The 55,506-nt window shown below is 67.5% G+C and carries 55 protein-coding genes, 1 tRNA gene and 1 other RNA gene (2 of these 57 cut by a window edge); 20 read left to right on the top strand and 37 right to left on the bottom strand.

Features of this window, described 5'->3' with window-relative positions:
* Positions 1–736 carry the 5' portion of a trehalose-6-phosphate synthase gene (locus ACFVWL_RS14690; protein ID WP_387184191.1) on the bottom strand. The gene continues 677 nt to the left of window position 1, outside the view, so only the first 736 of its 1,413 coding nucleotides appear in the window; the start codon lies at positions 734–736; its stop codon lies beyond the left edge, outside the window.
* Positions 737–799: 63 nt separating this feature from the next.
* Entirely contained in the window at positions 800–2,056 is a 1,257-nt protein-coding gene (locus tag ACFVWL_RS14685) for an MFS transporter (RefSeq protein ID WP_387184188.1), read from the bottom strand.
* Positions 2,057–2,266: 210 nt separating this feature from the next.
* On the opposite strand from ACFVWL_RS14685, the gene ACFVWL_RS14680 reads away from it, so the two are divergent.
* Together ACFVWL_RS14680 and ACFVWL_RS14675 are read left to right on the top strand one after the other, a co-directional pair.
* A complete protein-coding gene (locus ACFVWL_RS14680; RefSeq protein WP_387184185.1) occupies positions 2,267–3,469 on the top strand; it encodes a PLP-dependent aminotransferase family protein in 1,203 nt (400 codons plus the stop codon).
* A 9-nt stretch (positions 3,470–3,478) separates the two neighbouring features.
* Positions 3,479–3,778, top strand: a complete 300-nt coding sequence (locus tag ACFVWL_RS14675; protein ID WP_387184182.1) for a hypothetical protein — start codon at positions 3,479–3,481, stop codon at positions 3,776–3,778.
* 24 nt (positions 3,779–3,802) lie between these two features.
* Here ACFVWL_RS14675 and ACFVWL_RS14670 read toward each other — a convergent pair whose 3' ends face one another.
* From ACFVWL_RS14670 to ACFVWL_RS14660, 3 genes are read right to left on the bottom strand one after another with little or no spacing between them, the layout of a single operon-like run.
* Positions 3,803–4,987 (bottom strand): acetyl-CoA C-acetyltransferase, encoded by a 1,185-nt coding sequence (locus ACFVWL_RS14670; RefSeq protein WP_387184179.1) that lies wholly within the window; start codon positions 4,985–4,987, stop codon positions 3,803–3,805.
* Positions 4,980–5,648, bottom strand: coding sequence for a CoA transferase subunit B (locus tag ACFVWL_RS14665; RefSeq protein WP_387184175.1), 669 nt, complete (start codon positions 5,646–5,648; stop codon positions 4,980–4,982). The genes ACFVWL_RS14670 and ACFVWL_RS14665 overlap by 8 nt, the downstream gene beginning before the upstream one ends.
* 1 nt (position 5,649) lies before the next feature.
* Positions 5,650–6,423, bottom strand: coding sequence for a CoA transferase subunit A (locus tag ACFVWL_RS14660; RefSeq protein ID WP_387184172.1), 774 nt, complete (start codon positions 6,421–6,423; stop codon positions 5,650–5,652).
* Between the two features lie 104 nt (positions 6,424–6,527).
* Here ACFVWL_RS14660 and ACFVWL_RS14655 point away from each other — a divergent pair, with 104 nt between their 5' ends.
* From ACFVWL_RS14655 to ACFVWL_RS14640, 4 genes are all read left to right on the top strand, one after another.
* Positions 6,528–7,313: an IclR family transcriptional regulator gene (locus ACFVWL_RS14655; protein WP_387184169.1), complete on the top strand. Its 786-nt coding sequence runs from the start codon at positions 6,528–6,530 to the stop codon at positions 7,311–7,313.
* Positions 7,314–7,348: 35 nt separating this feature from the next.
* Entirely contained in the window at positions 7,349–7,786 is a 438-nt protein-coding gene (locus ACFVWL_RS14650; protein ID WP_387184167.1) for a MarR family winged helix-turn-helix transcriptional regulator, read from the top strand.
* On the top strand, positions 7,783–9,012 hold the full coding sequence (locus tag ACFVWL_RS14645; RefSeq protein ID WP_387184165.1) for an MFS transporter: 1,230 nt from the start codon (positions 7,783–7,785) through the stop codon (positions 9,010–9,012). Before ACFVWL_RS14650 ends, ACFVWL_RS14645 begins: the two co-directional genes overlap by 4 nt.
* Positions 9,013–9,088: 76 nt before the next feature.
* On the top strand, positions 9,089–9,571 hold the full coding sequence (locus ACFVWL_RS14640; protein ID WP_387184163.1) for a YbaK/EbsC family protein: 483 nt from the start codon (positions 9,089–9,091) through the stop codon (positions 9,569–9,571).
* Between the two features lie 97 nt (positions 9,572–9,668).
* Here ACFVWL_RS14640 and ACFVWL_RS14635 read toward each other — a convergent pair whose 3' ends face one another.
* Both ACFVWL_RS14635 and ACFVWL_RS14630 read right to left on the bottom strand, forming a co-directional pair.
* Positions 9,669–11,180, bottom strand: coding sequence for an Ig-like domain-containing protein (locus tag ACFVWL_RS14635; RefSeq protein WP_387184159.1), 1,512 nt, complete (start codon positions 11,178–11,180; stop codon positions 9,669–9,671).
* Positions 11,181–11,489: 309 nt separating this feature from the next.
* Positions 11,490–11,562: transfer RNA gene (locus ACFVWL_RS14630), tRNA-Lys, on the bottom strand.
* 156 nt (positions 11,563–11,718) lie between these two features.
* Between ACFVWL_RS14630 and ACFVWL_RS14625 the strand changes: the two genes are divergently transcribed.
* Positions 11,719–12,510: an inositol monophosphatase family protein gene (locus tag ACFVWL_RS14625; protein WP_387184156.1), complete on the top strand. Its 792-nt coding sequence runs from the start codon at positions 11,719–11,721 to the stop codon at positions 12,508–12,510.
* 31 nt (positions 12,511–12,541) lie between these two features.
* Positions 12,542–13,108, top strand: coding sequence for a hypothetical protein (locus ACFVWL_RS14620; RefSeq protein ID WP_387184153.1), 567 nt, complete (start codon positions 12,542–12,544; stop codon positions 13,106–13,108).
* Positions 13,109–13,131: 23 nt separating this feature from the next.
* On the opposite strand, the gene ACFVWL_RS14615 is transcribed toward ACFVWL_RS14620, so the two are convergent.
* Entirely contained in the window at positions 13,132–16,002 is a 2,871-nt protein-coding gene (locus tag ACFVWL_RS14615; protein ID WP_387184152.1) for an HAD-IC family P-type ATPase, read from the bottom strand.
* 96 nt (positions 16,003–16,098) lie between these two features.
* Positions 16,099–16,468: a transfer-messenger RNA gene (gene ssrA / locus ACFVWL_RS14610) on the bottom strand.
* A gap of 141 nt (positions 16,469–16,609) precedes the next feature.
* Between ssrA and ACFVWL_RS14605 the strand changes: the two genes are divergently transcribed.
* A complete protein-coding gene (locus ACFVWL_RS14605) occupies positions 16,610–17,275 on the top strand; it encodes an SIMPL domain-containing protein (RefSeq protein WP_387184150.1) in 666 nt (221 codons plus the stop codon).
* A gap of 6 nt (positions 17,276–17,281) precedes the next feature.
* On the opposite strand, the gene hflX is transcribed toward ACFVWL_RS14605, so the two are convergent.
* Positions 17,282–18,793, bottom strand: a complete 1,512-nt coding sequence (hflX, locus tag ACFVWL_RS14600; RefSeq protein ID WP_387184147.1) for a GTPase HflX — start codon at positions 18,791–18,793, stop codon at positions 17,282–17,284.
* A gap of 68 nt (positions 18,794–18,861) precedes the next feature.
* Between hflX and ACFVWL_RS14595 the strand changes: the two genes are divergently transcribed.
* Positions 18,862–19,503, top strand: a complete 642-nt coding sequence (locus ACFVWL_RS14595; protein ID WP_387184144.1) for a class I SAM-dependent methyltransferase — start codon at positions 18,862–18,864, stop codon at positions 19,501–19,503.
* A gap of 42 nt (positions 19,504–19,545) precedes the next feature.
* Here the strand turns inward: ACFVWL_RS14595 and dapF are convergent, their stop codons facing one another.
* From dapF to dapA, 14 genes are all read right to left on the bottom strand, one after another.
* Entirely contained in the window at positions 19,546–20,418 is an 873-nt protein-coding gene (gene dapF / locus ACFVWL_RS14590; protein WP_387184141.1) for a diaminopimelate epimerase, read from the bottom strand.
* Positions 20,419–20,448: 30 nt separating this feature from the next.
* Positions 20,449–20,976 carry a dihydrofolate reductase family protein gene (locus ACFVWL_RS14585; protein WP_387184139.1) on the bottom strand — a complete coding sequence of 176 codons (528 nt, stop codon included), beginning with the start codon at positions 20,974–20,976 and terminating at the stop codon, positions 20,449–20,451.
* 36 nt (positions 20,977–21,012) lie between these two features.
* On the bottom strand, positions 21,013–21,924 hold the full coding sequence (miaA, locus tag ACFVWL_RS14580; RefSeq protein ID WP_387184137.1) for a tRNA (adenosine(37)-N6)-dimethylallyltransferase MiaA: 912 nt from the start codon (positions 21,922–21,924) through the stop codon (positions 21,013–21,015).
* Positions 21,921–23,468 carry a tRNA (N6-isopentenyl adenosine(37)-C2)-methylthiotransferase MiaB gene (gene miaB, locus ACFVWL_RS14575; protein WP_387184134.1) on the bottom strand — a complete coding sequence of 516 codons (1,548 nt, stop codon included), beginning with the start codon at positions 23,466–23,468 and terminating at the stop codon, positions 21,921–21,923. Before miaB ends, miaA begins: the two co-directional genes overlap by 4 nt.
* A 49-nt stretch (positions 23,469–23,517) precedes the next feature.
* A complete protein-coding gene (locus tag ACFVWL_RS14570; protein WP_387184131.1) occupies positions 23,518–24,387 on the bottom strand; it encodes a regulatory protein RecX in 870 nt (289 codons plus the stop codon).
* Entirely contained in the window at positions 24,387–25,436 is a 1,050-nt protein-coding gene (gene recA / locus ACFVWL_RS14565) for a recombinase RecA (protein WP_017830899.1), read from the bottom strand. The genes ACFVWL_RS14570 and recA overlap by 1 nt, the downstream gene beginning before the upstream one ends.
* A 268-nt stretch (positions 25,437–25,704) precedes the next feature.
* Positions 25,705–25,929 (bottom strand): DUF3046 domain-containing protein, encoded by a 225-nt coding sequence (locus ACFVWL_RS14560; protein ID WP_387184126.1) that lies wholly within the window; start codon positions 25,927–25,929, stop codon positions 25,705–25,707.
* A gap of 18 nt (positions 25,930–25,947) precedes the next feature.
* Positions 25,948–26,256: a helix-turn-helix domain-containing protein gene (locus ACFVWL_RS14555; protein WP_017830901.1), complete on the bottom strand. Its 309-nt coding sequence runs from the start codon at positions 26,254–26,256 to the stop codon at positions 25,948–25,950.
* 141 nt (positions 26,257–26,397) lie between these two features.
* Positions 26,398–26,883, bottom strand: a complete 486-nt coding sequence (locus tag ACFVWL_RS14550; protein ID WP_387184122.1) for a CinA family protein — start codon at positions 26,881–26,883, stop codon at positions 26,398–26,400.
* Positions 26,880–27,455: a CDP-diacylglycerol--glycerol-3-phosphate 3-phosphatidyltransferase gene (gene pgsA / locus ACFVWL_RS14545; protein ID WP_387184120.1), complete on the bottom strand. Its 576-nt coding sequence runs from the start codon at positions 27,453–27,455 to the stop codon at positions 26,880–26,882. Before pgsA ends, ACFVWL_RS14550 begins: the two co-directional genes overlap by 4 nt.
* The gene (locus tag ACFVWL_RS14540; RefSeq protein WP_387184117.1) at positions 27,455–30,172 is read right to left on the bottom strand and encodes a DNA translocase FtsK 4TM domain-containing protein; all 2,718 of its coding nucleotides are present in this window, start codon (positions 30,170–30,172) and stop codon (positions 27,455–27,457) included. Before ACFVWL_RS14540 ends, pgsA begins: the two co-directional genes overlap by 1 nt.
* A gap of 74 nt (positions 30,173–30,246) precedes the next feature.
* On the bottom strand, positions 30,247–30,741 hold the full coding sequence (locus tag ACFVWL_RS14535; protein ID WP_387184114.1) for a GNAT family N-acetyltransferase: 495 nt from the start codon (positions 30,739–30,741) through the stop codon (positions 30,247–30,249).
* Between the two features lie 72 nt (positions 30,742–30,813).
* On the bottom strand, positions 30,814–32,490 hold the full coding sequence (locus ACFVWL_RS14530) for a ribonuclease J (protein WP_387184111.1): 1,677 nt from the start codon (positions 32,488–32,490) through the stop codon (positions 30,814–30,816).
* A gap of 53 nt (positions 32,491–32,543) precedes the next feature.
* Positions 32,544–33,521, bottom strand: coding sequence for a 4-hydroxy-tetrahydrodipicolinate synthase (gene dapA / locus ACFVWL_RS14525; RefSeq protein ID WP_029259018.1), 978 nt, complete (start codon positions 33,519–33,521; stop codon positions 32,544–32,546).
* A gap of 245 nt (positions 33,522–33,766) precedes the next feature.
* On the opposite strand from dapA, the gene ACFVWL_RS14520 reads away from it, so the two are divergent.
* The gene (locus ACFVWL_RS14520; RefSeq protein ID WP_387184108.1) at positions 33,767–34,333 is read left to right on the top strand and encodes an NUDIX domain-containing protein; all 567 of its coding nucleotides are present in this window, start codon (positions 33,767–33,769) and stop codon (positions 34,331–34,333) included.
* Positions 34,334–34,342: 9 nt separating this feature from the next.
* Here the strand turns inward: ACFVWL_RS14520 and ACFVWL_RS14515 are convergent, their stop codons facing one another.
* From ACFVWL_RS14515 to ACFVWL_RS14505, 3 genes are read right to left on the bottom strand one after another with little or no spacing between them, the layout of a single operon-like run.
* Entirely contained in the window at positions 34,343–35,104 is a 762-nt protein-coding gene (locus ACFVWL_RS14515) for an SDR family NAD(P)-dependent oxidoreductase (RefSeq protein ID WP_387184105.1), read from the bottom strand.
* Entirely contained in the window at positions 35,104–35,580 is a 477-nt protein-coding gene (locus ACFVWL_RS14510; protein ID WP_387184102.1) for a dihydrofolate reductase, read from the bottom strand. The genes ACFVWL_RS14515 and ACFVWL_RS14510 overlap by 1 nt, the downstream gene beginning before the upstream one ends.
* Positions 35,577–36,386 carry a thymidylate synthase gene (locus tag ACFVWL_RS14505; RefSeq protein WP_387184100.1) on the bottom strand — a complete coding sequence of 270 codons (810 nt, stop codon included), beginning with the start codon at positions 36,384–36,386 and terminating at the stop codon, positions 35,577–35,579. Before ACFVWL_RS14505 ends, ACFVWL_RS14510 begins: the two co-directional genes overlap by 4 nt.
* A gap of 118 nt (positions 36,387–36,504) precedes the next feature.
* Here ACFVWL_RS14505 and ACFVWL_RS14500 point away from each other — a divergent pair, with 118 nt between their 5' ends.
* The 3 genes from ACFVWL_RS14500 to ACFVWL_RS14490 all read left to right on the top strand — a co-directional run bounded on the left by ACFVWL_RS14500 (position 36,505) and on the right by ACFVWL_RS14490 (position 38,014).
* A complete protein-coding gene (locus tag ACFVWL_RS14500; RefSeq protein WP_387184097.1) occupies positions 36,505–36,918 on the top strand; it encodes a thioredoxin family protein in 414 nt (137 codons plus the stop codon).
* A gap of 19 nt (positions 36,919–36,937) precedes the next feature.
* Positions 36,938–37,507 (top strand): DUF4395 domain-containing protein, encoded by a 570-nt coding sequence (locus tag ACFVWL_RS14495; protein ID WP_387184095.1) that lies wholly within the window; start codon positions 36,938–36,940, stop codon positions 37,505–37,507.
* Between the two features lie 81 nt (positions 37,508–37,588).
* Positions 37,589–38,014: an OsmC family peroxiredoxin gene (locus ACFVWL_RS14490; RefSeq protein ID WP_387184092.1), complete on the top strand. Its 426-nt coding sequence runs from the start codon at positions 37,589–37,591 to the stop codon at positions 38,012–38,014.
* Positions 38,015–38,047: 33 nt separating this feature from the next.
* On the opposite strand, the gene ACFVWL_RS14485 is transcribed toward ACFVWL_RS14490, so the two are convergent.
* The 5 genes from ACFVWL_RS14485 to ACFVWL_RS14465 all read right to left on the bottom strand — a co-directional run bounded on the left by ACFVWL_RS14485 (position 38,048) and on the right by ACFVWL_RS14465 (position 43,503).
* Positions 38,048–38,482 carry a hypothetical protein gene (locus tag ACFVWL_RS14485; RefSeq protein WP_387184089.1) on the bottom strand — a complete coding sequence of 145 codons (435 nt, stop codon included), beginning with the start codon at positions 38,480–38,482 and terminating at the stop codon, positions 38,048–38,050.
* Positions 38,482–39,222, bottom strand: a complete 741-nt coding sequence (gene dapB / locus ACFVWL_RS14480; protein ID WP_387184086.1) for a 4-hydroxy-tetrahydrodipicolinate reductase — start codon at positions 39,220–39,222, stop codon at positions 38,482–38,484. Before dapB ends, ACFVWL_RS14485 begins: the two co-directional genes overlap by 1 nt.
* Positions 39,223–39,305: 83 nt before the next feature.
* Positions 39,306–39,908 (bottom strand): histidine phosphatase family protein, encoded by a 603-nt coding sequence (locus ACFVWL_RS14475; RefSeq protein ID WP_028502818.1) that lies wholly within the window; start codon positions 39,906–39,908, stop codon positions 39,306–39,308.
* Positions 39,909–39,977: 69 nt separating this feature from the next.
* Positions 39,978–41,006, bottom strand: coding sequence for an aldo/keto reductase (locus tag ACFVWL_RS14470; RefSeq protein ID WP_387184083.1), 1,029 nt, complete (start codon positions 41,004–41,006; stop codon positions 39,978–39,980).
* Positions 41,007–41,226: 220 nt separating this feature from the next.
* Positions 41,227–43,503 carry a polyribonucleotide nucleotidyltransferase gene (locus tag ACFVWL_RS14465; protein ID WP_387184080.1) on the bottom strand — a complete coding sequence of 759 codons (2,277 nt, stop codon included), beginning with the start codon at positions 43,501–43,503 and terminating at the stop codon, positions 41,227–41,229.
* 363 nt (positions 43,504–43,866) lie between these two features.
* Between ACFVWL_RS14465 and ACFVWL_RS14460 the strand changes: the two genes are divergently transcribed.
* Positions 43,867–45,177 (top strand): UDP-glucose dehydrogenase family protein, encoded by a 1,311-nt coding sequence (locus tag ACFVWL_RS14460; RefSeq protein WP_387184077.1) that lies wholly within the window; start codon positions 43,867–43,869, stop codon positions 45,175–45,177.
* Positions 45,178–45,198: 21 nt separating this feature from the next.
* On the opposite strand, the gene ACFVWL_RS14455 is transcribed toward ACFVWL_RS14460, so the two are convergent.
* Entirely contained in the window at positions 45,199–47,139 is a 1,941-nt protein-coding gene (locus ACFVWL_RS14455; RefSeq protein ID WP_387184074.1) for a GDSL-type esterase/lipase family protein, read from the bottom strand.
* A 140-nt stretch (positions 47,140–47,279) separates the two neighbouring features.
* Here ACFVWL_RS14455 and ACFVWL_RS14450 point away from each other — a divergent pair, with 140 nt between their 5' ends.
* On the top strand, positions 47,280–47,864 hold the full coding sequence (locus ACFVWL_RS14450; RefSeq protein ID WP_387184071.1) for a DedA family protein: 585 nt from the start codon (positions 47,280–47,282) through the stop codon (positions 47,862–47,864).
* 31 nt (positions 47,865–47,895) lie between these two features.
* A complete protein-coding gene (locus tag ACFVWL_RS14445) occupies positions 47,896–48,072 on the top strand; it encodes a DUF5302 domain-containing protein (protein ID WP_017830923.1) in 177 nt (58 codons plus the stop codon).
* A gap of 71 nt (positions 48,073–48,143) precedes the next feature.
* On the opposite strand, the gene ACFVWL_RS14440 is transcribed toward ACFVWL_RS14445, so the two are convergent.
* On the bottom strand, positions 48,144–49,583 hold the full coding sequence (locus ACFVWL_RS14440) for a cation:dicarboxylate symporter family transporter (RefSeq protein WP_387184068.1): 1,440 nt from the start codon (positions 49,581–49,583) through the stop codon (positions 48,144–48,146).
* Between the two features lie 146 nt (positions 49,584–49,729).
* On the opposite strand from ACFVWL_RS14440, the gene ACFVWL_RS14435 reads away from it, so the two are divergent.
* Entirely contained in the window at positions 49,730–51,013 is a 1,284-nt protein-coding gene (locus ACFVWL_RS14435) for an ATP-binding protein (protein ID WP_387184066.1), read from the top strand.
* On the top strand, positions 51,010–51,699 hold the full coding sequence (locus ACFVWL_RS14430) for a response regulator (protein ID WP_387184064.1): 690 nt from the start codon (positions 51,010–51,012) through the stop codon (positions 51,697–51,699). Before ACFVWL_RS14435 ends, ACFVWL_RS14430 begins: the two co-directional genes overlap by 4 nt.
* A 3-nt stretch (positions 51,700–51,702) precedes the next feature.
* Here ACFVWL_RS14430 and ACFVWL_RS14425 read toward each other — a convergent pair whose 3' ends face one another.
* Genes ACFVWL_RS14425 through ACFVWL_RS14415 form a run of 3 tightly spaced genes read right to left on the bottom strand, consistent with a single transcriptional unit; the run spans position 51,703 to position 54,979 of the window.
* Positions 51,703–53,055 (bottom strand): FAD-binding oxidoreductase, encoded by a 1,353-nt coding sequence (locus tag ACFVWL_RS14425; protein WP_387184061.1) that lies wholly within the window; start codon positions 53,053–53,055, stop codon positions 51,703–51,705.
* Positions 53,056–53,106: 51 nt separating this feature from the next.
* Positions 53,107–53,751: an FMN reductase gene (locus ACFVWL_RS14420; RefSeq protein WP_387184058.1), complete on the bottom strand. Its 645-nt coding sequence runs from the start codon at positions 53,749–53,751 to the stop codon at positions 53,107–53,109.
* Position 53,752: 1 nt separating this feature from the next.
* On the bottom strand, positions 53,753–54,979 hold the full coding sequence (locus ACFVWL_RS14415) for an LLM class flavin-dependent oxidoreductase (protein ID WP_387184055.1): 1,227 nt from the start codon (positions 54,977–54,979) through the stop codon (positions 53,753–53,755).
* 110 nt (positions 54,980–55,089) lie between these two features.
* On the opposite strand from ACFVWL_RS14415, the gene ACFVWL_RS14410 reads away from it, so the two are divergent.
* Positions 55,090–55,506, top strand: partial view of an acyltransferase family protein gene (locus ACFVWL_RS14410; RefSeq protein ID WP_387184053.1) — the beginning only. Its footprint extends 714 nt past the window's final position; the window shows 417 of its 1,131 coding nt (coding positions 1–417); its start codon is at positions 55,090–55,092; its stop codon lies beyond the right edge, outside the window.

Here is a 55,506-nt window from a genome sequence, read left to right as displayed (position 1 = left end):
GGTAGGGAGCGGTGTCGATGGAGATCGGGAAGGCCCGCGCCAACGCCGTGCGCGTTCCCTCGCCCTCGCCCGCGGGGACGGCAACGTTCGGGCCCTTGACCTCGTAGCGCAGCCGACGCCGCACGGCGGTCAGGAAGTAGGTCGCGTCCTGCGCGCGCTGGAACCCGATGACGTCGGCGCCGAGCAGCCCCCGCAGGACCTGGTCGCGCCAGGGCAGCTGGGCGTAGAGGCCGTGCGCCGGGAACGGGATGTGATGGAAGTAGCCGATCGTGACATCCGGACGCAGTTCGCGCACCATCTGCGGCACGAGCTGCAGCTGGTAGTCGTGCACCCAGACGGTGCCCTCCGGCGCCACGGCCGCAGCCGCCGCTTCGGCGAAGCGGCGGTTGACGGTGACGTACGCATCCCACCACTCGCGGTGGTACTGCGGCGGAGCGATCACGTCGTGGTAGAGCGGCCAGATGGTGTCGTTCGCGAAGCCCTCGTAGTACTCCGCGACCTCCTGGGCGCTCAGCGCGACCGGGATGAGATCGATGCCGTCGGCCTCGAACGGCTCCAGTTCGACGTCCGCCTGACCGGCCCAACCGACCCAGGCACCATGCACATTGCGCATCATCGGCTCGAGCGCGGCGACGAGGCCACCGGGCGAGGTGCGCCAGGTCTCCTCACCCTCGGGCCCCACCACACGATCGACAGGCAGGCGGTTGGCGACGACGACGAAATCTGCTGCGGCCACGAGGGCTCCTCCCGGGGGTTTCCTCCAGGCTATCGAGGAACCTCGATTTCCACGGATCGATCGTCAGGGGTTGACGAGAGCGTGCCGACGCCTCTCGCCGCTGAGGAACCAGTTCGCCACGCCCGCCGCGAAGGCGATGAACGCAGCGACCATCGGCAGGAGGAGTGCAGCAGGCGTACCTGCGGTCTCGGCGATCTCCCCGGCGAAGGCTGCGCCGATGGACTGCCCGACCACCACGCCGGATCCGAGCATGGTCATGACGGTGGCCGAGCGCCCACGCGGACTGCGGGCGGCACCGAAGCTGTACTGCGTGACGAGCGTGGGGCCGATGCCGATCCCCATGATCGCCAGCGCCAACATCATCGTGCCAGGAGTGTCGACGAAGCCCAGCAGGAGCGTGCCCGCCAGCAGGATGCCCGAGAAGACCAGCCACCGGGCGCGCATAGAGAACGCCGCGGGAAGCCACGCGACCCCGAGCGCGAGGATCGCCGACCCCACACCCATGACGCCGTAGAGGAGGCCGGCCTGCTCCGGCGCACCGCGGTCTGCCATGAATGACGTCAGCGAGGTGAGCATCGTCCCGAAGAAGATCCCGACACCGAGGATTCCCAGCACCACGATCAGCAGCTGCGGCCGGAACAGCTCGGACACGGCGGACGGCGCCTTGCCGTCGGCATCCCGATCCTGCGATACATGCCGACCGCTGGGGTGCAAGGCGAAGGCGCCGACGAACACCACTGTCAGGACGGCCGCGCCGACCAGGGGTGCCCACGGCGCGATCGCCGATGCGAGGATCCCGACCAGGAACGGACCGAACACGAATACGGTCTCGTCGGCGGCCGACTCGTAGGCCATCGTGCCCGACACCGTCTTGGCGCGGCGCCCCTCAGGCATCCGCTCGCTGATGATCGTCACCAGCCGTGAGCGTGAGAGCGGAGCGACCTGCGGAGCCGTGGCGCCGATGCCGACGGCGGCGAGCAGCACAAAACCGTCCGGGGCTGTGCCGTAGACCACGAACGTGAAGAGCAGGAGCATCGCGCCGTTCGCCAGCGCGAGCACCGTCAGCACCACCCGCTGCCCGAAACGGTCGGCCGCCGCTCCCAGCAGGGGTCCGAAGCAGGCGGTGCCGAGGCCGACGGCAGCAGAGGTGAGCCCGCCCAGAGACAGGGACCCGCGGGCGGAGACGACCACCGTGAGGACGCCGACCACCATCATGGCGAACGGCAGCCGGGCGACGAAGGCGATCAGGAAGTAGGGAAGACCGGCGAGACGCAGAAGGCTCGGCTCGGTGAGCTGCGGGGTTGCTGTTGCGCGTGTCATGGCTCTCGCGCGTCAGAGACGCGATGTCGGGTGCCGCCGCTGTCCGTCGGAGTGCCGACGGCCGGTAGATACACGGTTGTGCGGCCGCGGGCGAGCCGCGACCAGGCCATGATAGCGGGTGGACCCGAGGATCGTCGGGGAAACGAGCACCCCTCGCCGGGTCTATCCTGGGCGACACCCGTCGCACGACACGCTCCCGAGGAGACTCCGTTGTCCACCGCTCCGTCGTCCACCGCACCGCCTCGCCTTCCCTCACGTTCGCAGCGGTCGGGAAGCGCCAAGACCTCACCGGTCCGCGATCTGCTGGCGCTCACCGAGCGTCCGGAGGTCATCTCCTTCGCCGGCGGGCTGCCTGCTCCCGAGCTCTTCGACGTCGAGGGCATCCGGGCCGCGTTCGATGCCGCGCTCGACTCCCCCGGCGTGCTCCAGTACTCCACATCGGAGGGAGACCCGAAGCTCCGGGAAGAGGTGGCGAGGCGATACACCGCCGATGGTCTCCCCACGACCGCATCGGACCTCATCATCACGACGGGGTCGCAGCAGGCGCTGGGGCTGATCTCGACGACACTCCTCGACCCCGGAGACACGATCCTGGTCGAGGAGCCCTGCTACCTCGCCGCGCTGCAGACCTTCGCCCTCGCCGGGGCACGCGTCGTCGGAGTCCCCTACGTCGGCGACGACCTCGACCTCGAAGCGCTGGAGCGGCTCGCCGTCGAGCACCACCCGAAGTTCTTCTACACCGTGCCCACGTTCCAGAACCCGACCGGGCGGACGCACGACCTCGAGGCACGCCGCGCGATCGCCGCGATCGCTCAGCGCCGGGGCTTCCGGATCGTCGAAGACGAGCCCTACCGTCAACTGCGGTACTCGGGCGATGCCCTGCCCTCTCTCGCCGAATTGGCGCCCGATCATGTCATCGGTCTCGGCAGTTTCTCGAAGGTCATCGCTCCGGGTCTGCGTATCGGCTGGATCCGCACCACGGCCGACATCCACTCGTCGGTCACGATAGCCAAGCAGGCCGCCGATCTGCACACCTCCACGATCGACCAGGCGGCCGCAGCCCACTATCTCGTCTCGGGTCGCGGCGAACCTGCCCTCGCGCGCATCCTCGCAGCGTACGCCGCACGCCGCGACGCGATGCTCCAGGCCCTTCCCTCCACGCTCCCGGACGGCAGCACCTGGAATCGGCCGGACGGCGGGATGTTCGTATGGGCGCGGTTGCCCGAAGGCATGGATGCCACGTCATCGCTCGCCTCGGCGCTCACTCGCGACGTCGCCTTCGTTCCCGGCTCCTCGTTCTTCTCCGGTCGACCGGACGCGCGCACTCTCCGACTGTCGTTCACGACCTACTCCCCTGCCAGGATCAGGGAGGGCTTGTCAAGGCTCGGTGCGACCTGGGGTGCGGGAAGGTAGCGTTGGGGAATGCGCTACCTCTTCAGCACCGGACTTGTCGCCGCGATCTCCGCCGGGGTCTCCCTGCTGCGCGGCACCCGTGAGCAGCCCATCACCTGGCGCGCAGCCCTGTCGTGGCTGAGCTGGGGGATCACCATGGCTCTCGCCGTCGGTGCGGTGATCGACATGAACCGCGAGCGACGCGGCGTGCTCGTGGACGCCGACTCCCCGCAGTCGGTCAAGAAGGCGAAGAAGGCGCAACGGCTGCAGTTCCGGTCGCAGAAGGCTCTCGCCGACACGCAGGACCACGCCAAGGACGCACGTCCCTGAGCGCGACCCCGCCTGTTCTTCTCGTCACCGGGTGAGGATGAGCGCCTCGCCCTGACCACCGCCGCCGCACAGTCCGACCGCCGCCGTGCCGCCGCCTCGCCGAGCGAGCTCATGCGCCACATGCACCACGAGCCTGTTACCCGACGCTCCGATCGGGTGGCCGATGGCGATGCCGCCGCCGTGGATGTTCACGATGCTCTCGTCCAGTCCGAGCTCGACCTGCGAACGGGCGACGACGGCGCCGAACGCCTCGTTGATCTCCACGAGGTCGAGATCCGACGGGGCGATCCCCTGTTTCGCGCACGCGCGTTCGATCGCCCGCGCAGGCTGCGCCTGCAGGGAATTGTCGGGCCCTGCCGTCTGACCGCTCGCCCCGACGGTGACGAGCACGGGCCACCCCTTGGAGTCCGCGGTGCGCCGCGTCGTCACGACCACCGCCGAGGCGCCGTCCGAGATCGGTGAGGAGTTTCCTGCCGTGATCGAACCGCCCTCCGCGAAGGCGGCTCGCAGTCCCGCGAGAGTCTCGACGGTGGTGTCGGGACGCACGCCTTCGTCCTTCGTCACGCGTACGGGCTCGCCCCGGCGCTGCGGAACGTCGACGGCGACGATCTCCGCGTCGAACAGGCCGGCCTCCTGGGCGGCGGTCGCTCGCTGATGCGAGAGCGCTGCGACGTGATCCTGTGCTTCCCGGGTGAGCTCGAAGCGCGCGTTGTGCCGTTCGGTCGATGCCCCCATGCTCTCCCGGTCGTAGGCGTCCGTGAGCCCGTCGTAGGCCATGTGGTCGAGCACCTCGACACTTCCGTAGGTCCAGCCGTCACGCGATCCCATGAGCAGATGCGGTGCCCGCGTCATCGACTCCATCCCCGCGGCGACGACCACGTCGGCGTCGCCGGTGCGGATCATCCGAGCGGCGTCGATGATCGCCGTCAGCCCCGAGAGGCACACCTTGTTGACGGAGTGCGCCGGGACATCCCACCCGATCCCGGCGCCGATCGCCGCCTGGCGGGCCGCGTTCTGCCCCGACCCCGCCGCGAGCACCTGACCGACGATGACCGCGTCGACGTCCGCGGGATCGATGGAGCCCTGCTCCAGGGCACCGCGGATCGCGAAAGCGCCGAGCTGAGGGGCGGTGAATGCGGCGAGCTGCCCCTTGAGGCGCCCCTGCGGGGTACGAGCAGCGGCGACGATGACGACGTCGTTCTCAGTCATGGTCCGTGGTCCTTCCGATGAGCAGATTCTGGGAGACGGTGAGCGGTGGTTCCGTCGCGGCGATGACCTCGTCGATCGTGACGTCGGGCGCGGTCTCGACGAGCACAAGGCCCTGGGGAGTCACATCGATCACGGCGAGGTCGGTGATGATCCGGTCGACCACACCGCGGCCTGTCAACGGCAGCGAGCACTCGTCCACGATCTTCGCTGAACCGTCCTTCGCCACGTGCTCCATGAGCACGATGACCCGGCCGGCGCCGTGGACCAGGTCCATGGCGCCTCCCGGACCCTTGACCATCTTGCCCGGGATCATCCAGTTCGCGAGATCGCCCGTCGAGGAGACCTGCATCGCTCCGAGGATCGCAGCGTCGATCTTGCCGCCGCGGATCATGCCGAAGCTGGTCGCCGAGTCGAAGAACGCGGCTCCCGGGAGGGTGGTGACGGTTTCTTTGCCCGCGTTGATGAGGTCGGGGTCGACCGCGCCCTCTCTCGGATAGGGGCCGACGCCGAGGATCCCGTTCTCTGACTGCAGGACGACGGTGATGCCGTTCGGCACATGGTTGGGTACGAGAGTGGGGAGGCCGATGCCCAGGTTCACGTAGGCGCCGTCCTGCAGCTCGGCCGCCGCGCGGGCGGCCATCTGCTCGCGGGTGAGTGCCATCTCAGGCTCCTTCCGCGGCGATGGTGCGCCGCTCGATGCGCTTGGGGATGTCGGTGCCGACCTCGACGATGCGATGTACGAAGACGCCTGGGAGGTGGATGCTGTCAGGGTCGAGCTCGCCCGGCTCGACCAGCTGCTCGACCTGGGCGATGCAGATGCGTCCCGCCATGGCGGCGAGCGGGTTGAAGTTGCGCGCCGCCTTGTTGAACACGAGGTTGCCGTGACGGTCGCCGCGCGCCGCGTGCACGAGGGAGAAGTCGGTGGTGATCGCCTCTTCGAGGACGAAATCCTTCGGCTCCCCGTTCACCTCGAAGGTGCGCACATCCTTCACCGGCGACGCGACCGCGATGGTCCCGTCGGGGTTGTACCTGCGTGGCAGCCCGCCCTCAGCGACCTGGGTGCCGACCCCGGTCTGGGTGAAGAACGCAGCGATCCCGGAGCCGCCGGCCCTGAGCTTCTCGGCGAGGGTGCCCTGAGGGGTGAGTTCGAGCTCGAGTTCCCCGCTCAGGAATTGGCGCTCGAACTCCTTGTTCTCCCCCACGTACGACGACGTCATCTTGCGGATGCGCTGTGCGGCGAGCAGGACCCCGAGGCCCCAGTCGTCCACGCCGCAATTGTTGCTCACGACGCTGAGGTCCTTCGTGCCCTGTGCAAGGAGTGCCTCGATGAGGGCGATCGGGTTTCCGGACAGCCCGAACCCTCCGACCGCCAACGACGATCCGTCCACGATGTCGGAGACGGCCGCCTCCGCAGACTCCCAGTGCTTGTCGATCACGTCGGCTCCTTCGATTCCGTGCTCTCCTCAGCATCCGTCCACGGTGCCCGTCGCGGGAAGCCGGATCTTGCGATGTGGCAGAACCCGGATGTAGCGTCCACATTATGGAATCCCCTGTCGCGGTGCCTGGCACTCAAGCGATCGCCCGAGCCGCGCGTCTCCTGCGCCTGGTGACGGCTGCCGGGTCTGACGGCGCCTCGCTGCACGAGCTCGCGGGCGCCGCGAACCTCTCGCGCTCGACTGCCCACCGCCTGCTGAGCGCCCTGCGGTCCGAGGGGCTCGTCGACCGAGACGGCGAGAGCACGCGGTGGATGCCCGGTCCAGAGCTCTTCCTCATGGGTTCCGTGGCTGCGGCACGGTATGACGTGACCACACTCGCCCGCGACGTCGTGCGCTCCCTGGCGGTCAAGACCGAGGAGAGCGCGTTCCTCTCCGTGCGGCGAGCGGACGAGACGGTCTGCCTCCTCCGCGAGGAGGGCTCGTTCCCGATCCGGTCCTTCGTGTTGAGCGAGGGTGTCCGCTTCCCGCTCGGAGTCGCCAGCGCCGGGCTCGCCATCCTGGCCTTCCTCCCCGACCACGATGTGGATACCTACCTCGAACGTCACCCCGACCTCGAGAGCTCCTGGGGACGCGCCCACGGTCAGCGTCCTCTTCGTGCACGCCTCGCCGAGACCAAGGAGCGGGGATACGCCGTGAACCCCGGCCTGATCGTCGAAGGAAGCTGGGGACTGGGCGCCGCGGTCTTCGATCGCTCCGGACGCCCGGAATGGGCGCTGAGCCTCACGGGCGTCGAGTTCCGCTTCGGCCCGGACCGCATGGCTGAACTCGGCCGCACGCTTCTCGCACACGCGCATCAGCTCTCCGCGCGCATCTCCAGCACGCGGCGGTAGCGTCAATACATACCAACAGGTATATACTTGCTGGTATGAATCGCGTGGACGTCATCCCCTCCCTCGTCCTGTCGGGGTATGCGCTCGGCCGTATCGCCGCGCAAGACGCCGGAAACGATGCACCTGCCGCGCAGTGGCGGGTGCTGAGCCTCCTCGAGCAGGCAGGCTCCAGGAGAGTCGGTGAACTCGCTGCGGCCGCACGCACCACGCAACCCGGCATGACCCGTCTCCTCGGCGGCCTGGAGCGTGAAGGGCTCGTGCTCCGCTCCCCCGATCCCGACGACTCACGAGCGACCGTCGTCAACATCACGCCCCAGGGCACCGCCGCGCTCGCCGCGTGGCGCGCCGAGTTCCGCGACACGCTCGCACCGCGGTTCGCCGCGCTGAGCGACGAGGAGTGGTCTGCCCTCACCCGTGCGGCGGAGATCCTCGCCGCGCACACCGCCACTGATCGAACAGGAGAATCTCGGTGAACACCCCCGCCACCCCCTCGGTGTGGAAGCAACCCGCCCAGGTCTGGGCCGTCGCATTCGCCTGCGTCGTCGCCTTCATGGGAATCGGACTCGTCGACCCGATCCTGCCCGCGATCGCTGAGTCGCTCCAGGCGTCTCCGGTCGAGACCGAGCTGCTGTTCACCAGCTACCTCCTCGTCACGGGGCTCGCGATGCTCGTGACCAGCTGGATCTCCAGCCGCATCGGCGCGAAGGCCACACTGCTCATCGGGCTCGCGCTGATCGTGGTGTTCGCCCTGCTCTGCGCTTTGAGCGGCAGCGTGGATGCCGTGATCGGCTTCCGTGCGGGCTGGGGTCTCGGCAACGCCCTGTTCATCTCGACGGCACTCGCCACGATCGTCGGGGCGGCCTCAGGCGGCAGCAGCGCGGCGATCATCCTGTACGAAGCGGCTCTCGGCCTCGGCATCGCCGTCGGTCCTCTTCTCGGCGGCCTCCTCGGCGAACAGAGCTGGCGCGGACCGTTCTTCGGCGTCGTCGTGCTGATGGCGATCGCCTTCGTCGCCGTGCTCGTGCTGCTGCGCGGCCCCGGGGAGAAGAGGGTCCCCGTCAAGTTCTCCGCGCCGTTCACCGCACTGCGACGCCCCGCGCTCGCGGTACTGGCGATCACAGCCCTGTTCTACAACATCGGGTTCTTCGTCCTGCTCGCGTTCTCGCCGTTCCCCCTCGGCTTCGGCGCGATGGGCATCGGCTTCACGTTCTTCGGTTGGGGTGTCGCACTCGCCGTCACCAGCGTCTGGGTTGCGCCGATCCTCATGCGCCGGATGCCCCGAACCCGCATCATCCTGATCGTGCTCCCCCTGCTCGCGGTCGACCTCGTCGCCGCCGGACTCGTCGTGGGGAATGCGGCGGCACTGGTCGCCTGCATCGTGGTCGGCGGACTCCTCCTCGGCGTGATGAACACCGTACTCACCGAGGCGGTGATGGAGGCGACCGACCTTCCACGTTCCGTCGCTTCCTCGGCGTACTCGGCCGTCCGTTTCCTCGGTGGCGCGATGGCTCCCCCGATCGCGGCTCTCCTGTGGCACGCGTTCAATGCGACGGTGCCCTACCTGTTCGCCGCTGCGTCGGTACTGCTGGCCGCGCTCACGGTGTTCCTGGGACGACGCGTGCTCTCTCACATCGATGACGAGCCTGAAGACGCCGTGACGGAGGATGCGGCGGCCATCCTCGTGGGCGACGCCGCCTGAACCAGGCCTGCGGCGTCGGAGTGGCCGGTGAAGCCCGCTCCGACGTCGCAGCATGCGGCTTGGATATCGTGGGGCGATGAGCGATACGCCCTCTCTCCCCGAACGCAGCCGGCTCGTGCACCAGCACCTCGCGAAGTCAGGCGTCGACACCACGATCCGTGTCCTTCCGGACTCCGCACGCACCGCAGTCGAAGCGGCGGATGCCATCGGGTGCGAGGTGGCGGCCATCGCCAACAGTCTGGTGTTCCTCGCCGACGATGCGCCCGTTCTCGTCATGACCAGCGGCGGACACCGTGTCGACCTCTCCGCCCTCAGGGCGAGCCTCGGCGCGGACGAGGTGTCCATGGCCCCGGCATCCGTCGTCCGCTCCGCCACCGGTCAGGCGATCGGCGGCGTCGCACCCGTCGGGCATCCCGCTCCGCTTCGCACGTACATCGATGAAGCACTCCAGGACCACGAGGAGCTCTGGGCTGCTGCCGGACACCCCCACACCGTCATGCCGTTGACGTTCGACCAGCTCCGCCGGATCACGGGCGGAACGGTGATCGCCGTCGTCTGAGTCCCCCGATTCCTCGAGAGCCGCGCACTCGGCACGGAGACGGCGAGACCGGCACCGCGGAGCATGATGCTCCCCGACGCCGGCCTCGTCTGGTCGGTCAGTCCTGGATCATGCGCGCACGTGTGCGGATGGCCCCCAGAACCGTGAGCGCGATTCCCAGAACCAGAGCGGCGCCTCCGGCCCAGAGCATCCCGGCAGGTACATCGCCTCCCGTGGTCGCCAGAGAGGATCCACTCGTGAGAGGCAGCTCCTTCGGCGGCGTGACTACCGTCGGCGGGGTCGGGGGCGTCGTCGGCGGAATCACCGGCGGCGTCGTCGTGGCGGTGTTGGTGAGCGTCACGGCAAGCGTCGTGCCGGCACCGACCGTGATCTGTGCTCCGCCATCGGCGCCGACGCTCACGCCCGCTCCTGAGAAGACGGGCACACCCCAGTCGATACCGTCGACGGCCGGCGGAGTGAGCTCACCCAGCGTGACCACGGTCCCCGCGGGCAGCTGGATCAGCGGTGCCGTGGCTCCGGCGGTGACGGCGACGGTGCGTTCGACGACCGGGTCGCCATAGCTGTAGCGCACCATGTAGACGGCATCGACAGGAACATCGGAGGCGCCGGAGCCGCTGACGACCTTGGTCACGGTGAAGGAACCGGTCGCGTCACCGTCGCCGGTTCCCCCGCCCGTGGCGGTCCACACTTCCTTGTCCTCGAGCTTGACCCCGTTGACGTCGGCGGTGTTGGCGTACGTCGCGCCGTCGGCCTGCGAGCTCGGCACCGTGAAGTACTTGACGAAGTACATGCGCGTCGGATCGATCGGTCCGGGGATCTCGATGTGGAAGGCCGTGCCCGCGGCGTTCCAGGATCCGGTCCAGTTCGTGATCGTCTGCGGGTCTTGGTCCTGCAGGGTCGTGCTCCACACCTCGAGCTGGGCGTCCTCGTTGTGATGCTCGGCGAATCCGTCGCCTGCTCCGGTCAGGGTGTCGTCGACGACGATCGATTCCGCACCGGCGAAGCTCGCGCCCGGCAGCGCCAGCTGCCACGCGATCCTGCCGTCATCGGTCTGCCACGACCACTTCTGCGGTTCGGTCGGCAACGGCGCCGACGGCCCGATGCCGCCGCCGGGAATCTCGACAGGCGTGATGGTGCCGTCCACCGTGAACTCGACCGTGCTCTCCGCCGTCTGCTCATCGGCAGAGGCGACGAACCACAGCGATCCGGTGACCCCGGTGCGCCCGTTCACGTAGTCGGTGAGCGTGCATGTCACGACGGGAGCGGCGTCGGTGCTCACAGTGCACTCGGCGATCGCCGTGCTCGGGTCCCCGGCCGAGGGCACGGAGAAAGATGTCCCGGCGCGGGCGAACTCCTTCGGGAGCGTGAACCCGAAGGTCTGCCCGCCCACGGCGCCGTCCGGCACCGCCCAGTCGGCATCGACACGCACCTGGTCCCACTGCGAAACCCCACCACCGTCGCCGACCGTCGTGACGGTGATCGACGACGGATCGATGGCTGCGGGATAGTCGTAGTCCGCGGCCGAAGCCGCCCCGGCGCCGGCGAGCGTGATCACGGCGGTGAGCGCAGCGGCTGCCGCAGCGATGATCGCGGTTGTCTTTCGGCGCACGCTGGCGCCGCGATTTCTCTCGTACAAGATCTTCCCCAGTTGTCGATGAAGCCCGTCCCTTCGGCGCCTGCTGCTGCGCAGCGAGGCATCCGAGGGCGCGAGACATGTGTCCCCATATGAGAGACGACATCGGGGCCGATCTATTACGCGATATCGCGGATCCTCCGCGCGACAGGGGCACGCACCCTGCGGAAGAGGGGAATCGCTCCCCAGCGGTACGCGATCGGAGTCGGACTCGACGTATCGCGCGAAGGCGTGCAGAAAGCAGAAAAGCCCCGGTAGATGGCGAGATCTACTGAGGCTATTCCGTGCACCCCCTCGGACTTGAACCGAGAACCCACTGATTAAGAGTCAGTTGCTCTGCCGATTGAGCTAGAGGTGCGTGGCCCGGGATAACCCCGACCGAGGAATTACATTACCAGCCCACCGGGTCCATGTGAAATCGAGCTCGGACCCCGGGCGCGCCGCCGCCAGGAGGGCACGGAAACATGGCCTTTCGACCCTCCGACCCCGCCGATCCGGCCGGTATTCTTAGACCGTGACCACCTCCCCCGACAGCCTGCGGCACGACCTCGAACTCGCGCTCCGCCTGGCCGATGCCGCCGATGCACAGTCCCTCCCCCGGTTCGACGCATCGGACCTCGAGATCTCGACCAAGGCCGACAACTCGCACGTGACCGATGCCGACCTCGCCACGGAGCGTGCGATCCGCCGCGTCCTCGAGACCGAGCGTCCGGAGGACGGCATCTTCGGCGAGGAGTTCGGCGCCCAGGGCAGCACGCAGCGCCAGTGGATCGTCGACCCGATCGACGGAACCGCCAACTTCCTCCGTGGAGTCCCGCTGTGGGGCACGATGATCGCCCTCGCCGTCGACGGTGTCCCGCAGATCGGTGTCGTCAGCATGCCTGCACTCGGTCGACGCTGGTGGGCATCGGCCGGAGGAGGCGCCTGGACGACCGTCGAGGGCGAGCTGCGCCGTCTCCGCACCTCATCCGTCTCCTCTCTCGACGACGCCAGTGTGAGCTTCCAGAGCATCGCCCAGTGGTCGGAGGCAGGCCACCTCGACACGCTGCTGAAGGTCGCCGCACGTGTCTGGCGTGATCGGGCCTACGGAGACGTCTACTCGTACATGCTCCTCGCCGAGGGGCGCATCGACATGGTCGCCGAATTCGGTGTCAAGGAATACGACATCGCCGCTGCGGTCCCGATCGTCCGGGAAGCCGGCGGCCGGATGACGGCCGTCGACGGCGCCGAGACGATCTCCGCGCGCTCGACACTCGCAACCAACGGAACTCTTCACGACGACTTCCTGACCCTCATGCAGAACTGATCTCACGACTCACCGAACGATGAGGCCCGCGATGAACTCCCGCATCATGTCCGCCACCGCGGGCGTCCTGCTGCTCGTCGCCGCCCTCACCGCATGCGCTGCTCCCGAACCTCGCCCCTCATCGTCCCCCGACGCTGTCGGTCCTCGCCCGACGGAGACCACCGTCCCCGTGACCTCGCCGACTCCGGAGGTGCCAGACGCGGAGCTCACCTGCGAATCGATGATCTCGGCCGGTACGGTCGCGGCTCTCGCCGATGCCGGCTGGACCGCCGAGACGAAGGAGTTCGTCGCCGGCGGCGTCGAGCTGACCGAGGGCCTGCTGTGCTTCTGGGCGGACTACACCGTCGCGTCTGACCACGGACAGCTCTACGGCTGGTCGGCGATCGGCGACTCCGACGCCGCCTCCGTTCAGGCCGCCCTCCTCGCCGAGGGCTGGAAACGCGAAGACGGTCCCGACGGTGTCTATTTCACCGAGGACCCGCGATACGCGATGGGCACAGACGACGACGGCTACGGGATGACCTACCTGTTCGGTGACGGCTGGGTGCGTCTCGCCGATACGCGCCAGGGACTCATCCTCATCGAATGGCCCCGCTAACGCTCACTCGTCGTGAACGACCGCTACGAGCCCACTGATCCCATCGAACTCTCCAGGATGCGCCCGAAGGTGCGGGTCACCGGCGGCGTCCACAGCAGTACCACGATGCCGGCCGCGAATGCAGCGGTCAGGGCGGCTCCCCAGTCCCACCGGTCCCCGAAGACGAGCACCACCGCACTGAGCACGATCGCGATCCCGAGGAAGATCGTGAGCATGAGTCGAGAGAGTCCGCTCCCGCGGCGGACGCCGGCCGCGACGGCGAACACGAGAAGACCGAACAGGGAGATGGCGGCTCCCGTGAGGGAGAAAGCGGAGGCGCTCACATCCGGATCGTAGCGCCCCAGGAACACGAGGATTCCGAAGCCCGTCGCCACGGCGCCGAAGACGTAGGCGAGAGCGGCGACCACCGTGGTGATCACCGAGGCGAGGGCGGGCGGTGCGGAACCGGAAGGCGCGGATGGGGGCGTCGTCACGTTCGAATGGCCCTTCGTCGGTGGTGACAGGACGAGACGGCGATGCATCAGCCGCACGATCTCGATCGCCACGACCATCACGACCGTGATCCCGGTGAGTGCGACCGCGAGATCCTCGCCGGGATCGACGAGTACGAAGAATTGCCGGGCGAGCGGGATGGTGAACACGGCGATGAGCAGGATGAACATCGCCCCCACGACCGCCACCTTGAACCGGTTGAGCGGACGCGCGAGAACAGCCAGCACCCAGATGCCGACGACGGCGAGGATCACGGTGGCACCGGTACGCAGCTGCTCCTCGTGCACGCCGAGCCCCCGTGCGACGAACGTGTACCAGGTGAGGCCCAGGGCGACGACGACGCCCGACGGGATCGCGAAGCTCAGCGAGCGCCGGAGGAACCCTGGCACATAGCGCGCCGCATTCGGCATGAGCGCGAGGAAGAAGGCGGGAATGCCGATCGTGAGGCCGTCGGTGATGGAGAGCTGGCGTGGCAGGAACGGGAACTCGAGCACGAACACCCCGAAGATGATCGCGAGCAGTGTCGCATAGACCGTCTTGTTCAGGAACAGCATCGACACGCGCTCGATGTTCGCGATGACCTGGCGCCCCTCGGCGACCACGTCCGGCAGGTGCGAGAACTGTCCGTCCAGCAGCACCAGCCTGGCGACGGCCTTGGTGGCCGGTGAGCCCGAGTTCATCGCGATCCCGATGTCGGCGGCCTTGATCGCGAGGGCATCGTTGACACCGTCGCCCGTCATCGCGACAGTGTGTCCGTGGCTCTGCAGCGCCGTCACCATGCGCTTCTTCTGCTCGGGGGTCACGCGCCCGAACACCGCGTGCTGGTCGAGCACATCGGCGAGCTGCGCCTCGTCTTCAGGGAGCCTTCTGGCGTCGAAGCCGTCCACCACGTCGAGTCCCACCTCCCGAGCGATGGCTGCCACGGTGCGAGGGTTGTCGCCGGAGATGATGCGGATGTCGACCTGCTGGCGCCCGAAGTACGCGAGGGTCTGAGCGGCGTCGGGACGCACCTGCTCGCGGAAGGTCAGCACGATGATCGCCTCGAGGCCATCAGGGAGCCGCTCGGAATCGACGTCTGCATCCGAGAGAGCTGAGGCCGCGTAGCCGAGCACCAGCGTACGGCGGCCCGTCTCCGCCAGTGCGGTGACCGTGCGACCGAGCTCGGTGTCCGCCGACGTGGCCGCGTCACCGAACACCATCTCCGGCGCCCCCATCACCCAGGTCCCGGGGACGCCGACGAACGACGCCGCACTCCATTTGCGCGCAGACGAGAACGGGATGTAACCGGAGACGACGAGCGGCACAGCGACCGGGTAGGCAGTCCGCATCGATCGCGCTGTCGCGTTCGCATCCGGCGACGCGGCGTACCAGGCCAGCGCCGCGGCTGCGTTCTCGTCCTGCGCTCCGGTGAGACCGTCGAGTCGATGCGCGTCATCGAAGCCGATCTCCCCGACGGTCAGCGTGCCTGTCTTGTCGAGGCAGATGACGTCGACGCGCGCGAGGCCCTCCACAGCCGGCAGCTCGTTCACCAGCACCTGCCTGCGGGCAAGTCTCGAGGCTCCTACCGCGAACGCGATGCTCGTCATGAGCACGAGGCCGAGCGGGATCATCGCCGTCAACGACGCGATCGTGTTCACCACGGCCTGCACCCAGGCTCCGCTCGAGAATACGGTCGCGTATCCGCCCAGGACGATGACCTGCGCGTTCAGGACGAGCAGTCCGACCGGGCCGATGATCCAGCTCACCCATTTCAGGACTCTATTGACCGACGTGCGCAGCTCGCTGGAGACGAGAGAGAAGCGCTTCGCCTCGCCGGCGAAGTGGTTCGCGTACGAGTCGGCACCTACCCGCGACGCCGTCGCAGTCCCCTCCCCCGCGACGACCACAGCTCCCGACAGCGCATCGTCGCCGGGCTGCTTCTCGACCGGGTCCGACTCCCCCGTGAGCATCGACTCGTCGATCTGGAGTCCGCGCGACGTGAGGACCCGCGCGTCGGCCGGCACCTGCTCGCCGGCGCGGAACACGAGGACATCGTCGAGGACAACCTCTCCGGGAGCGATCTCCACTTCTTCACGGTTTCGGAGAACAAGAGCGCGCGGTGCGTTCATCAGCGCGAGACGGTCGAGTGCGGACTTCGCCCGGAACTCCTGCACGCACCCGATGATCGCATTGGCGAAAGCTGCGAGGCCGAAAAGGGCGTCCTGCCAACGCCCGACCAGGAACAGCACGAAGAAGCACGCGAAGACGATGCCGTTGAAGAGCGTGAACACGTTCGCGCGCACGATGCTCCACGCGCTGCGACTCGTGTCGGCGACGAAGGCATTCGTCTTCCCCGCAGACACGCGTTCGGAGACCTCGGCATCGGTGAGACCGGTCGAGACGGCAGAGGCGGTGGTGTCCACAGACCTCAATATAGGGGTCCCCTGTCCCGCTACGCAGAAAGGTCCGCCTCCCTCGGTTTCCCGACGGAGGCGGACCTCATTCCTGTGACAGCGACGTGGTGGAGCTGGGGGGAATCGAACCCCCGTCCAACGCTGAGTCTCCACGCCTTCTCCGGGCGCAGTCTGTGAAGACGTTCTACTCGGCTCCGACCTTTGTCACAGACACCTAAGTCGACAAGCCCAGCCTGGGAAGAGTCCCACGTGACGTCCAGACGCCATCACGCAGCAAGATTCCTAAATGACGCCAGGATCCGTATCGGAATCACATACGGCCTGACGGACTATCGGGCTCGCTTATGCAGCGAGGGCGAAGTCGTTGCGCTTGGTTTCGGCAACTATTTTTTTGCAGAGAGCGTTTACGAGATAACTCTGCATCCTCGGCCCGCTTCTCGTGGATTCACAGGCGCTGTCGAAACCGATCAGCCCCATGGACCTTCTCTCGAAGGAGCCGCTGTCACACTGTGGAATTACCATCCCGGGCGGTGAACACCCGAGCATCACAGACTACAACGTTCTCCGCACCTCCGCCATTCCACGGTCGGTCCGAGGGCTGGCGTAGAGTCGCCCCATGAGCGAAGTCACCGTCACCGTCCGCGGCGAGCACGAGGCGCGGGTCGCGCCGGAGCGCGCCACCATCCGTGTCGGCGTGCGCGCCGAGGGACCGGAGCGCACCGCCGTCGTCGAGCAGGTGATGCGCCTCGCTGAGCCGGTGCGCAGCAGCATCACCGAGAGGGCGGAGGCGAGCAGTGTGGTCGACTGGACGAGCAAGCGTCTCTCGGTGCGGGCCGAACGACCCTGGAGCAGTGAGGGCAAGCGACTCGCCCCGGTCTACTACGCGAGCATCGACTTCACCGCCACGTTCGCGGAAGGCTCGGAGCTGTCGATCTGGGTGTCCGACATCTCCCCGTGGGACGGGGTCGAGGTCGGCTGGGTCGACTGGCACCTCACCCCCGAGACACGCACGCAGGTCGAGCGCGCAGTGGCCGCCGAAGCCGTCGGTGTCGCCGTCACGAGAGCCGAGGCCTACGCCGGGGCGCTCGGCCTCGATGAGGTCACTCCGCTGGAGATCGCCGATGTCGGTCTCATCTCCAGCGGACAGCCGGCACCGGGTGCACCCATGCTCAAAGCGCGTGGAGCCGTAGCGTTCGCCGCCGACTCTGCGCCGGCCATGGAGTACGAGCCCGAAGAGATCGTCATCTCCGCGACCGTGGAGGCGCGCTTCCTCGCCCGCTGAGTCCGGTCAGGCCTGCGCAGCGAACGGCGCGAGTTCGGCGGCCAGCCGCTCCGAGACACGAGCATGCACAGCGGTACCGTTCTCTCGGTGCTCTACCGACAGAAGCATGCCTGATTCGTGGATCGCGGCCACGAGGTCGCCACGATCGTAGGGAATCACGGCATTCACTTCGACGGCCGGCTTCGGGAGCGCTTCTTCCACCGCTGCCCGCAGTTCTGCGATGCCCTCGCCCGACCTCGACGACACGAAGTGGGCGTGAGGCTGGAGTCCGCGAAGCACGAGCCTCTCGTCCTCGTCGATCAGGTCGGCCTTGTTGAAGACGACGATCTCCGGCAGGTCACGGACGCCGACATCACCCAGCACATCGCGCACGGTCTGCAACTGGCCGGCCGGATCCGGGTGCGACCCGTCGACCACGTGGAGCACGACGTCGGCCTCGCCGACCTCCTCCAGCGTGGAACGGAAAGCTTCGACGAGCTGATGAGGGAGGTTGCGCACGAATCCGACGGTGTCCGTGAGCGTGTAGACGCGGCCGTCCTCGGTCTCGGTGCGGCGAACCGTCGCATCCAGTGTTGCGAACAGCGCATTCTCGACGAGGACGCCGGCGCTGGTGAGTGCATTGAGCAGGCTGGACTTGCCGGCGTTCGTGTAACCGGCGATCGCGACGGAGGGGATCGTGTTCCGCTTTCGCTCGGCTCGCTTGGCGTCTCGGGCGGGGCCGAAGTCGCGGATCTGTCGTCGCAACAGCGCCATCTTGGTGCGGATGCGTCGGCGATCGAGTTCGATCTTGGTCTCACCGGGGCCACGTGAACCCATTCCGGCACCACCCGCACCCACCTGGCCACCGGCCTGGCGGCTCATCGAGTCGCCCCAGCCACGCAGGCGAGGAAGCAGGTATTCGAGCTGGGCCAGCTCGACCTGCGCCTTGCCCTCACGGCTCTTCGCGTGCTGACTGAAGATGTCGAGGATCACCGTGGTGCGGTCGATGACCTTGACCTTGACGACGTCCTCGAGCGCACGACGCTGGCTCGGTGCGAGCTCGGTGTCGGCGATGACCGTGTCGGCCCCGACAGCGGCGACGATGTCCTTGAGTTCCTGGGCCTTACCGCGACCGAGGTATGTCGCCGCATCCGGGTGGGGACGGCGTTGCAGAACGCCGTCGAGCACCACGGCACCCGCGGTCTCGGCGAGAGCGGCGAGTTCCCGGAGCGAGTTCTCCGCATCCTCCTGGGCGCCCTGGGGGTACACGCCGACGAGGACGACGTTCTCCAGGCGCAACTGCCGGTACTCGACCTCGGTGACATCCTCGAGCTCGGTCGAGAGTCCCCCGACGCGTCGAAGAGCGTGGCGGTCTTCGAGATCCCACTGCGCGCCGTCCGTACTCGCGTGCGATGCCGTCGATTCATCCTGCAACGCCTGTGCGGCGCCGAAGACGTGGACGTCCGAGCGCTTCTCCGCGTTCGCGAGCACACGATCGACCGTGTGGTCGTCGGTGGAGGGGGTGGTGGTATCCGTCATCCGTTCCTTGTCTCTGGGATTTGTTGCGAGCCTTAACCTTAGCCCGCGCTGTCCGGTACGCTCACCGTATGGGGTCAGATCACTACTTCACTGCGGCCCCGGCAAGCCCCGAGAATCTGCGTAAGATCCGCGTATCGCTCGCAGGTCGTGAGCTGGAGGTCACCACTGCCGGTGGAGTCTTCAGCCCGGATCGTCTGGATGCCGGCACTGCAGTGCTCCTCGCCAACATGCCCCCGGTTCCCCCGGGCGGCGACCTTCTCGACCTCGGCAGCGGCTGGGGTCCGGTGACACTGTCGATGGCCCTATCCGCTCCCCATGCGACGGTGTGGGCCGTCGACGTGAACGAGCGCGCCCTCGATCTGGTGCGTCGCAACGCCGCAGCTCTCGGGCTCACCAATGTCAACGCATCTCTGCCCGATGATGTTCCCGAGCACGTCTCCTTCCGCACGATCCGTTCCAACCCGCCCATCCGCGTGGGCAAGAACGAACTCCACGGGCTTCTGGAGCGGTGGATCCCGCGCCTCGACGAACGCAGTGATGCCTGGCTCGTCGTGCAGCGCAACCTCGGTGCCGACTCGCTGCAGCGATGGATCGGGTCGACCTTCCACCCCGGGTACAGCGTCTTCCGCACCGCCACGGGCAAGGGATACCGCATCCTCAAGGTGCGCAAGCACGGGAACCCGCCCACGGAGCCGATCGTCCTGGGCTGAGCCTGACTCCGGTCGTTCACTCGGAACCTCCCGGCACGACTCTCAGGCGAGGTCGACCTCGCCCTGGAACACGAGCTGAGCCGGGCCGGACAGAGCGACGTGCTCGCCGTCCTCCGCGGGGAACATCCGAACTCCGAGCGTGCCCCCTGGCACCTCGACCTGCCAGTTGCTCGGGGCGTTCTCGCCCGCCCAATACCGCACTGCCAGGGCTGTCGCGGCGACTCCGGTGCCGCAGCTGAGGGTCTCCCCCACGCCGCGCTCGTAGACGCGCATGCTCACATGTCCGATGCCGTCGCGCACGAGCGGCTCGCCGGGAACCACGAATTCGATGTTCGCCCCCGCCGGAAGCAGGGGGTCGAGGCCAGGGGCACGGTGCAGCTCGAGGGACGCGAGCTCGGCCTCTGAGGCAAGAGCCACCACGACATGAGGGTTGCCGACGTCGATACCGAGCCCTGGTCGGGTCACGGACAGGCCGTCGACGCGCACGAGCGGGTCATCCCCGGAGAGCTTCCACCGGCCGAGGTCCACCTGGTAGCCGGTGGCACTCCGGGTGACGTCGCGCACGCCCGCCCTCGTCCCGATCGGAAGGGTAGAACCTGGTTCGATCGTCGCCAGTCCTGACCGCACGAGGTAGTGAGCGAAGACGCGGATGCCGTTGCCGCACATCTCGGCGATCGAGCCATCGGCGTTGCGGTAGTCCATGAACCACTCGGCCTGCGGCTCCTCGTCGAGCGCGGCAGCGCCCTCGGGAATCGCCGAAGACTTCACGACACGGAGGATTCCGTCAGCGCCGATCCCGAAGTGACGATCGCACAGCACGGCGACCTGCTCGACGGTCAGGTCGAGCCCGCCATCGGGGTCAGCGATGATGATGAAATCGTTACCCGTGCCGTGACCCTTGGTGAATGCGACCATGCGTCCAGTCTAGGGATCGCGGAGGACCGCTCAGTCCCGTGTGAGCCGGTACCGGCCACAGAGGAAGTTGCGGTTTCGCGCCACCTCGATCAGCTCGAGGTCGAGTCGACGCGGAAGCAGCGGAGCCCCCGATCCGAGTGTCACCGGGGCGTACTGAACCCACACCTCGTCGAGCAGCCCGGCGTCGGCGAACTGACCGGCAAGGTCTCCTCCACCCACGACCCAGAGGTCTTTCCCTGCCGCCGCCTGAACCATCTCGGCGTGGACGGTTCGGACGTCGGCCTGGGTCAGCCGCACATCGGCACCTGCCGGCAGCTCGAGCTCACGATGTGTGAACACCCACGTGGGCTGGGTGTACCCCCAACGGCCCTCCTCGTGTCGCATCACCCACTCGTACGTCGAGGCGCCCATCGCCAGAGCGCCGATGTTCCTCTCGAAGCCGGTGTACGCCATCGGCCCGTCCTGGTCGATGTCCTGCGTGAGCAGCCAATCCAGCGAGTGCTCCTCAGTCGCGATGAAACCGTCGAGGCTGGACGCGGTGTAGAAGTGGGTCGTCATCCGGACAGCATCGCAGCGGCCACCGACATCGAGAGATCAGTCGTGCAGGAGCGCGGCGGCCTCCGCCGGGGCATCCCACCATTCCAGATCGGGATAGCGCTTGAACCAGGACACCTGGCGACGGGCATAGCGTCTCGTCAGTGCCTGCGTCTGCGCGACAGCCTCACTCTGGGTGAGGCCTCCATCGAGCTGGGCCAGTGCCTGCGCATAGCCGATCGCACGCGGTGCCGTCCCGCCGCGCTCCAGACCGCGTGCACGAAGCTGGGTCACTTCGTCGAGGAGGCCCCCGGCCCACATGCGCTCGACTCTGGCATCGAGTCTCTCGACGAGGGCTGCGCGCTCGATGTGGAGGCCGATGAGGCGCGTGCGCGGGTTCCACAGGACGGGCTGCTCCGGGAGCGCGGCCCCATGCGTCGCGCTGCCCTGCTCGAGGACTTCGAGTGCACGGAGGACACGACGCGGATTGCGGGGGTCGACACGGGCAGCGGCTTCGGGATCGAGACTGCGCAGCCGTTCGAGCAGTTCCGCGGAACCGTGAGCGTCGAGTTCTCGCTCGAGACGTTCGCGCAGTTCGGGGTCACGCGGAGGGAACCGGAAGTCGTACACGACACTCGACACGTAGAGGCCGGAGCCACCGACGAGGATCGCATCTCCGCCTCGACGGTGGATGTCCTCGACCGCAGCGCGTGCCCGGGGTTGATACCAGGCGACCGCGGCGTCCTCATCGACATCGAGCACATCGAAGAGATGATGCGGGATGCCTCGCCGCTCCGCGAGGGGCACCTTCGCGGTGCCGACGTCCATTCCTCGATACAGCTGCATGGCGTCGGCGTTCACGATCTCTGCCGGGTTTCCCCGCGTACGCAGATCCTCGGCCAGACTTATCGCGAGATCACTCTTGCCGGTCCCGGTCGCCCCGACTATCGCCCAGAGGCGCGGTTCGGTCACACGCCGACACGCAATGTGGGCAGGCCGAGCGAGATCGCCTTCGGTCCGCCGTCGCCAGACGGAGCAGGGACCGCACAGGATTCAGACTGCGCGCGATCCCAGGCATCACCGCCGCGTGTGCGACGGATCTTCAGGGGTGCCCCCTTCGGGTCGTCGGCAAGCAGATGGAACGGGGCACCGTGAGTGACGGTCACGGTGACGACATCGCCAGGCCGAGGGAGCTGCGACCCCGGAGTCACCTCGAAGTGCACGAGCCGGTTGTCTTCGGCGCGACCCGTGAGGCGGTGGGTCTCGGTGTCCTTCTTGCCCTCGCCGGTCGAGACAAGAACCTCGATCTCACGACCCACCTGCTTCTGGTTCTCCTCCAGAGAGATGCGTTCTTGAAGAGCGATCAGACGGTTGTAGCGCGCCTGCACGATCTCCTTGGGAACCTGATCCTCCATCGTCGCGGCAGGAGTACCCTCGCGGATCGAGTACTGGAATGTGAATGCACTGGAGAAGCGAGCCTGCTCGACGACCCGCATCGTGTCTTCGAAGTCTTCGTCGGTCTCACCGGGGAAGCCGACGATGATGTCGGTCGTGATGGCGGCGTTCGGGATACGGTCACGAACACGGTCGAGTATCCCGAGGAACCGCTCGCCGCGGTAGGAGCGGCGCATCGCCTTGAGGATGCGGTCACTCCCGGACTGCAGCGGCATATGCAGCTGCGGCATCACGTTCGGCGTCTCGGCCATGGCAGCGATCACATCGTCGGTGAACGCCGCGGGATGGGGACTCGTGAATCGGATCCGCTCCAGCCCTTCGATCTCTCCGGCGGCACGCAGGAGCTTTCCGAACGCCTGACGATCGCCGAACTCGACCCCGTAGGAGTTCACATTCTGTCCGAGGAGCGTGACCTCGATCGCGCCGTCCTCGACCAGGAGGCGGATCTCGTTCAGGATGTCGCCAGGACGACGGTCCTTCTCCTTGCCGCGCAGACTCGGCACGATGCAGAATGTGCAGGTGTTGTTGCATCCGACCGAGATCGACACCCAACCGCTGTGAGCGGAGTCGCGCTTGGTCGGCAGAGTGGAGGGGAACACCTCGAGCGACTCGAGGATCTCGAGCTCGGCGTCGCCATTGTGTCGCGCGCGCTCGAGCAGCCCCGGGAGCGAGCCCATGTTGTGCGTGCCGAACACCACGTCGACCCACGGCGCCTTGTCGAGGACCGCCTGTTTGTCCATCTGCGCGAGGCAGCCGCCGACCGCGATCTGCATGCCGTCCTTGCGACGCTTGACCGAAGCGAGGTGCCCGAGCGTGCCGTAGAGCTTGCCCGCGGCGTTGTCGCGCACGGCGCAGGTGTTGATGATCACCACGTCGGCCTCGGCGCCGTCGACTGCTCGCACGTAACCCGCGCTCTCCAACGACCCCGAGAGACGCTCGGAGTCATGCACGTTCATCTGGCACCCAAAGGTGCGTACTTCGTACGATCGCTGTCGTCCGTCGTCGTCGACGGCTGCCGACGACGCGCCGATGATCGTCGGTTCGCTGCGCGGGATAGTCATGATCACCCCATTGTACGAGCCGTTGCCAGGCAGGTGCGGCGACGCGGCATCAGTCGGAATCGACGAACCGGACACCAGAGGTGGATCCGCCGAAGGATGTCTCCCCCAGAGCCGCCTTCGCGGCTTTCATCGCGACGGCTCCGTTGTAGCCGCGTCGTGAGAGCTGGCCGACCAGTCGGCGGAGCGCCGTGTCGTGGTCGAGCCGACTCATCGACCGCGCCTTGCCGCGAGCGAACTCGAGCGCGCGCTCGTCGTCATCGTCCGGGAGCTCATCGAGAGCACCGTCGATCACGTCGCCTGGAATGCCGCGCTGCGAAAGCGCGCGGGACAGTGCGACTCTTCCCTGCCCCTTTCGCTCGACACCCGATGTCACCAGCACTCCGGCGAGGGCCGCATCATCGAGATAGCCTCGACGGCAGAAGTCGTCGATCACATCGTCGATCACGCCGCTGTCGAGACCGACACCCCTCAGCACCTGCCGCGCCTCCGAGACGGACAGCGACCGAGCCCGCAGCTTGCGCACGAGTGATTCTTCAGCGGTGATGCGGACCTCATCGGACGACGGTGCCTCGTCGCGGATGTCGTCACTCGACCCGTCCGAGAGCGCGCGGAGACGAGGAGCGGACTGCGCCGGGTGAGACGCCGCCGTGGCGGAGCTGCCCCTCGCCCCTCGCGCGGGGTGACGCTCGCTGGGAGTACCCGGATCGGAAGCGTCGACGCCCGAGGGCCCGCTGGGAGGAGCATCCCAGGTCGTACGCCAGACCGCTGCATCGTCGGTACGTGGGGAAGGCGCCTTCGTCGACCGCGTGCCCTCCGAAAGCTGGGTCGGCGGAACGTCGGCGGGCTTCTTCGAAACTCCACCGAAGAGGGGGATGATGGGGGCGATCCGATCCGGATCGCCCCCACGGGAGTCGTTCATCAGGCCGGACGACGCTCGGCGAGCTCGTCAGCAGCCGCCGGCACAGCGGCCGCGCCACCGATGCCGAGCTTCTGCTTGATCTGCGTCTCGATCGCCAGTGCGATATCGGGGTTGTTGAGCAGGAACGTTCGCGCATTCTCCTTGCCCTGGCCCAGCTGGTCTCCGTCGTAGGTGTACCACGACCCCGACTTCTTGACGATGGCGTGCTCGACGCCGAAGTCGATCAGGCTGCCTTCGCGTGAGATACCGACGCCATAAAGGATGTCGAACTCCGCCTGCTTGAAGGGCGGCGCCATCTTGTTCTTCACGACCTTGACCCTGGTACGGTTACCGACTGCGTCGGTGCCATCCTTGAGCGTCTCGATACGGCGAATGTCCATGCGGACCGACGCATAGAACTTCAGCGCCTTACCACCGGCGGTGGTTTCGGGCGAGCCGAAGAAGACGCCGATCTTCTCGCGAAGCTGGTTGATGAAGATCATCGTGGTGTTGGTCTGGTTCAGGCCACCGGTGAGCTTACGCAACGCCTGCGACATGAGTCGCGCCTGCAGACCGACGTGCGAGTCGCCCATCTCGCCCTCGATCTCGGCACGAGGCACGAGCGCCGCTACGGAGTCGATGACGATGAGGTCGATGGCCCCCGAGCGCACGAGCATGTCGGCGATCTCGAGTGCCTGCTCACCGGTATCGGGCTGCGAGACGAGGAGCGCATCGATGTCGACACCGAGCTTCGCAGCGTAGTCGGGGTCGAGCGCGTGCTCAGCGTCGATGAACGCGGCGATGCCACCGGCGCGCTGGGCGTTCGCGATCGCGTGCAGGGTGAGGGTCGTCTTACCCGAGGACTCCGGCCCGTAGATCTCGACGATTCGACCACGCGGGAGTCCTCCGACGCCGAGGGCGACGTCGAGGGCGATGGAGCCGGTGGGGATGACGGCCACGGGGGCGCGCTCATCGCTGCCCAGCCGCATGACCGAGCCCTTTCCGAACTGGCGGTCGATCTGGGCGAGGGCGGTCTCGAGGGACTTCTCGCGGTCGGCGGGTGATGGCATGATGTGCTCCTTCTGCGCGCGTGATGCCGCCTGTAGGCTGTCGCGGCTCTCCCGGTTGGGAGAAACTCTCCGACAAGGCGTAATGGCTTTTCGGCTTGTTCTCCACCGTAGGAGAGGCCACCGACATCGACGTGGCGAGCTCACATACCGTGCAGAACAGACTCTCTGAACCACTTGTGCAGAAGACTACGCCCGCTTCGAACAGATCTTCGACGACACGCCGAGAATCTCCTATCGTGTCCCGTAGGAATCGACATCGACGCGCGGGTCAGCGACCGCGCGGCTCCTGCCTGCCGACACCATGTCGCCTGTCGTCGGGCACGTCCATCTCGGCGCACAGCGCCAACCAGATATCACGCGGCGGCGTGCCGTCCGCCAACGCCTCGATGGCCGTGCGGCCGCCGACGGCACTGAGTCCGAGGTCGTTCACCAAGGAAGAAGCACGCGCCTGGAACTCGTCATCGACGGCGCGGAAGAACTCGCTACGACGCATCGCTTCCCTGGCCGGGGATCAGTGCAGCGAGAGCTGGGGCTCGATCGACGCCACGAGGTCGTCGGGCACGACGTCCGGGAAGACCTGGATGCCCTCCAGCACGGAGATGCGATCTCCGACTTCGCGCATGATCGTCGAGATGGGAACGTCGAGAGCGTCAGCGACGGATGCGAGGATCTCGCTCGAAGCTTCTTTCTGCCCGCGTTCGACCTCACTGAGGTAGCCGAGCGCAACCGACGCCTTGCTTGCGACCTGCCGGAGCGTGCGCCCCTTCTGCAGGCGGAAGTCCCTCAGCACATCGCCGATTTCCTGTCGTACAAGAATCATCGGAACCTCCTCCCCATGTGATCGTTCGAGGTCTCCCCCGATGAGACAGCCAGTCTAGTACTCCTGGCATGCACAGAATCTACCCCTGCACTCTGTGGTTTAAGTGTGAGCACATCAGACGTAACCAACGCCGAGGCGTCACTATTCCGACAGCATCGCGAGCAGCTCGTCGAGTGCCGCTGCGACTGTCTGGGCGCGGATCGATCCCCGTTCCCCGGTGAAACGGAACGCCGTCGTCCGGGATGCCTCCGGTGTCACGATCCCGATGTGCACGGTGCCGACTGGCTGCCCGTCCGGGGAATCCGGTCCTGCTATCCCCGTCGTCGATACTCCGACATCGGCAGGCTGGCCGTCCACGCCGACGACGCGTCTCACCCCGTCCGCCATCTGCAACGCGACCTGCGGATGCACAGGGCCATGCGCGGCGAGGAGATCCGCATCGACCCCCAGAACGGAGGCCTTGACCGGCGTCGCGTACGCCACCACCCCGCCGAGCAGCACGGTGGACGCGCCGGGAACCGCGACGAGATCAGCGCACAGAGCGCCTCCGGTCAGCGATTCGGCGACGCCGAGCTTCCATCCACGCCGGCCCAGCACCGCGAGGACAGAGGCGGCCGCCTCGCTCACGACTTCCGGCGCGAGCCGCGAACCTGGGCCACGATGTAGTCGATGCCGCTCGCGACGGTGAGCACCAGGACGATGAGCATGAGGATGAAGGTGATCAGCGTCCAGGCATCGAGGCCGACGAGGTAATGCAGCGGAAGCAGCGCCCAGCCGAGGGCCACACCCTGGAATGCGGTCTTGATCTTGCCCATCCATGCCGCCGCGACGACATGCTCGCTGGCCACCATGAGCCGGTGGATCGTGATCCCCCACTCGCGCACCAGGATGATCACGACGATCCACCAGTTGACCTCGCCCAGGATGGCGAGTCCGATGAACCCGGCGCCGGTGAGCATCTTGTCGGCGATGGGATCCCAGAGCTTGCCGAAGTCGCTCACGATGTCGTACTTGCGCGCGAGGTAGCCGTCGACCCAGTCCGTGGATATTCCGACGATGAAGATGATCGCGGCCACCCACCGTAGGCCGGGCTCGGCAAAACCGTAGGTGCCGCCCAGGAGGAGCAGGACGAAGAAGATGACCGCCAGCGGGATGCGCGCGACGGTGATGGCGTTGGGAAGCTGCCGAGGGATGGCCATCAGTCGCGTCCCGTCAGGCCCCAGGCGTCTTCATCGCCCTCGACCTCCACCTCGGGAAGCCCGTCGTACTGGGCCGCGATCGGATCATGCGTCTGCGGCAGGGCCGGAGCAGGCGGAGCCGGAGGTGCAGCGGACGCTGCCGGCGACGCCGGCACATCGTCTCCTCGGAGCTTCGCCATCACCTGCGGGAGCTGCTCGGCCGTGGCCAGCACGTCGCGCGCCTTGGATCCCTCGGACGGACCGACGATCTCACGCGACTCCAACAGATCCATGAGGCGCCCGGCCTTCGCGAAGCCGACACGAAGCTTGCGCTGGAGCATGGACGTCGAGCCGAACTGCGACGAGACGATCAGCTCGGCCGCCGCGAGCAGCAGCTCCAGATCGTCGCCGATGTCCTCATCGACTTCCTTCTTCTTGGTCGGCTCCATCGCCTCTTGCACGTCAGGACGGTAGTCCGGACGTGCCTGACGGGTGACGTGCTTGACGACGGCGTCAATCTCCTTCTCGTCGACCCAGGCGCCCTGCAGTCGGAACGGCTTGGAAGAGCCCATCGGGGAGAACAGCGCATCACCCTGGCCGATGAGCTTGTCGGCTCCGGGGCTGTCGAGGATGACGCGGCTGTCCGTGACACTGGTGACGGCGAATGCCAGACGAGAGGGGACGTTCGCCTTGATGAGTCCGGTGACGACGTCGACGCTCGGACGCTGGGTCGCGAGGACGAGGTGGATGCCGGAGGCTCGTGCGAGCTGGGTGATGCGGACGATCGAGTCCTCCACATCGCGGGGGGCGACCATCATGAGGTCCGCGAGCTCATCGACCACGACGATGAGGTACGGGTACGGCTTGAGCACACGCTCGCTGCCGACGGGAAGCTCGACCTCGCCAGCGCGCACGGCACGGTTGAAGTCGTCGATGTGGCGGAAGCCGAACGACGCGAGGTCGTCGTACCGCATGTCCATCTCCTTCACGACCCACTGCAGCGCTTCGGCGGCCTTCTTCGGGTTCGTGATGATGGGCGTGATCAGGTGCGGGACGCCGGCGTAGCTGGTGAGCTCCACGCGCTTCGGGTCGATCAGGACCATGCGCACGTCCGTCGGGCGAGCGCGCATCAGCAGGCTCGTGATCATCGAGTTCACGAAGCTCGACTTACCCGAACCCGTGGAACCGGCGACCAGGAGATGGGGCATCTTGGCGAGGTTCGCGATCACGATGTTGCCCCCGACGTCCTTGCCGACGCCGATCGTCATCGGGTGCGTACTCTTCTGAGCGGCGGGCGAGCGCAGCACGTCGCCGAGCGCCACCATCTCCTTGTCGGCGTTGGGGATCTCGATGCCGATCGCGCTCTTGCCGGGGATCGGCGAGAGGATGCGGACGTCGTTCGATGCCACCGCGTAGGCGAAGTTGTTGCTCAGCTGCAGGATCTTCTCGACCTTGACGCCGTGACCGACCTCGACCTCGTACTGCGTGACCGTCGGCCCACGGGAGAACCCGGTGACCTTGGCATCGACCTTGAACTGCGACAGCACACTCGTGATCTGCTCGATCACCTTGTCGGTGGCTTCGGAGCGCATGACCGGAGGCGGTCCTTCGACCAGGAGGCCGGGAGAGGGCAGGATGTACGGCGTCACGGGAGCCTGAGGTCCGCGATCGCCAGGCCCCTCCGTGCCGAAGCCGTCGAGACCGGGGAGTTCGGGCACCTCACCGGTGTCGGAGGAGTCGTCGAGAAGTGCCGTGGTCTGCTGCTCCGCGAGAGAGTCGGCGACCGACCTCACGTCGGACAGCACCTCGGTGGCGGCGTCGTAGGGGTTCTCGACGACGACCGCCTGATCGTAGGCGGGAGTCGGGTCGGAGGTCGTGAGCAGGGCCGTGATGTCATCCGAGCCGAGAGTGCCCTCGTCGGGGTCTTCTTCACGACCGGTCTTGTTGCGTCGCCACCAGGGCAGCACGTCGGGATCGTCGACCTTGTCGGCGTCGTCGATCGTCGCGGTGTCCTTCGACGGTTTCTCCGGGCGCTCGGCGTCGAACATCCAGGCGTACAGGTCGCCGAGGCGGGCGCCGATGCGGTTCGGGGGTGTCTTGGTGAGGATCAGGATGCTGAGCGCCGCGAGCAGCGAGAGCACGATGTACGCGGGGATGTCGGTGAGGTATGTCAACGGCTGTCCGACCAACCAGCCGAGCAGCCCGCCCGATTCACTCAGCGCGGGCATCCCCTGATTCGGATGAGGACGCGGGCCGGCGACATGGAAGATCCCCGCGAGCGCCAGGACGAACATTCCGAACCCGATCCCGATACGTCCGTTGTCGTGGACCGAGGAGGGATGACGGAACAGCCAGCCGGCGAGCATCAGAAGCAAGACCGGCATGATGAACGCAACGCGACCGACGAAGAGACCGACCGAATACGCGCTGATGTTCGCGGCGACCTCGTTGCCGATGAAGAACCACTCGTTGACCGCGCCGAGCACGGCGAGGAGCACGAGGAAGAACGGGAAGCCGTCGCGCCGATCGTCTTTCTCGAGGGTTTCCGGACCGAATGCGCGGAAGAGCCCGCCCACACCGTGCGCCAACCCGACCCAGGCCCGGACGGCGACAGGAGGCTTGTCGGCCTCGTCGATGTACTTCTTCGGAGCAGGCTGGGCCTTGGGAGCCGTCTGCCGCTTGGGGCGCGACGGTGCGCTGGTCGACGCGCGCTCTGTCTTCGTGGAACTCCTGGCCATACTCTCACGTTACGTCCAACAGCCGACATCGCCGCGTAATGACGCGGCTTTCCACGGATCCGAGGGGGTGTGGTCTATGCGGTGCCGCGTGCCATCGTGTCGCGCGTCGCGCCCTGCCCCACCACGACGAACCCCTCGGCGCGGTAGAGGTTGCGCGCGAAGTTGTCCCGTTCGACGCTCAAGCTGATCCGCGCGTGCCCTTGGGAGCCCGCGAGCTGCACGACGCCGCGCAGCAAGGAGCGCCCGACTCCGCGTGCACGCCAGAGCGGGTGCACCCCGATGATCAGCTCCGGCACGGCGACGGCGACGAACCCGAACCCCGGGGCATTCTGCGGGAGCACGCGATACCAGGCAGCGCCCACGGGCACCTCGTCCTCACCGGTGGCCACCAGCCCGTCGTCAGCCATGCGTTTCCACCCTGCGAGGTAGCGCCGATGGTCGACAGAGTTCAACACCTCATGCCGCGGACGCACTCCCCCGGCGCGCCAGTTCGCCGCCTCGACGAGCATGTCGCCGAGGAACATCGCATCCGTCTGCGCGGCCCTGCGAAGGGAGAAGCCCCTGTACATGACGCGAGCATAGGCCGACGGTGTTACATCGGCGTGACGGTCACCCGTGAGCGGGAGGAGGCTCCCCCGTCGTCACGCCTCGATGACGAGCGGCACGATCATCGGACGACGACGCAGCCGCTGGTTCACCCAGCGACCGATCGTGCGTCGCACGACCTGCGACAGCGCGTGGGTGTCGCGAACGCCGTTGCCGGACGCCTCCTTGAGCGCCGCGACGATCTTCGGAGTGACGTCGTCGAACACCGAGTCGTCCTCGGCGACACCTCGCGCGTGGATCTCGGGGCCGGAGATGATGCGACCGGTACCGGCGTCCACGACCACGATCACGGAGATGAAGCCCTCCTCGCCGAGGATCCGACGGTCCTTGAGGTCGGCGTCGGTGATCTCGCCGACGGTGGAGCCGTCGACGTACACGAATCCGAGATCGAGCTGCCCGGTGACCTTCGCGACGCCGTCCCTGAGGTCGATCACGGTGCCGTTGGAGGCGATGATCGTGTTCTCCTCCGCGACCCCGGTATCCTGCGCCAGCTTGGCGTTGGCGATGAGGTGCCGGTACTCGCCGTGCACGGGCAGGACGTTCTTCGGCTTCAGGATGTTGTAGCAGTAGATCAGTTCGCCGGCCGCGGCATGTCCGGAGACGTGCACCTTCGCGTTGGCCTTGTGCACGACGTTGGCGCCGAGCTTGGTCAGGCCGTCGATCACTCGGTAGACGGCGTTCTCATTGCCCGGGATGAGGCTCGAGGCGAGGATGACGGTGTCACCCTCGCTGATCTCGATCGCGTGGTCCATGTTCGCCATGCGGCTGAGCACAGCCATCGGTTCGCCCTGGGAGCCGGTGGACATGTAGACGATCTGCTCGTCCGGCAGGTCGCGCGCCTTCTTGAAGTCGATGAGGACCCCGTCCGGCACCTTCAGGTAGCCGAGCTGCTCGGCGATCGTCATGTTGCGGACCATGCTGCGGCCGAGGAACGCGACGCGGCGGCCGTTGGCATGCGCGGCATCGATCACCTGCTGCACGCGGTGGACGTGGCTGGAGAAGCTGGCGACGATGACGCGACGAGGCGCCTTCGCGATCACCTGGTCGAGCACGGGACCGATCGAGCGCTCGGTGGGGGTGAACCCGGGGACATCGGCGTTGGTCGAATCGACGAGGAACAGGTCCACGCCCTCTTCACCGAGACGAGCGAACGCACGCAGGTCGGTGATCCGGCCGTCCAACGGCAGCTGATCCATCTTGAAGTCGCCTGTCGCGAGCACCATGCCGGCGGGGGTGCGGATCGCGACGGCGAGAGCATCCGGAATCGAGTGGTTGACCGCCACGAACTCGAGGTCGAACGGCCCGACCCGCTCCTCCTGGCCCTCCTTGACGGTGAGGGTGAAAGCCTTGATGCGGTGTTCCTTGAGCTTCGCCTCGACCAGAGCGAGCGTAAGCCCCGAACCGATCAGGGGGATGTCGCTCTTCAGGCGCAGCAGGTACGGAACCGCGCCGATGTGGTCTTCGTGACCGTGCGTGAGCACCACCCCGACGATGTCGTCGAGTCGGTCACGGATGGGCTCGAAGTCCGGAAGGATCAGATCGACGCCGGGCTGGTGCTCCTCAGGGAAGAGCACACCGCAGTCGACGATCAGGATCTTCCCGTCGTACTCGAACATGGTCATGTTGCGACCGATCTCGCCGAGCCCGCCAATCGGGACGACTCTCAGGGTCCCTTCGTCGAGAGCGGCCGGTTCTACCAGGGGAATGGACATGCTGTCTCCTCAGTCGGACACTCCGCGCGTCCGTTCGTTCGTGGGGACGCGACTCAGCGCGTCGTGCCGTGCACCTTCGGCAGGGCACCGCCCGCGGCCGCGTTGCGGTCGGGTCGGAAGTTCGAGAAGTCGGCACCGGGCACGTTCTGGACGAGGTCGAGCTCATCCTCGATGAGTGCGGCCTCCCATTCTTCGGGGCCGACCAGGGGAAGTCGGACGCGCGGGCTCGAGATACGGCCGAGCCCGTGCAGGATGTATTTGGCCGCGACGGTTCCGGGAACGTGCGTCATCACGGCGCGCACGAGCGGCTCGAGGCGCTTGTGCTCGGCTGTCGCGGTCGCGAGATCGCCCGCGTTGACCGCGTCGATGATCGTCCGGTAGGGCGCTGCAGCGACATTCGCCGTCACGCCGATGAGGCCGGTCGCCCCGATCGCGAGGTGCGGCAGCACGTTCGCGTCGTCACCGGAGAAGTACATCAGGTCGGTCTGGTTGAGCACGCGGCTCACCTCGGAGAAGTCGCCCTTGGCGTCTTTCACCGCGAGGATGTTCGGGTGCTTCGCGAGACGAAGGATGGTCTCGTACTTGATCGGCACGCCGGTACGACCGGGGATGTCGTAGAGGATCACCGGGAGGTCGGTCGCGTCGGCGACCAGACGGAAGTGTGTCAGGATGCCGGCCTGCGTCGGCTTGTTGTAGTACGGCGTGACGATCATGATGCCGTCGGCGCCGGCCTTCTCGCTGGCCTTGTAGAGCTCGATAGCGTGGGCCGTCTCGTTCGAACCGCCGCCGGTGATGATCTTGGCACGGCCCGCGGAGACGGACTTTCCGACCTCGACGAGCTTGAGCTTCTCGGGGTCCGTCAGGGTCGATGTCTCGCCGGTCGTTCCCGTCACGACGATGCCGTCCGCTCCCGCGGTGATCACGTCATCGATGTGCTTCTCGACGGCGGGCCAATCGACTTCACCGTCGGCCGTCATCGGAGTGACGAGCGCGACGAGAACCTGTCCGAAAGGGTTGCCCGAGTGCGTCATAGACCCAGCGTATCGGTTCGACTCGCGCTCATGCGGACGCGGCGACGCGGATGACGTCTCCGCGGGCGACGTCTTTCCTGCCGCACAGCAGCACGCCGACTCCGTCGGTCAGACCGGAGAGGCGCGGCCTCGGCGGCGTCGTGCTGCCGAAGCAACTCGTTGGCGTCCTGTGCGTCGCTCTTCCTCCCGAACCAGCCCATTCCCCGATCCGACGGATCCAGCGGGCTCCGCCGTACGCTCGAAGGATGGGATGGGTCACGCGAGGCACCGAGACGAAGTACGAGAACCCCTGGATCCGAGTGCAAGAGGATCGGGTGATCGGTCCTGCCGGCAGGGACGGCATCTACGGCGTCGTCACGATGCAGTATCCCGCGGTCTTCATCGTCGCGGTGGATGACGAAGACCGCTTGTGCCTCGTCACCATCGACCGCTACACCGTGGGCACGACCATCGAGGTCCCCGCAGGAGGCAGCGACGGCGAGGACCCACTCGTCGCGGCGAGACGGGAACTACGCGAGGAGACCGGTTTCGAGGCAGGTGAGTGGACACCCCTCGGCAGCATGCACGCGCTGAACGGCATCGCCGAGGCCACCGAATACGTCTTCCTCGCACGGGAGCTTCGACCGCTCGCTCGGGATGACGACGCAGCGAGCGTGAACGCCGCCGAGACCCAGGCGGAAGAAGGCATCCAAGGCGTCTCCTGGGTGCCGTTCGAGGATGTGCTGGGAATGATCGCCGACGGCAGCATCACCGATGGGGAGACGATCGCGGCCATCGCAAAGGCGGGGATCCTGCTCGGCCGATTCCGCTGACTTCTGCGGTCAGACGCGGCCTCGACGTGCCACGCCGGAGGTGAGCGGGCTCGGGAGGACGCGCGACAGCGCCACGATCACTTTGTAGCGCAGTGAGGGCACCGAGACGGACTTGCCGCGAGCAGCATCGCGCAGACCGACGCGGACGACATCTCGCGCATTCAGCCACATGATGCCGGGGACCCCCTCCTCTCCGACCGCCAGCCCCATCCGCTCATGGAACGACGTGTGAGTGAAGCCGGGACACAACGCCGTGACGGAGACGCCGTCACGGCCGTACTCGGAATTCGCCCAGCGGCTGAAACCGATGAGCCACGCCTTGCATGCGGAGTACGTCGACCGAGTGATGAACCCGGCGACCGAGGCCACGTTGATGATGCGGCCCCCGCGTCCGCGCATGGTCTGCAGAGCCGCGTGCATCAGGCGCATCGATGCTTCGACGTGCACTCGCAGATGGCGCACCTCGTCGTCGATGTCGTTGTCGGCGAACTGCAGCGGAAGACCGAACCCGGCGTTGTTCACCAGGAGGTCGACGGGATCAGCCGTGTCGCGTAACCGCTCGGCGACTTTCTCGACCCCGGCCTCACCCGCGAGGTCGGCGGCGATGATCTCCACCGCGACACCGTAGTCGCGGCGCAGTTCAGCGCCCAGGGTCTCGAGTGCATCCTCCGACCTCGCCACCAGGACGAGATCGGCGCGACGTCGCGCGAGCTGGCGTGCGAACTCCGCGCCCAATCCGGCGCTGGCACCGGTGATCAGTGCAGTGGGCATCAGCGCTCGTATCCGAGGAAGCGGTAGCGGACGCCCGTGCGGGAGGTGTGCCACTCCCCTTCGTCGACGAGCCGCCAGCCGGTCTTGGACGGTGCATACGCGTCGCCGTCGACCTCGAGATCGAGCTCGGTGACCTCCAGCCGATCCGCATCACCGATCACCTGTCGGAAGATCTCCGCGCCGCCGATGATCCAGACCTTGTCGAGCCCGCGCACGGCTTCGGCGACGGTGGCCGCTCGGCGCGCGCCCTCTTCGGACCAGTCCTGCTGCCGGGTCACGACGATGTTGTCACGGCCCGCGAGAGGTCGGAAGCGATCCGGGAGCGAGTCCCAGGTCTTCCGCCCCATCACCACGGGGGCACCGAGGGTGACCTCCTTGAAGTGAGCCAGGTCTTCCGGCACGTGCCAAGGCATCCCGCCCTGAGCGCCGATGACGCCGCCCTCTGCTTCGGCCCAGATCAGCCCGACCCAGGTCATACCGCGACCGCCGCCCGGATCGGAGCATGGTGCTGATAGTTCTCCACGACGAAGTCCTCGTACCGGTAGTCGAGGATCGACTCCGGCTTCCGCGCGAATCGCAGCGTCGGATACTCGTAGGGCTCACGGCTGAGCTGCTCACGCACCTGCTCGATGTGATTGTCGTAGACGTGGCAGTCGCCGCCCGTCCATACGAAATCTCCGGGCTCGAGGCCGACCTGCTGAGCGATCATCATCGTGAGCAGCGCGTAGGAGGCGATGTTGAACGGCACGCCGAGGAACATGTCGGCGCTGCGCTGGTACAGCTGGCAGGAGAGCTTGCCGTCGGCGACGTAGAACTGGAACAGGGCGTGGCAGGGGGCCAGGGCCATGTCGGGGATGTCCGCGGGGTTCCAGGCCGAGACGATGAGCCGTCGGGAGTCGGGCGCGCGCCGGATCTGCTCGATCACCTCGGAGAGCTGGTCGATGCTCCCTCCATCGGGCGTCGGCCAGGAGCGCCACTGCACCCCGTAGACCGGCCCCAGGTCGCCGGATGCATCGGCCCACTCGTCCCAGATCGTGACGCCGTTCTCGCGAAGCCAACCGACGTTGGAATCGCCCTGCAGGAACCAGAGGAGTTCGTACGCGATGGATTTGAAGTGCACGCGCTTGGTGGTGATGAGCGGGAAACCCTTCGACAGGTCGAAGCGGATCTGTCGCCCGAAGACGCTCGTCGTGCCCGTCCCTGTGCGATCGGACTTGTGCGTGCCCGTCTCGAGGACGTCGCGGAGCAGATCTTCATAAGGAGTCGGGACGGCTGCGCTCATGAGAGCCACGATACCGTCACCCTCGCCCCCGCGGGCGGATGCGCGGCTGTGCACTGGGCGTTCGTCATGGTCGGAAACATCGACACCTGGACCCCACAGCACGACATATTCTCGATCCATGTCGCCCGTGCTCGCTCTGGGAACCGCCGCCGCACTCCTCGTCCTCGCGACGGTCATCGGCATCGTGCTGCGCCGCCGCGACGGACGACGGCGCGACGGCGGCGCCCTCTACTTCGACCCCGTGGACGCGGCCGCAGGGGAACTCGGGTCTCGCGCGACGCTGGTGCAGTTCAGCACCGAGATGTGCGCTCGGTGCCCGCAGGTGAGACGGCTCCTCGACGCTTACGCGGCCGATAGCGACGGGCTCCGCCATGTGGAGGTGGATCTGACGCATCGTCCGGATCTCTCGGCGCGCTACAAGGTGCTGCAGACGCCGACGACATTCGTCGTCGACAGGTCAGGTGCCGTCCGCGCCCGATTCCGCGGCGTCCCGCACCGGCATGCCCTCACCGAAGCCCTCGCCGCCGTCTGAGCGGAAAGACTGGAGACCCATGAGCACTCCCACAGGCATCGACCCCCGAGGCCCTCGCTTCGCCGCTGCGATCACCGCAGTCCTGCTGCTGGTGGCCACTTTCCTGGCGCTCATCGGCATCTCGACCGCGCGGCTCCCCGGTACGTGGTTCGCGTTCTCGTCGTCAGCCGACTTCGCGTTCGTCGGCGGCAGCACCTGGGCGATAAAGGGCGCGTCCATCGCACAGCGCGCACTGGACCCGGGCTTTCTCGTCGCGGTCGGCATCGCTCTGCTGTTCCTGTGGGGCGTTGCCGCACCGCGGACAGCTCCCTGGGCTGCGGCCTTCCGCACGCTCGTCCGACCACGCCTGAAACCGCCGACCGAGCTCGAAGACCCGCGTCCGCCGCGGTTCTCACAGGGTGTCGGGTTGTTCGTCGTCGGCATCGGACTCGTGCTGCACCTCGCGGGCGTTCCGTGGGCACTCCCCGTCGCCACGGCGGCTGCTTTCGTCGCCGCCTTCCTCAATGCCGCCTTCGCGTTCTGCCTGGGCTGCCAGCTCTACCTCCTGCTGCAGCGCGCAGGCCTCGTCGGCAGAGAAGCCGCCACCTGAGGACTGTTCCCCGGTGGCCGGGCTCTCGCTAGGCTGACCACGAGTCGATGCTGCGCCCGCAGTGCGAGAACCGGAGGAATCATGCCCGTCACCAGCGAAGCCGCCAGCACCTGGACCGGATCGCTCATGGAGGGATCGGGTACCGTCGCGTTCTCGTCGTCGAACCTCGGCACCTTCCCGATCAACTGGAAGGCGCGCAGCGAAGGAAGCGACACCACCACCACGCCGGAAGAGCTCATCGCCGCCGCGCACGCGTCGTGCTTCAGCATGGCGCTCTCGCACGCGCTCGCCGAGAACGGGACTCCGCCGGAACGCGTGAACACGACGGCATCGGTCACGTTCAAGCCCGGCGTCGGCATCACCGGCAGCCACCTCAACGTCAACGCGACCGTACCCAACCTCACCCCTGAGACCTTTCAGGAGATCGCGAACGACGCCAAGACCGGCTGCCCCGTATCTCAGGCGCTCGCGGGTATCGAGATCACCCTCGAGGCCACGCTCGCCTGATCACTCCGTCGGGACCTGAAGACACCGTCAGGGTCAGCGCCGGGCGAGGTGGATAGCCGCACGGATGCTGGCCCTGGCGTCCTTACGACGGCCCGCTGCATCCTGGACCACGCCCAGACGGTAGCGCGCACGCCAGTCATCGGCGGCCGCATCCGCTTCTGCCACATACCGCGCGATGAGCGGATCGGCATCGGCGCGGGCGATCCGTCCGCTGGGCGTCAACTCGGTCTCGACCGGCGGCATCCCGCCTTCCGCATCGAGAAGGCGTCCCAGCCGGTCGGCCCCGAAACCGAACATCATCTCGCGGATGAGAGCCCAGGCACCGATCGGCGCCAGGACGAGAAGTGTGATCCCCATGCCGATCGACACGGGCGTGCCGACCGAGATGAACATCACGGCGAGCCAGATCGCGACCGCGAGGTAGACCAGCAGCGCCGCGGCCATCAGCGCGACGCCGATACGCGACATCACGACCGGATGCCGATATCGATCATGTGCTCGAGACCGATGAACACGCCTGTCGCGTTCAGTGCGAACGGCACGGAGAGTCGGATCCCCGGAGCGTAGGCGAGCGCCGAGTCGACCGTGTCGTGTGTGAAGGTGAGCGACTCGCCGGGACCGGAAAGGATGACATCCTGCTTGGCGACGACGCCGGGACGCCGCAGCGAATGGATGGGCACGCTGCCGACCTGCTGCCCGCGGGCGCGCTGATCGGCGTGCGGCGCACTGACCGGGCCCTGCTCCGCGCGAGCGGCAGCGATCAACTCCGCGGTACGAACGGCGGTGCCGCTCGGGGAATCGATCTTGGTCTCGCGGTGCGCCTCGATGATCTCCGCCGATCCGAAGAAGGGCGCAGCGGCTGCCGCCAAGGCGGACCCGAGGACCGACCCCAGCGAGAAGTTGGGGATGAACACCGCACCCGTGCCGGCGGCCTCGACGAGGGGACGCACGAGGGCGATCCGCTCGGCGGACCAACCCGAGGTCGCGACCAGCACATTGATGCCGCGCTCGACCGCGGCGCGGACGACCTCGATGCTCACCTGCGGCGTCGATGCGTCGACCACCAGGTCGGCGCCGTCGAGTTCGGAGAGATCGCTGGAGGAAGTCAGCACACGGCTGACCTCGAAGCCCTCGAGATCATCGATCACCGCACCGATGATCGTGCCGAGCTTCCCGGTTCCGCCGACGAGTGCTACCTGCGTGGTCATGCGTCCAGTCTATTTCGCGGGCGACGGAGTCCGGCCGGGGGCGCGCGGGGCCGACACGCAGTCGTCCGCTGCGAGCGGTCGACTCAGACCAGGAGAGCGTCGGGGATACCCGTTCGCAGTTCCACGGGAAGGTGACCGGTGTCGTTGTGGGTGAGCAGCGTCCACGGCCGCCCCTGCTTCTGCGCGATCACCGTCAGGCCGCAGTGCGACTGGTTGAGAGTCATCCACCGCCACTCCGGTGCGGCGAGGACTTCACGGACGAACCAGGAGATCACGAAGTTGTGCGTGATGAGCACCTCGTGCACGTCACCGGTCTTGCGCACAAGGAACTCGTTCACAGCGTCGGACATCTGCGCCCGGCCGGCTTCGATCTCGGCCTCGGTGACGGAACCGAAGAACGGCTCGAACACGGAGGGCGTCTCCTCGGTCATCCCGGTGGGCACGCAGTCGAAGAGCAGTGCGGTCGGCTCCGGGTCGACCGACGGCAGACGGGCCGCGATCGCACGAGCCGTCTCGTTCGCACGCAGCAGCGGCGAGTGCCAGACGGCATCGAGAGGAAGCCCGGACAGGCGATCGGCGATCAGCTCAGCCTGACGCTGCCCCCTCGGCGAGAGGGGCCCGTCGGCGAGACCGTGCTCGGCATCCTGATGTTCACCGTGTCTGACCAGATATATGTAATGCGTCACAAATCGCTCGCTTCATCGCCAGCATCCGCCGGACCTCCCTTCCACCCTATGTCACGGGCGGAAGGATGCTCAGTTTCCCGCCCGGGTGAGGTCGGAGACCTGACTGCGCGAAAGGGAGACCCCGGCTCCCTGCATGAGCTCATCGACGTGATCGCTCGCGAACGCGTTCACGATGGGGGCGGCGATCGTGCGTTGGGCGAGCAGCCACGCCACGGAGACCGCCGCGACCGGAGCGCTCACCTCCTCGGCGACTTGATCGAGTGCGCGCAGGATCTTGATCCCCCGGCGGTTCAGATGCCCGCGCAGCTGCTCGCCCCGCACGCCCCGTGAGGTGAGCGCCTTACTGCGGTGGCGACCGGAGAGGAACCCGTGCTCGAGCGCGTGCGACGGAGTGACGGCGAGGTTCTGCGCGCCGGCCACGAGTCGGAGGTCGCCTTCGAAGGGCTGCCGGCGGATGAGGTTGTACGGTGCGTCGATCACCTGGATGCGCGGGTAACCCGCCGAAGCGAGGATCCGGGCTTCGACGAGTCGTTCCGGCGCGAAGCCGAACGCGCCGATCGCGCCGATCTTGCCGGCCTCCGTCATCCATTCGACGGTCGCCAACGTGTCTTCGAGGTTGGTGGTCGCGTCGAGAGTGGCGTCGAGGTAGAGCACATCGATGCGGTCGATGCCGAGCCGCGTCAAAGAACCCTCCACCGCACGGACGAGGTTGACCGAGCCGAGGCCGGGGTTGTCGGCGTGTGCACCGATACGGACGCTCACGAGGCTGCGTTCACGCTGACCGCGCGAACGCAGCCACTGTCCGATGATGTGCTCGCTGCGCCCGCCGGAGAAGCCGTCGGCGGTGTGGATCGCGTTTCCACCGAACTCCACGTAGCGATCGAGGATGCCATGGCTGGTTTCGAGATCGACGTTCCAGCCGAACTCCGCGGCCCCCAGCATCAGAGGGAAAGTCTCGAAGCCGGTCTCGCCGAGGGCGACACGGATGGTCTCTCCTATGCCGGGCCCGACGATCGGGATGGGAGCGGAGGGATGCTCGGCAGCGCCCTGCTGGGCGCGCTCTTCCGACGCTCCTGCGCCTACGCTGAACAACCGCATACTCTCTCACCCCCGCGTCGATCGGTGCGTGCCGACCTGCGTACCTGCTGGATCTGCACCCCCCGGTGCGTACTTCGAGGGTAAGCGAATTCGCCGAACGTCCTGACCAATCCAGGGAACGGCGCGGAAACGCCTGATAACGATTTGGTCACACAGCGGTACGACAGAACCCGGGCCCCTTCTGACCGAAGAGACCCGGGTTCCGGTTCGAACCTTGCGCTTACTCCGCGGCGGCGTCCTCTGCAGGAGCAGCTTCCGCAGCCGGAGCGTCGTCGAGGACGGGCTCGAGCGAGAGCTTGCCGCGGTCGTCGATCTTCGTGATCTTCACGAGGATCTTCTGGCCGACCGAGAGCACGTCGTCGACGTTCTCGACCCGCTTGCCACCGGCGAGCTTGCGCACCTCGGTGACGTGCAGGAGGCCGTCCTTGCCCGGGAGCAGCGAGACGAACGCACCGAAGGTGGCGATCTTCACGACGGTGCCGAGGAACTGCTCCCCGACCTCCGGGTTGGTGGGGTTGGCGATCGCGTTGACCTGGGCACGGGCGGCCTCGGCCGAGGGGCCGTCGGTCGCGCCGATGTAGACGGTGCCGTCCTCCTCGATGGAGATCTGCGCACCGGTCTCGTCCTGGATCGCGTTGATCGTCTTGCCCTTCGGGCCGATCAGCTCGCCGATCTTGTCGACGGGGATCTGCACGCTGATGACGCGAGGCGCGGTAGGCGCCATCTCGTCCGGAGCGTCGATCGCCGCGTTCAGGACGTTGAGGATCGTCAGACGTGCGTCGCGGGCCTGCGTCAGCGCACCCGCGAGAACCTGCGTCGGGATGCCATCGAGCTTGGTGTCCAGCTGGATGGCCGTGACGAACTCGCTGGTTCCGGCGACCTTGAAGTCCATGTCTCCGAGAGCGTCTTCCGCACCCAGGATGTCGGTCAGCGCCGCGTAGCGGGTCTCACCGTTGACCTCATCGGACACGAGCCCCATGGCGATGCCGGCGACGGGAGCGCGCAGCGGCACACCCGCGTTCAGCAGCGACAGGGTCGACGCGCAGACGGAACCCATCGAGGTGGAGCCGTTGGAGCTGAGCGCCTCGGACACCTGACGGATCGCGTACGGGAACTCCTCGCGGCTCGGCAGCACCGGCACGAGAGCGCGCTCGGCGAGGAAGCCGTGCCCGATCTCGCGACGCTTCGGCGAACCCACGCGGCCGGTCTCACCGGTCGAGTAGGGCGGGAAGTTGTAGTGGTGCATGTAGCGCTTGCTCGTCACGGGCGACAGCGAGTCGATCTGCTGCTCCATCTTGAGCATGTTCAGCGTGGTGACGCCCAGGATCTGGGTCTCACCGCGCTGGAAGATCGCGGAGCCGTGCACGCGCGGGATGACCTGCACCTCGGCGTCGAGCGGACGGATGTCCGCCAGGCCACGGCCGTCGATGCGGGCACCCTCGGTGAGGATGCGTCCACGGACGATCTTCTTCGTGACCGACTTGTACGCGGCGGAGAATTCCAGCGGGGCCGCGGCCGGGAGCGAACCCGCCTCGGTGGCCTCGATGAGCTCGGCCTTGACGCGATCCTTGATCGCGTCGTCAGCGGTCTGACGCTCGACCTTGTCGGCGATCTGGTAGACATCGCTGAGCTCGGCGAAAGCGCGCTCGGAGACGAAGCTGTAGACCTCGTCGCTGTACGCGGGGAAGACCGGGTAGACGCCCGGCTCCTTCGACGCGGTCGCCGCGAGCTCGGCCTGAGCCTTGACGAGCTGAGCGATGAACGGCTTCGAGGCCTCGAGGCCCTGAGCGACGATCTCTTCGTTCGGCTTGGTGGCGCCGGCCTTGATGAGGTTCCAGCTGCCCTCGGTGGCTTCGGCCTCGACCATCATGATGGCGACGTCTTCCGTGCCATCGGCCTTGGTGACGACGCGACCGGCGACGATCAGGTCGAACACAGCCTCGGAGACCTGCTCAGCGGTCGGGAACGCGACCCACTGGTCAGCGTGGTCACCCTGGCCGGGGATGAACGCGAGGCGCACACCGGCGACGGGACCGGAGAACGGCAGACCCGAGATCTGAGTCGACGCGGATGCGGCGTTGATCGCGAGAGCATCGTAGAACTCGCCCGGAGCGATCGACATCACGGTGATGACGACCTGGACCTCGTTGCGCAGACCGTCGACGAACGACGGACGCAGCGGGCGGTCGATCAGACGGCAGACGAGGATCGCCTCGGTGGAGGGACGACCCTCACGACGGAAGAACGAGCCGGGGATCTTGCCAGCGGCGTAGGAGCGCTCCTCGACGTCGACCGTCAGCGGGAAGAAGTCGAAGCCCTCGCGCGGGTGCTTGCCTGCGCTGGTGGCCGAGAGGAGCATGGTCTCGCCGTCGAGGTACGCGGCGACTGCGCCCTGAGCCTGCTGCGCGAGGCGGCCGGTCTCGAAGCGGATGGTGCGGGTGCCGAAGCGGCCGTTGTCGAGAACGGCCTCGGTGGCGGTGATTTCAGGACCTTCCAAGAGGTCTCTCCTTCTTTGTTTAGACTCGCGAATCCATGTGACGCGCGAGCGTGTTCAAAGGAGCGGAACGGAAGGGTTCGGGCGCGCGGGCATTCCCGCGAATGTCGCCTGCGCTGGCCACCAGTAGAAAGCCACCCGACATCTCCTGCCGAGGAACCCACCACAGGGGACCAGCTTCTCCGCCGCTCGCTCCATGAGTCGATATGAAATTGTGCGGTTGACACACGTCAACCTCATCCACCCTACCAGCGAGGACCTCGAATCCTGCGTGTCGTCGCGCATCGCGGATCCGACATCGTACGGTCACAACCCGTTCACCGTGCGGATGCCGAGGCGAGAGGGGCATCCGGTGTGGTGGACTCCATGCGCTTGTCAGTGATCGGCTGCGGGTACCTCGGTGCCGTTCACGCCGCCGCCATGGCCTCGATCGGACACGACGTCGTCGGGATCGACGTCGACGAGCAGAAGGTCGCTTCGCTCGCGTCCGGCTCCGCGCCGTTCTTCGAGCCGGGACTCTCGGAGCTCCTCGCCGAAGGCCTGGGCTCGGGGCGGCTCCGCTTCAGCGAGCAGATGGCCGATGCCGAGGGGGCCGACGTGCATTTCCTCGCGGTCGGTACGCCGCAGACACCCGGCGGCCACGCCGCGGATCTGCGTTACGTCGACGCCGCCGTCGACGGACTGCTCCCCCACCTGCGCGCCGGAGACGTGGTGGCGGGCAAGTCGACCGTGCCCGTCGGCACCGCGGCGGGGTTGGCGGGGCGCATCGCCGATACGGGCGCGACACTGGTCTGGAACCCGGAGTTCCTGCGCGAGGGCTGGGCCGTGCACGACACCCTCACACCGGACCGTCTCGTGGTCGGTGCCGAGTCGGACGCCGCAGGTGAACGCGCCGTCGGCGTACTTCGAGAGGTGTATGCACCGGCGGTCGAAGGGGGAACGCCGTTCCTCGTCACGGACCTCGCGACGGCCGAACTCGTCAAGGGCGCGGCGAATGCTTTCCTCGCCACCAAGATCTCGTTCATCAACGCCATGGCGGAGATCGCGGAGGCCTCCGGAGCCGATGTCGCTCTGCTCGCCGACGCACTCGGCCACGACACCCGGATCGGTCGACGCTACCTCGGAGCGGGCATCGGCTTCGGCGGCGGATGCCTCCCGAAGGACATCAGGGCGTTCGCGGCACGCGCAGAGGAGTTGGGGCGCGGTGAAGCAGTCGGCTTCCTGCGGGAGGTCGATACGATCAACCTCCGTCGTCGCGATCGAGCGGTGCAGCTCGTGGTCGACGCACTGGGCGGGCTGGTGTTCGGCCGTCGGATCGCCGTGCTGGGGGCCGCGTTCAAACCCTTCAGCGACGACATCCGCGACTCCCCGGCTCTCGATGTGGCCGTGCGGCTGCGGGGGCTGGGCGCGGACGTCGTCGTGACCGACCCCGCCGCGATCGACAATGCGGCCGCTGCACACCCGCAGCTGGGCTACGCCCGTGAACGCGATGAGGCTCTGCGGGAAGCCGATGCGGTCGTCGTCGTCACAGAGTGGGACGAGTACCGACGCGACCTCTCGCCGGAGCATGCCGGAGCTCTCGTCCGAGGACGAATCATCATCGACGGCCGGAACTGCCTCGACTCCGCGGACTGGCGCGCCGCCGGCTGGCAGTATCACGGCATGGGGCGGCGCTGACCGCTTCACCCGTGCGAGGCCTCAGCTGACGACTGCAGCTCGCGGCGTGGACGATCGACCCAGGTAGACGTAGTCGTCGTGCTTCGCGACCCTGCCGTCTCCGGCAGCCCGTCCGTGCAGACGGCGCCAGACCCAGGGCAGCGCGTGCCGCCGCCACCACACGCCGACGCCGAGGGGCTCGTGCTCGTGCATCGCGGCATCCAGCACTCCGAGCGCGTCGGCATCCGGAACCCCGAGCATCTCACCCGCTCGGTATGCGAGGAAGCGGTGACCCCGACTGCTCAGGTGCACGAGGTCTTCCCCCCAGTTGGGGCGCTCGGCCAGCGTGGGGTGCAGATCCGTGTCGATCAGGATGGCTCCGGTACGGGCTGCGATGCCTGTCAACGCGGTGGCGAAGGCGGAGAACCTCCGGGTGTAGATGGAGGCCGCACGTCGACCGGGGAGGAAGGGCGTCACCAGGAGCACGTCGGCACCGATCCCCCGCAGCCGCTGCACCGTGCCTTCGAGTTCCACGGCGAGAGCGGCGACATCGACGCGGCGCTTCACGAGGTCGTTGGCGCCGATCAGGATCGACACGAGGTCGGGGCGAAGCTCGAGTGCTCTGGCCAGTTGGAGTCCGGCGACGTCGTGCACACGCTTGGATCGGACCGCCAGGTTCGCGTAGTGCAGACCTCCCCTCGCGGCGAGCAGCAGTGCGAGGCGGTCAGCCCACCCTCGCAGCGAACCGTCAGGGGCCGGGTCGCAGAGTCCTTCGGTGAGCGAGTCGCCGAGGGCCACGTAGCGGCTCCAGTGACGGGCGACGACCGGTGCCGGCCACTCGGGCCGCACGACGCGGCGAGCGCGAACCCCGGCGTCGGCTGTGTGCAGCATCCGTGCCTCGACGAAGTGGTCGAGGAGTTGATCGCACACGCTCTCCCAGCTGCGTTCCTGCACGGCTTCGCGGCCCGCCTCGCCGAACGCGCGTCGCTTTCGTGCGTCTCCGGCCAGGTCGGCCACGCGCATGCGGAGGTCGTCGAGGTCTCCCGGCCGGTACAGCCACCCGTCGATCCCCATCCGGACGAGGTCGAGCGGACCGCCGCGACCCGTGGCGACGACGGGGATGCCGCTCGCGTGGGCTTCCTGCAGGGTCTGCCCGAAGGTCTCGCTCTCACCCGGGTGCACGAACAGATCGAACGACGCCATCGCGGCAGCCAGCGCCTCGCCGTCGAGGTGGCCGAGGAACAGCGCGTCAGGAAGCATGCTCTCCAGGCGCGCTCTACTGGGTCCGTCGCCGACGATCACCAGTCGCGTCCCGGGGATGCCGCGGAGCGCGGCGAGGTCTTCGACCTGCTTCTCGGGAGCGAGGCGTCCGACATAGCCGATGACGACGTCAGCATCCCAGGTGGACCGTAGCGCGCTCTCTCGCCGGGCGGGCTGGAAGCGTTCGGCATCGACGCCTCTCCCCCAGCGCCGCACGCGATCGACGCCGAGCGCGGCGAGCTGCCGGGCTGAATCCGCCGAGGGAGCCAGGGTCACCGTCGCACGTCGGTGCAGGCGGGCGATGTGGGTCTGGGCGAGACCCGTGGTCGCAGCGATCCGGTAGCGCTCCGTGTAGGCCGCAACGTCGGTCTGGTAGGCGGCGACCGCGGGCAGTTTCAGGTGCTCGGCTGCGAGCACTCCCCGCCATCCGAGCGCGAACGGGGAGGCGAGGTGCACGACGTCGGGCTGGAAGCGCGCGAGGGAGGCGGCGACGCGGCGAGCGCTCGACGTGCCCACCCTCACGTGACGGTAGCCCGGGAGGGCGAGGCTGGGAATGGCTTCGATCGGTGCTCCACTGATCTCGGTCGGGGCGCCGACAGCGGCGGGGGCGACCACGTGCGCCTCGTGCCCCCGCCGTTCGAGGTGCCGCAGGATCTGCAGCACCGAGCCGGTGACGCCGTTCATGTGCGGAAGGAAGGATTCCGTGACGATCGCTACTCTCACAGCCCCAGGATGACGGGCCTCGGGAACACCGTTCGCCGCAGACGCCCCTCTGCACCAGATGTTCACCGGATGCTGGATAACGGGTCACCGGCTATCCGGTCTTTGGTTCCCCTTCACCCGTTGCGGGCACAGTGGGCGACGTGCCGACGGATCTGCTGACCGCATCGCTTGCCAGCCCGTGGAGTCTGGCGGTCATGAGCCTGTTGATCGTCGGCGACGCCTTCTTCGTGGTGGTGCCGGGTGAGGTCGCGGTGACCGCGCTCGGAGCCATCGCAGCGACGACGGGCTCCCCGCCGCTCTGGGCCGTGGTCGTCTGTGCGGCCGTGGCCGCGACCATCGGAGACGCGTGCTGCTATCTGATCGGGCGGTCCGTGGGCACCGAGCGCTGGCGGTGGATGAGGACGCCACGTGTGCAGCAGGCTCTGACGTGGGCCCGACACCGGTTGGACCGCGGAATGGCGACCGTGCTGTTCACTGCCCGGTTCGTACCGTTCGCGCGCCTCGCGATCAACCTGGTCGCCGGAGCCTCGCGGGTCCCCCTTCCCCGCTACCTCGCTCTCGTGGCTCTGGCCGCGACCGGGTGGGCGCTCTACCAGGCGGCGGTGGGTGCGGCCGTCGCGGCGATCCTTCCCGGTGGGCCTCTCGTCGCCGTGCCGGTGTCGATCGTGCTCGCGATCGGGCTCGGGGTGCTGATCGATCTGTGTGTGCGGCACACCGGAGGGTGACCCGCCAGACCGCGTGCTCTAGGCTCGGGGCATGAGCACCGAAGAAGGCGCCTCCTCGTCTGAGGAGATGAAGCGCAAGTTCAAGGAAGCGCTCGAGAAGAAGAACGCGCACCACCGGCAGGGCGAGGCACACCTCGACGGCGACTCCGCCGTGCACAGTGCGAACGCCCCGCAGACCCGGCGCGAGTTCCGACGCAAGAGCGGTTGACCGCGCGGATGCGGGAGCCGGCTCGGCCGGGCTCCCGCATCCCTCACTCTCTGGTCGTGTGCGACTGCCCCTCAGGCGCGATCGGCACGAAGCCGGGCCCGCTCCTCCTTCGCCGCCATCTCGGTGACCGCCGCCTCACGCAGCTCCTGCATGTCCGCGCCCTTCGGAGCGTCCACGTGGCCGTGCGCGTCGACGCCGTCGAGCAGCGACTCGTCGAACGGAACCTCGCCGCTGAGCACCTGCCGCACGCGGTCGCGGTCGATCTGCTTCGTCCAGGTGCCGATCAGGAGCGTCGCCACCGCGTTGCCGGTGAAGTTGGTGAGCGCTCGCCCCTCCGACATGAAGCGGTCGATGCCCACGATCACGCCGACACCGTCCACCAGATCGGGACGATAGGCCTGGAGTCCACCGGCGAGGGTGGCAAGCCCTGCGCCGGTGACCCCTGCTGCTCCCTTGCTCGCGATGATCATGAACACCAGCAGGCCGATCTGCTCACCGATCGTCATCGGCTGCCCCATGCCCGTGGCGATGAACAGGGAGGCCATGGTCAGGTAGATCGCCGTGCCGTCGAGGTTGAACGAGTATCCGGTGGGAACGGTGATTCCCACGACAGGCTTGGAGACACCGACGAACTCCATCTTCGCGATCAGCCGAGGCAGAGCCGACTCCGACGACGACGTGCCGACGATGAGCAGGTACTCCCTGGCGAGATACTTCATGAGGGAGAAGATGTTCACCCGGGTCACCGACCACAGCAGCACCCCGAGGATCACGACGATGAAGAGGACGCAGGTGATGTAGAACGCGACCATCAGTGTTCCGAGGCTCCAGATCGCCGCGACACCGGTTTTCCCCACCACGGCGGCGATGGCTCCGAACGCTCCGAGCGGAGCCAGCCACAGGATCATCCCGAGGATGCGGAAGACCAGCTTCTGGAGCTGTTTGACCGCCTCCATGATCGGGGCGCCGCGATCACCGAGGCCCTGCAGAGCGAACCCGACGAGCAGAGCGATGAACAGCACCTGCAGCACGCTCTCCCCGGTGAACGCCGAGAAGAACGTCGTCGGGATGATGCCGAGGATGAACTCCTGCGTGGTCTTCGCCTCCGCCTCGACCGCGTCATAGGTCGACGAGGCCATGTCGAGTCCGGCGCCGGGGTGGATGATGTTGCCGACGACGAGGCCGATCGCGAGCGCGAAGGTCGACATGACCATGAAGTACAGCAGCGCCAGTCCACCGATCTTGCCGACGGTGGCTGCCTTGGCGATCGATCCCACCCCGACGACGATCGTGCAGAAGATGATCGGCGCGATCATCATCTTGATCAGCGCGACGAACCCTTTGCCCAGCGGCTCGAATGCCTGGCCGACCTCCGGCCACACGAGACCGACGACCGCACCCAGCACGACGGCCAGGAGTACGGACACGTACAGCCAGGTGTGCCGGTCCCACGATTGCTTGCCTCGCCGCCAATTGAACTTCGGCAGTGAGAATCCTGTTGTGAGCGCCATCGCGTCCTCCTCGATCATCGACGTCTTCGTCCGGGGTGGCAGCTGCTTCGCCGCCGATCAGAGTTCACGGTCCCCGACTTCACGCATCGAGGCGACTTGTGGTCGTATTGGTCACGGCACCTGACCATCGACGATCGGAGGGAGCGATGGCGCACGCCTTCCACACCCGCAGCACCGCCTCGCGCGTCTTCCTGGTGCTGCTCGTCGCAGCCGTCGTGATCGGCGCCCTCGTGGCGTTCTTCCTCGTCGCCGAAGCGCAACGATCCATCCGCGCGGAGGCGGAACGGGTGACGGCGGCCACCGCAGTCTCCTTCGCTTCGTCCCCTCTCGTCATCGACGGCCTGCGCTCGATCGACCAGAACGCGGCCACCCAGGTCCTCGAGCCCTACTCTCTGACGGTGATCGCCGGCGCGGGGCTCGACTTCATCACGGTCATGACCTCGGACGGCACGCGGATCACCCACCCCGACACCGACCAGATCGGCGGGATATACCTCGGCACCATCCCTCCGTCACCGCAGACGCTGACGGAGGAGTTCACCGGGACCCTCGGCCCCTCCGTGCGGACGATCGCTCCGGTGATCGCATCGGACGGGGACTTGCTCGGATGGGTCGCCGCCGGTGTGACGACCGAGTCCATCAGCGACACCCTGATCCGGCGACTACCCCTCACGCTCGGCATCACGATCGGCCTCGTCGTCCTCGGCGCCGGCGGCGCGGTCATCGCCCGACGTGTGACCCGCCGCATCGCCGGCGATCTGCCGCCAGGCCAGGTGCGGGACGCCGTGTCGTCCTATGAGTCGATCCGCACCCTGGGTGAGGCCCTGCGCGCGCAGACCCACGAGCACGGGAACCGCATGCACGCCGCGGTCGCCTTGCTCGAACTCGGCCGCCGCGACGAGGCGATCGAGATCCTCACGGAGACATCACGACAGAGCCAGTCGCTCGTCGACCAGGTGACCGCGCGGCGTCACGGTGATCCCGCCGTCGGCGCGCTCCTCCTCGGCAAGGCCTCGCAGGCCAAGGAACGCGGCATCGACTGGCGGGTGCACATCGAGCCCGACACGCCCCGCACTCCTCTGTCGACGGTGGACGCCGTCTCGGTGCTCGGCAACCTCGTGGACAACGCCATGGACGCCGCGGCCGAGTCGGACGACCGCTGGATACAGGTCTCGCTGCGCGCGCACGAAGGCGCCGGAATCGTGCTGGAGGTCTCGGACAGCGGCCCCGGAATACCGCCCGCCGTGCGCGAGCGGATGTTCGACCAGGGCTACTCCACGAAACCCGCCGACGGGCAGGGGCGCGGCATCGGCCTGGCGCTCGTGCGTTCCGTGGTGACCGGAGCGGGCGGCTCGGTGACGGTGCGCGAGGCCCCGACCACGTTCCGGGTCGTCCTTCCCGCGGCGGGACCACGGAGGTCGCAGCCATGATCCGCACACTCATCGTCGACGACGACGCTCTGACGCTCGAACTCCACCGCGACTACGTGGCACGTCTCGACGGGTTCGAGATCGCCGGCGAGTGCACGGGTGCCCGTGCTGCCATGACCGCCGTGCTCGATCGTCCACGAGCCTTCGACCTCGTCCTGCTCGACATCACGATGCCGGACGGCTCCGGCATCGATGTGCTCCGGGCACTTCGTGGTCGCTCCGCTGCGGTGGACGTGATCGCCATCACCGGTGTTCGCGACGCCGAATCCGTGCGGCAGATGGCGGCTCTCGGCGTGTTCCAGTACCTCGTCAAGCCGTTTCCGTTCGCCGTGTTCCGCGAACGGATGGAGCAGTACCGCACCTACCGGGAGCAGGCGCGGACCACCGATGGCGAAGCCACGCAGGCGGAGATCGACGCCTTGCTCGGTCGTTCCACCGGCACGATCCAGCTTCCCAAGGGGCTCTCGGCGGCCTCACTCGACAGAGTGACCTCGGAACTGCGCACTGACGGGCCGCTGTCGGCGAGCGAGGCGGCGGAACGACTGGGAATGTCGCGGGTCTCGGTGCGCCGCTACCTGGAGCACCTGGTCGCCGAAGGCGTGCTCACGCGTTCAGCGCGGTACGGGACCCGCGGACGACCGGAGACCGAGTACGACTGGAAGCGGCGACTCGGGCCCGAGGCCTGACCGTCAGCGCGGCAGACGTCCGTCGTGCAGAACCGCGTCAGGGTCGAACCGCGCACGCAGATCACGAAGCCGGTCGACCTCGTCGACCGAACCACAGCGTTCGAGCGTCTGGCCCGGCTCGAGGAAGGTCGCGACGGTCTGCAACGCCTCGTTCGGTGCCAGCAGTTCCCGGAACGCGGCGAGACTCGCCTCTCCCGGTACAGTCGGCACGCCCGGAATGACCGGCACGAGAGCGTGCAGAAGCCACCCCACGGATTCCAAGGAGGCGAAGCCCGGTCGTCGCGGTGCGTCGAGCGCACCACCGAGCATGCGGATGTCGATCCCCATGATGGGCCACTGCTCCGGCCGTTCACGGAACTCGAGGAGTGCGTCGATGGTCGCGTCGTCAAGCTCGCTCAGGGCTATCGACGCCCCGCTACCGGGCGTCGGATCCGTCGGCTCGTTCGATGCGGCGGCGAGGGCAGCGGGTGAGGTCGGTCCGGTGATGTCGCTGCGCACCTCGCCCGCCCGGCGGATCGAGTCGACCAGCTCCTCCTCCGGCCCGTCCGTCGACAGGGCCTGGACGGTGAGGAAGCTGCGTCCCCTGATCTGCTCGGGGAGCTGCGGCGCATCCGGCATCCGCATCGAGTTCAGGAAGACGTTCAGCGTCGGCGGCGCGGTGACCGCGAGGTCGCGGACGGCACGGACGACCGCCGGCGCGTCCGCGATGTCGAAGGTGAGATTCGCGCCCCAGACGGCGGGGGCCCGCACGAGTTCGATCTCGAGTGACGTCACGATGCCCACGAGGCCGCCGGCCCCTCGCAGCGCCCACATCAGGTCGCTGTCGGTGTCGTCGTCGACGCGCTCGTGCGTGCCGTCCGTGCGCAGCACCCACGCCGCACGCAGATTGTCGGAGCCGAGACCCGCTGTGCGACTGAACCACGAGTGGCCGCCGCCCAGTGTGTACCCGGCGACGCTCACGACCGGGCTGGTCCCGGCCGGGGCAACCCATCCGGTGCCTTCCAACGCTTCGACGACCGCACCCCAGCGCACCCCGGCCCCGACCCGAGCGGTGCCGCTCCCCCGGTCGATCGACAGATCGTCGAACGCGCTCATGCGCACCAGTACGGCGCCGGCCAGGGAGCTGGAAGCGCCGTGGCCGCTGGGTTGTATCGCGAGCCGCACCCCCGACTCCCGTGCCGCGGTCAACAGGGCGCGGAGGTCGTCGACGTCGGCAGGCGTGGCGACCGCATCCGGACGCTGCTCGATCGCCAGATTCCACGGCTGTCGTGCCGCTTCGTAGCCGGTGTCATCGGGAAGCAGGAGGGTGCCGGTGAGACGTTTCTGGAGTGCGACGACCGCGGGGTGAGTGGGCATGACGCCACCGTACGACATCCCTCGGACATCGTCGATGGCGTCATGCGCAGCTCACTCGCCCGCGAGACCGCCGAGCATGTGGCCGAAGGAACGTCCCTCGCCCAGGTAGGTCGCCGGGTCGTACGGATCGACCACGGCGGCCGCCTCGCGCCGGGCGATCGCCTCCGCGAGCTCCTTGGCGCCCTTCTCCACGCGCTTGGCGAGCGGAGCGACGTCGTCTCCCGAGCCGCCCCAGTCGCTCGAGGCCGCGAACACACCTGTCGACACGGGCTCCGCGTGCAGATAAGCGAAGAGCGGACGGATCGCGTAATCGATCGCGAGCGAGTGCCGCGCGGTGCCGGCATTCGCGCCGATCAGCACGGGCGTGCCGGTCAGGGCATCGGGGTCGAGCACGTCGATGAACGACTTGAACAGACCCGAGTAGCTCGTCGAGAAGATCGGCGTCACGGCGATCAGCGCGTCGGCGGAGACCACCGTGTTGATCGCGGTCTCGAGCGCAGGCGGGGCGAACCCGGTCAGCAGGTTGTTCGTGATGTCGTGTGCGTAGTCCCGCAGTTCGATCACGTCGACGCTGGCCTCGATGTCGTGTGCGGCGAGCGCCTTGACGGTCTCCGCCGCGAGTCGGTCCGCGAGCATCCGCGTGGACGAAGGATTCGACAGGCCGGCCGAGACGACGGCGATGCGACGCATCGTCATGTCACGCCTCCTTCCGGCCGAGCCCGAACGCCGCACCCGCAGGTGCCGGGCTGTCCTGGTACGGCGAGTCGCCGGTCAGGTTGTCGCCACGGTTCGCACCGGGGCGCGCCTGACGGGTCGGTCCGTCCCCGAACTCGGCCTTGACCCGCGCGGCGTGGGTCGGGGCGTCCGACACGGCGGCCGGGCGGTCCTTCGCGAGCTCCTTGCGGAGCACCGGAACCACCTCGGATCCGAGGATGTCGAGCTGCTCCAGCACCGTCTTCAGCGGCAGACCCGCGTGGTCGATGAGGAACAGCTGACGCTGGTAGTCGCCGTAATGCTCGCGCATACCGGCGTAGCGATCGATGACCTGCTGCGGTGAACCCACCGTCAGGGGCGTCATCTCGGTGAAGTCCTCCATGCTCGGACCATGACCGTACACCGGCGCATTGTCGAAGTACGGCCGGAACTGGTTCACCGCGTCCTGCGAGTTCGCCGCCATGAACACCTGACCGCCGAGGCCGACGATCGCCTGCTCGCGCGTGCCGTGCCCGTAGTGCTCGAAGCGCTGACGGTACAGCTCGATGAGCCGCTGGTAGTGCTCCTTGGGCCAGAAGATGTTGTTCGCGAAGAATCCGTCGCCGTAGTAGGCCGCCTGCTCGGCGATCTCGGGCGTGCGGATGGAGCCGTGCCAGACGAACGGCGCGATGCCGTCGAGCGGACGCGGGGTCGAGGTGAAGCCCTGCAGCGGGGTGCGGAACTTTCCTTCCCAGTCGACGACGTCTTCACGCCACAGCTTGTGCAGCAGCGCGTAGTTCTCGATCGCGAGGGGCAGCCCCTGGCGGATGTCCTGACCGAACCACGGGTACACCGGTCCGGTGTTGCCGCGACCGAGCATGAGGTCCATGCGCCCGTCGGACACGTGCTGGAGCATCGCGTACTCCTCGGCGATGCGCACCGGGTCGTTCGTGGTGATGAGCGTCGTCGACGTGGAGACGATCAGGCGCTCGGTCTGCGCGGCCAGCGCCGCGAGGAAGGTCGTGGGGCTGGAGGACCAGAACGGCGGGTTGTGGTGCTCGCCGATGGCGAAGACGTCGAGGCCGACCTCTTCTGCGTGCACGGCGATCGCCGTCGTCGCCTTGATGCGCTCCTGCTCGCTGGGGGTGATCCCCGTGGTGGGATCGCGGGTGATGTCGCTGACCGACATGATGCCGAACTGCATCGCCTGCGCGCCTGACTGCTCGCTCATGATTGCTCCGTGTCTCCGAACCGGATGACTCGCATCCGTTTCTATTCATTTGAATGTATATGTGTCAACGCGCTCACCGCAACTTTATTCCCGGCCTGTAGCCTCGAACGATGAGCAGTGCCGGTGCCGACATCTCAGGGCCCACCACAGGATCGGTTCCCCGCAAGCGGAGGCGCGTGCCGTTCTGGGACAACGCACGATACGTCTGCATCGTGCTCGTCGTGCTCGGCCACGCGATTCAGCGACTCATCTACGACTCCGACATCGCCTTCGCCTTCTACCTGGCCCTGTACGCGTTCCACATGCCGGCGTTCGCGATCATCTCCGGCTACTTCTCGAAGTCGGGCTCGCCCACCAAGACCCAGATGGCCCGGGTGATCACGGACATCATCCTCCCCTACGTGATCTTCGAGACGCTGTGGACCCTCACCAAGTGGCTGGTCGAAGGTCAGGCCGACCCGAACATCACGCAGCCGAGTTGGACACTGTGGTTCCTGCTCGCCCTCGGCATCTTCCGGCTCGTGCTC

Source organism: Microbacterium sp. NPDC058269, from assembly GCF_042881445.1.
Lineage (GTDB): Bacteria > Actinomycetota > Actinomycetes > Actinomycetales > Microbacteriaceae > Microbacterium.
Note: the sequence above shows the minus strand (reverse complement) of the source record. Positions and strands in the feature narration are given on the sequence as shown.

What these genes read in the sequence shown, in the direction of transcription:
- ACFVWL_RS14685 (WP_387184188.1), bottom strand. Translation starts at nt 2,056, where the DNA reads ATGACACGCGCAACAGCAACCCCGCAGCTCACCGAGCCGAGCCTTCTG.
- ACFVWL_RS14675 (WP_387184182.1), top strand. Translation starts at nt 3,479, where the DNA reads ATGCGCTACCTCTTCAGCACCGGACTTGTCGCCGCGATCTCCGCCGGG.
- ACFVWL_RS14670 (WP_387184179.1), bottom strand. Translation starts at nt 4,987, where the DNA reads ATGACTGAGAACGACGTCGTCATCGTCGCCGCTGCTCGTACCCCGCAG.
- ACFVWL_RS14665 (WP_387184175.1), bottom strand. Translation starts at nt 5,648, where the DNA reads ATGGCACTCACCCGCGAGCAGATGGCCGCCCGCGCGGCGGCCGAGCTG.
- ACFVWL_RS14655 (WP_387184169.1), top strand. Translation starts at nt 6,528, where the DNA reads ATGGAATCCCCTGTCGCGGTGCCTGGCACTCAAGCGATCGCCCGAGCC.
- ACFVWL_RS14650 (WP_387184167.1), top strand. Translation starts at nt 7,349, where the DNA reads ATGAATCGCGTGGACGTCATCCCCTCCCTCGTCCTGTCGGGGTATGCG.
- ACFVWL_RS14640 (WP_387184163.1), top strand. Translation starts at nt 9,089, where the DNA reads ATGAGCGATACGCCCTCTCTCCCCGAACGCAGCCGGCTCGTGCACCAG.
- ACFVWL_RS14620 (WP_387184153.1), top strand. Translation starts at nt 12,542, where the DNA reads ATGAACTCCCGCATCATGTCCGCCACCGCGGGCGTCCTGCTGCTCGTC.
- ACFVWL_RS14605 (WP_387184150.1), top strand. Translation starts at nt 16,610, where the DNA reads ATGAGCGAAGTCACCGTCACCGTCCGCGGCGAGCACGAGGCGCGGGTC.
- hflX (WP_387184147.1), bottom strand. Translation starts at nt 18,793, where the DNA reads ATGACGGATACCACCACCCCCTCCACCGACGACCACACGGTCGATCGT.
- ACFVWL_RS14595 (WP_387184144.1), top strand. Translation starts at nt 18,862, where the DNA reads ATGGGGTCAGATCACTACTTCACTGCGGCCCCGGCAAGCCCCGAGAAT.
- dapF (WP_387184141.1), bottom strand. Translation starts at nt 20,418, where the DNA reads ATGGTCGCATTCACCAAGGGTCACGGCACGGGTAACGATTTCATCATC.
- ACFVWL_RS14585 (WP_387184139.1), bottom strand. Translation starts at nt 20,976, where the DNA reads ATGACGACCCACTTCTACACCGCGTCCAGCCTCGACGGTTTCATCGCG.
- miaB (WP_387184134.1), bottom strand. Translation starts at nt 23,468, where the DNA reads ATGACTATCCCGCGCAGCGAACCGACGATCATCGGCGCGTCGTCGGCA.
- ACFVWL_RS14570 (WP_387184131.1), bottom strand. Translation starts at nt 24,387, where the DNA reads ATGAACGACTCCCGTGGGGGCGATCCGGATCGGATCGCCCCCATCATC.
- recA (WP_017830899.1), bottom strand. Translation starts at nt 25,436, where the DNA reads ATGCCATCACCCGCCGACCGCGAGAAGTCCCTCGAGACCGCCCTCGCC.
- ACFVWL_RS14560 (WP_387184126.1), bottom strand. Translation starts at nt 25,929, where the DNA reads ATGCGTCGTAGCGAGTTCTTCCGCGCCGTCGATGACGAGTTCCAGGCG.
- ACFVWL_RS14555 (WP_017830901.1), bottom strand. Translation starts at nt 26,256, where the DNA reads ATGATTCTTGTACGACAGGAAATCGGCGATGTGCTGAGGGACTTCCGC.
- pgsA (WP_387184120.1), bottom strand. Translation starts at nt 27,455, where the DNA reads ATGGCCATCCCTCGGCAGCTTCCCAACGCCATCACCGTCGCGCGCATC.
- ACFVWL_RS14540 (WP_387184117.1), bottom strand. Translation starts at nt 30,172, where the DNA reads ATGGCCAGGAGTTCCACGAAGACAGAGCGCGCGTCGACCAGCGCACCG.
- ACFVWL_RS14535 (WP_387184114.1), bottom strand. Translation starts at nt 30,741, where the DNA reads ATGTACAGGGGCTTCTCCCTTCGCAGGGCCGCGCAGACGGATGCGATG.
- ACFVWL_RS14530 (WP_387184111.1), bottom strand. Translation starts at nt 32,490, where the DNA reads ATGTCCATTCCCCTGGTAGAACCGGCCGCTCTCGACGAAGGGACCCTG.
- dapA (WP_029259018.1), bottom strand. Translation starts at nt 33,521, where the DNA reads ATGACGCACTCGGGCAACCCTTTCGGACAGGTTCTCGTCGCGCTCGTC.
- ACFVWL_RS14520 (WP_387184108.1), top strand. Translation starts at nt 33,767, where the DNA reads ATGGGATGGGTCACGCGAGGCACCGAGACGAAGTACGAGAACCCCTGG.
- ACFVWL_RS14515 (WP_387184105.1), bottom strand. Translation starts at nt 35,104, where the DNA reads ATGCCCACTGCACTGATCACCGGTGCCAGCGCCGGATTGGGCGCGGAG.
- ACFVWL_RS14510 (WP_387184102.1), bottom strand. Translation starts at nt 35,580, where the DNA reads ATGACCTGGGTCGGGCTGATCTGGGCCGAAGCAGAGGGCGGCGTCATC.
- ACFVWL_RS14505 (WP_387184100.1), bottom strand. Translation starts at nt 36,386, where the DNA reads ATGAGCGCAGCCGTCCCGACTCCTTATGAAGATCTGCTCCGCGACGTC.
- ACFVWL_RS14500 (WP_387184097.1), top strand. Translation starts at nt 36,505, where the DNA reads ATGTCGCCCGTGCTCGCTCTGGGAACCGCCGCCGCACTCCTCGTCCTC.
- ACFVWL_RS14495 (WP_387184095.1), top strand. Translation starts at nt 36,938, where the DNA reads ATGAGCACTCCCACAGGCATCGACCCCCGAGGCCCTCGCTTCGCCGCT.
- ACFVWL_RS14490 (WP_387184092.1), top strand. Translation starts at nt 37,589, where the DNA reads ATGCCCGTCACCAGCGAAGCCGCCAGCACCTGGACCGGATCGCTCATG.
- ACFVWL_RS14485 (WP_387184089.1), bottom strand. Translation starts at nt 38,482, where the DNA reads ATGTCGCGTATCGGCGTCGCGCTGATGGCCGCGGCGCTGCTGGTCTAC.
- dapB (WP_387184086.1), bottom strand. Translation starts at nt 39,222, where the DNA reads ATGACCACGCAGGTAGCACTCGTCGGCGGAACCGGGAAGCTCGGCACG.
- ACFVWL_RS14470 (WP_387184083.1), bottom strand. Translation starts at nt 41,006, where the DNA reads ATGCGGTTGTTCAGCGTAGGCGCAGGAGCGTCGGAAGAGCGCGCCCAG.
- ACFVWL_RS14460 (WP_387184077.1), top strand. Translation starts at nt 43,867, where the DNA reads ATGCGCTTGTCAGTGATCGGCTGCGGGTACCTCGGTGCCGTTCACGCC.
- ACFVWL_RS14445 (WP_017830923.1), top strand. Translation starts at nt 47,896, where the DNA reads ATGAGCACCGAAGAAGGCGCCTCCTCGTCTGAGGAGATGAAGCGCAAG.
- ACFVWL_RS14440 (WP_387184068.1), bottom strand. Translation starts at nt 49,583, where the DNA reads ATGGCGCTCACAACAGGATTCTCACTGCCGAAGTTCAATTGGCGGCGA.
- ACFVWL_RS14435 (WP_387184066.1), top strand. Translation starts at nt 49,730, where the DNA reads ATGGCGCACGCCTTCCACACCCGCAGCACCGCCTCGCGCGTCTTCCTG.
- ACFVWL_RS14430 (WP_387184064.1), top strand. Translation starts at nt 51,010, where the DNA reads ATGATCCGCACACTCATCGTCGACGACGACGCTCTGACGCTCGAACTC.
- ACFVWL_RS14425 (WP_387184061.1), bottom strand. Translation starts at nt 53,055, where the DNA reads ATGCCCACTCACCCCGCGGTCGTCGCACTCCAGAAACGTCTCACCGGC.
- ACFVWL_RS14420 (WP_387184058.1), bottom strand. Translation starts at nt 53,751, where the DNA reads ATGACGATGCGTCGCATCGCCGTCGTCTCGGCCGGCCTGTCGAATCCT.
- ACFVWL_RS14415 (WP_387184055.1), bottom strand. Translation starts at nt 54,979, where the DNA reads ATGAGCGAGCAGTCAGGCGCGCAGGCGATGCAGTTCGGCATCATGTCG.